The organism is Neptuniibacter sp. UBA6509 (assembly GCA_002435145.1).
Classification (GTDB): Bacteria; Pseudomonadota; Gammaproteobacteria; order Pseudomonadales; family Balneatricaceae; genus Neptuniibacter.
The window spans coordinates 34,829-87,650 of record DJLT01000122.1 but is presented as its reverse complement, the minus strand read 5'-3'; the positions used below and the strand labels follow the sequence as shown (position 1 = coordinate 87,650).

Genomic DNA, 52,822 nt, shown 5'->3' with positions numbered 1-52,822 from the left:
TCTTATTTCTTATTTCTTATTTCTAGTTTCAGGGTGTATAGAATCTATTTGCTTTGTGCTGGCATGGCTGGTCCAGATTATAGCGAGATCTTCATATCTGGTTGAGTGTAAAGCTTTATTTAGAGGTATTCAGGGTTATTTAGGTCAAGTGTGGGTTAATGAGGGTTATGTCGAGAGCTATTAAAGGGGGGGGAGGCGAGAATCAATAAGGGCGGTGAGAAGAGGAAGGGTGAAGATAATAAAAAAGGCCGCTACTCTGGAGAAGGGGGGACAGAGTAGTGGCCTAGGTTCTAGCTTTTAAGCGGTAGTAATTACCAGCTTAGAGCAGCACCGATAGCGATCTGGTCAGTTTCGTTGCCAGAACCAGTTTCAGACTGGTCGTATTCAGCAATCAGTTTAAGGCTGCTGTTTACGTCATAGAAGTAAGCGATAGACTGCATTTCTTGTGCGTCTGCGCCGTTAACTTCAGTTTCGCCATGAGAAAGAACAACGCGGTGGCCGTTAGCACCGTAAGATGCTTGAACTAGGTAACCGTCAGAGTCTACGTTGCTGCCAGTAGTACGGTCAGCAAGAACTGAGCTGATGCCTTCCTGATCGAAGCCAGAAGCTGTGAACTGGAAGCCAGCCATTGCGATACGTGCGCCGTATGCAAGACCTTCAACGCTACCGCCATCAGTGTTAGATTCGCCAGAAGCGCCGCCTAACCAAGCTTTGAACATGCCGCCATCAAAATCAGTAGTGTAAGTTGCTTCAGCTTCAAAACGTGCATCTTCACCAGCACCAGCAGTTTCGCCAGAATCTGGGTCTAGGATACCTACAGCAACCTGGAAACCGTTGTTTACAGGAGAGCGGTAAGTGATCTGTGCATTTGGAGTAGCGTATGGGTAGCCTACAGAGATGTTACCGAAAGTAACGCCGCCAGAGTTGATCTGTGGAAGACCAGTACCTAGTAGTAGCTCATCAGAGAAGATGTTTGTACGAGCGTAAAGGCCGAAATCCTTACCGAAAAGAACCTGACCGAAATCGCCATCTACAGTTCCGTAGAACTGACGAACGTCGATAGCAGTGTCTGTAACGCTGTTAGTACCATCGTTGATAGTAACCCAGAAAGACGAACGACCGCCTACTTTAAGATCATCGATCTGTTTAGATACGTTAAAGCCGATCCAGTTTGGTAGGAAGCCCATGCGTACACGAGACTGATCGCCAGCAGTATCATCGTCTGTGTTTACGTAGAAAGCGTTGAAATGACCGTCTGCAGAGAAAGTCGTGCCATCCTGATTATACAGCTCAATTGCAGCGCTTGCTTGTGCGCTGATACCCATTGCTACTGCTACTGCTAACAGTTTAGCTTTATTGTTCTTCATGTCGCCCCCGGGAATACCGAAATTATTTTTTGTTAAATGTTGCAGCGATTATCAATAAGTCGCCCAGCGAGTAGTATCCGGCATAAGCGCTGATCTAATAGAACCTTGGTTTAGGGTGCTAGCAGGGTCTTGAGTATTACTTCTAAGGTGCTGCTTTGGCTTTGGGGGCGATGTATAGGTGCTTTGTGTGCATTATTAGGGGGCATGTGGGGCATTTTTTAAAGATAAAAGCCCTATTAATGAACACGTTTTTGATAAAGCATTATCCGGGATTATAGAAGGGTGTAGATGGCTTCTCTAGTCAGAACTTATGTCTGTTGGATACGAATGTATGTCTTTTGGATGTGATTAAACAGTAACTTTACGTAATTAAAGTCAATCTCAAGTATCTGGTGACTAGACCGCGACCAATCTCCTTTATAAAAGTTTGTTTCCAATTTTAATACTTGCACTGAATCATATATGCGAACATATTTCACATGTGTAGTATTCAGTGCTTAGATAAGTCATATTTAGTTTTGCCTTACATTTTAGTCCTAGAAAAATTATCTAGAGGAACAGTATTTTGATAACCACTCCTGCCTTTATCACTGCTGCATCTTACAGCACTGATCCCAAAGTTGCGGCTGAAGATCTTCGTAATCAATTTAATGAGCTTGACTTGAAAACTGTCATCTTTTTCTGCTCGGCTGAATACGACCTTCCTGAATTAGCTAAGGCTTTAAACACTCAGTTCGTCGATATTAATGTGGCAGGTTGTACAACTGCAGGAGAGATAACCCCATTAGGATACGGTCAGGGCTGCATTACTGCGATAGGCTTTAGTGATGTGGATTTTGCTATACATGCTGAGTCAATTGAGTGTTTAAACAATTTCAGGTTAACGGACGCGCAAACACTTGTAGATAAACTGATCTCTGGTTGTAGAAAGCACCAAATTGCACCTATTAAGGGTAATACGTTTGCGCTGACACTTCTTGATGGTCTTTCTATTCAAGAAGAGAACGTTCTGGTTACCCTCAATTCCGCGCTAGGTAGCATACCCAATTTTGGTGGGTCGGCTGCAGATGACATTCACTTGGCTAAAACCCATGTCTTCTTCAATGGGCAATTTCATACGGGTGCTGCGGTCGTCATGATGTTCAATACTGTTTACGATTTTGAAGTGTTCAGTACCCATCATATGCAGCACAAGGACATGAAGCTGGTTGTTACCTCGGCAGATGCCGAGGAACGATGTGTTTATGAACTTAACGCGGAACCAGCTGCTTTGGTTTATGCGGAAGCTATTGGCATGCCTGTTGAAGATTTAAGCCCCGATGTCTTCGCCCTTAATCCTATAGCGGTGAAGCTGGGCGAAGAATTTTATGTTCGCTCTATTCAACAGGTGACTGATGATCTGAGTTTGAAGTTTTACTGTGCAGTGGAAAATGGAATTGTGCTAACTGTTATGGAGTCCGGTGATCTGATCGGTAATTTAAATTCCACTCTTGATTCTATCAAAGCTCAAATAGGTGAACCGCAGCTAATCATCGGTTGTGATTGTTTTTTAAGGCGCCTAGAAAGTGAGCAGGACGGTTATTCAGAAAATGTTTCACAGCTCTTAAAAGATAATAATGTCATTGGATTTAATACTTATGGTGAGCAGTTAGAGGGTTTGCATATTAATCAGACCTTCACTGCGGTCGCTATAGGGAGAAAGCGACATGGCTGATTTAGAACTTGAGCTGCAAGTTAAAAAGCTTCAAGAAGAAAACGCTAAATTACGCAAAATCAACACCGTCTTAATAGAGCGTGTAGAGGCCGGTGGCAGTCAAGGTGCTAATCCATATTCTGCATTTGAACATTCGGTTGTGCTGGCCGAACAGGTCCGAGAACGTACAGAAGCATTGCATCATGTGTTATCAGAGCTTAAATCTAGTCACCGGGATCTGAAAGAAGCCAATGATCAAGCAGCGATAGCAAATCAGCGTGTAGTTGATGCTATAGAAAGTATATCTGACGCTTTTGTGCTTTTTGATCGAGAGAGAAAGATTGTTCTTTTTAATAGCAAATTTAGCCGGGTGTGGGCTACAACAGGAATTGATATTAAAACGGGCACCACAATACAAGATATCTCACGACTTGCGCGTATTAGTGGCCTGATTGATGAAGAGTACCCAGCTACAAATGTTGGAAGTAAAGTTTATCGGCTTAATAATGGTCGATGGGTACAAATGTCTGAGCGGCCGACACAAGATGGTGGCTTGGTAATACTATATACAGATATAACTGCACTTAAAGAGCGTGAAACAGCAGATAAAGAATTTGCCTTAGAACAGAAGACATTGCTACTCCAGCGAACCGTAGATAATTTATCTCAGGGGGTCGTATTGGTTACCCCCGAAGGGCGTGTTGAATTATGGAATGGGCGTTTTCTGGACCTCATGGATGTTGATGTCGAGCAAGTTAAATCCTACCCCCCATTCGCTGCTTTAATGCTAGATAATCATGCTATTTTGCAGCATGCTTTAACCGCTGCTCAGCAAGGAGAAGTGCTAGCCTCGGAACAGAAAGGTCGTTTAGGTCAGGTTATTGAGGTTAGAACTCATCCCATGCCTAAGGGTGGCTTTGTTAATACATATACCGATATTACTGAGCGGCACCGCTATGCAGAATCACTTCGCCAAAGTGAACAATGGATTCGCCTAATTACCGATAACGTACCTGCATTAATCGCTTACCTTGATAGAGATCTACATTATCGGTTCACTAACAAGGTTTACAATGAATGGTTTGGTAAAGCGCACGATTCACTTAACGGTGAAAGTATTCATGAGGTATATACTGATGAGGAGTTCGCTGAGTTAGAGCCTTACATTGCTCGAGCGCTATCAGGTGAGAATGTAACCTTTGAAGTATGGCAGACGAATGCCATAGGTGAGCAGCGTTATCTGTTGAAATCTTATGTTGCTAACTTAGATCAAGACCAGAAATCTGATGGTTTCTTTGTCATGATTCGAGATATCACTGAGCGTCGACGCTCAGCTGAAGCACTTGAGCTTTCACATCAGCTGCTTGAGGAAAGAGTTGAAGAGCGTACTTCTGCATTAACCTCGTTAAATAAACAGCTAAGGTCAGAAATTACCGAGCGTGCAGGCGTCGAAGCTCGTTTGCGAGAAGCTAAATTAGAGGCTGATCAGGCCAACTTATCTAAGACAAAGTTCTTAGCCGCAGTGAGTCATGATCTGCTACAACCCTTAAATGCAGCTCGTCTGTTTTCCGGCGCTTTGTCTGAGGAGATTAAAGAACCTAAACATTGCAGCCTTGCTAACTCAGTATCAAATTCACTTGATGATGTTGAATCTTTACTCCGTACCTTGGTTGATATTTCTAAATTGGATGCGGGTGTCGTTAAGGCAGATGTGGTCACTTTTAATCTGCAAGGGTTGTTTGAGACGTTATCCGCTGAGTTCTCACAGTTGGCTGGGGCAGAGGGGCTTGAATTTAGATGCGTCAATAATCGATCGGTTGTGCGTTCTGATTCACAACTATTAGCGCGTATTTTGCGTAATTTCCTGACTAATGCCATTCGTTATACTGAGAAAGGCAAGCTGCTTCTAGGCTGCCGTCGTAAAGCAGATAGCCTTTGGATTGAGGTTTGGGATACCGGACGTGGAATACCTAAAGAGAAGTTGTCAGAAGTTTTTCATGAGTTTAAGCGCTTACAGGAAGACCGCCCAGGAGAGGAGAAAGGCTTAGGGCTTGGGCTTGCGATCGTAGATAAAATATCTAGAGTGTTGGGCCATCAAATACGTGTGGATTCAATTGAAGGTCGTGGATCTGTATTTGCTGTTGAAGTCCCTCTCGGGGATGAGTCACCGATGATGGTAACAGGCCCTCATATGCCAATTGTGGCTGAATACCTCACCAATGCCAATGTATGGTTGATTGATAACGATTCTGCGATATGTGAAGCAATGGACCTTTTGTTAACCGGATGGGGGTGTAATGTGGTCACAGCACTTTCCGTTGATGATTTAAGAGAAAAGGTCGATTTTAAACAGGATCCAGTTGATGTCTTGATTGCTGACTATCATTTAGATAATGGTCAAAATGGAATTGATGCTGCTCGAGTAGTGACAAAGGAGGTTACGCACAATCTGCCTGTTCTCATGATTACAGCAAACTATAGTAAGGAACTGAATCAAGAGATACGGGATCTTGACTATATGTTGGTAAATAAGCCTGTTAAGCCTCTTAAACTTAAAACGACGTTGATACATATGCTCGGGTGAGTCTGGTAATAAATCAAGTATCTAGCAATTAAATTTTTTGAGTTGGATTCTGATAAAGTGGGTTTTATAAAATAAGTTATATGACCCGCTTTTCAACGTTCCCGTACAATTTAGAATGATCTATGACAAAAGCCCTCGTGCTTGTCGGAAAAGGCATTGTTGTAATTCTCAATTAGGCGAGTTACAAACTCATTCCCCTTGGCTGATTAGAGTCAATTAATAATAAAGTGCTATCTGTATTTATTTGATAATGAACCGCGGCTATCTTGATTATGCGGCGTGGAAATCGTCCTAACTAAGTTCATCGAGTGAAAAGTTCTTTTTTCTTAATTTGACCAGTAACTCGTTAAAAGGGACAGGGCGACTAAAAAGGTAGCCCTGTAAATACTGTACCCCAAGCTCTTTGAGAATAATCTCTTGATCGATGCTTTCGATACCTTCAGCTACGACAGAGTAGTTAAGGTCTCCGCCCATTACCATCACCGCTTTTATGATGGCACCGCCATTTGAATCTAGTCTATTGATGAAAGAGCGATCTATTTTAACGACATGTACGCCAAAGTCTTGGATCAAAGACAAGGAAGAGTAGCCGGTTCCAAAATCATCGATCGAGATAAATATCCCCAATGCTTGCAGCTGCTTCAGAGCTGCAATGATCTTAGGTTTATCAGTAGAGAAGACGGATTCAGTGATCTCAATGCAAATATTTGAAGCCTTAACATCATATTTAGCCAACAATTTTGCGATACAGTTAACAAATTTAGGATCGTCGAACTGGATCACTGAGACATTGATACAAACTTTTACGTCAAACCCTTCTCGTTCTAGAGTTTTTTGCTGTTTTATCGATTCATCTAATACCCACTGCCCAATGCTCCGTATAGAACCATTTCGTTCTGCTATAGGTATAAATATGTCTGGAGGAATTTGCTCACCATCTAAGTTCCAGCGGAGTAAGGCTTCAACTGCATGGTATCTATCGTTTTCTGCATCGATGATAGGCTGGAAAACTAGACTTAATTGTTGATTAGATATGGCACTTGTAATGGCTGTTGAAAGATAGAATTCACTTTGAACTTTCTTAGCCAATGTATTATTGAATACGACATAGTCGCCTTTATCATCATGTTTATTGCTATACATTGACACATCCGCATAACTGATAAGCTCTGATAAGGTCAGACTATGGGTAGGGTACGTAGACACCCCTATAGATACGTCCATATCAATAGAGTAATCATGAATATGGAAAGGGGTGGCAAATAGATGGCAAATAGACTTTGCTATAGTATCAATCTCATCTGCTTTATCGGTTTTTGCGAGTAGGATAAATTCATCACCCCCCCAGCGAGAAATGATAGCTGTCTGGGCAAAAGTTGTTTGCAGTCGTCTAGACAGCTGTCTTAATATCTCATCACCAATGTTATGACCAAAATTGTCATTAACTGGTTTGAATCCATTCATATCAATAAAGAAAATGGAGAAAGGCTGCTTACTTTTTTCGTTAATACAAGCTTCAGCCTGCTTAATGAAGGCCGAACGATTGAGTAGATTGGTTAAAGAATCAAGTTGGTTTAGCTTAACAATCTCCTGAGTTCTGGTTTCGACCTCATGCTTCATATTATTAAGCAGATTCTTGTGTTTGTAGCGCAGACGTATTGAGTCTTCTGTATAAGTGGCGGCTTTCAGCGCTGTAAAAAACATAACAATTGAGAAAGCGATGCCTAAAAAACCAATCATCTGATGTTCTGAGTTACCTGCTATTGCGACCAGTAACGAATAGGGAAGCAGTAATATCTGAGTGTATGACAAGACAACAAATCTATCTGCAGAAAGCACAGTGGCTGAACCACCAGCCATTGCAGATACAATAATCCAAGAAACTGATAATTCATAAAGGTTGGAATTGGAATAGAAGTAAAGGCAATAAAAGGACCATAGAAAAGCTGTTAGCAAGGCTCCAGATCTGAAGCGATAGAGATGCCTAATATTATCTAATGTGCCTTTATCCTTGTGTCGAGACCATGTAAGGCTATCTAACAAGCGGATTAGCATCAACAGAGATATACTGACCCACCAAATTACTTTAGTTGGATCTTCATTAGTATTATCAAAGCCGAAAGCCAATCCAGTCGCGGCGATAAATGTAATTACTATACCAAAATATGCATTTCGGTATAAAAGATTTAGCCGAGCATTGAGCTCTAGATTCTCATTTGGATACAAAAAAAATCCTTACATATCATGTGAATTGCTAATCGTTAACTTGTCGATCTATACATTTATTATTATCATTATTTATGCGCACACTTTACGTGGAGTGTAGCTTTCATGGCGCTGCTGCATTTTGCTCTCTGTATAATAGAGCAAAATGAGTACTTAATGGCTCTAGTGATTTTTTGAGGCCTTATTTGGTAATTTTTTTAAAGAGTGAGTATTGCCATTGTCTTATAGCTAGAACCATGGTTGTTCCACTTTTTTTATCCGCAGGCACATTTTGATCCTCCTGCATAAGATCGTTGAATTCAGAGGCTAGACGCTCCATTTTCTTTTGTAATCGTGCATTGGAACTATCGGTCAATATCGCATTGGACACGATCAGTTTTTCATTAGCTTTATCAAATCTAGAACTAAAGAAATCTTGTTCTACTTTCTCTTGGAAAAATTGCTGTATAGGACCGTTAGGCAACCAGTGAAAGTTTGGAGCGACTAAGAGCTTCACTCGATTGTTTGGTAATAAATCAATTATCTTTAAACGGTCGAGTTTGGCGAGTTTCTGAATGCCGTCGGCTTCAGGAATATTGTAGTTATGTAGTATCTCTTCATAGGACATGCCACTGATGACACTCACAGTGATCAGTAGAAGGATCAGATCGCTAGCAATCTCTTTTTCCTGCTCACGGCTTAACTGAATAAGCTGGCATTGATTCTTACTCATGCGCTGTACGAGCTCAGAAAATTCTAAGTTCAGCATGTCACATATCAATTCTATACGTTGCAGGGTGAAGTTTTTATCAGCAAATAAGCGCTTAACCGATGCTTCACTTAGATCTAGAACGTTAGCAACATCAACGTAAGTTTTCCCTTGAGCTTTAAGTTCACGCTTTAATGTCTCAATCAATGGACCTGCTTGCGCCATGATAACTTCCTTAAAAACGATAACAGTAATGTGCTACTTATACAGAATTTGTTACTCAAACCCTCATATTATAGAAAATCCACTGACTCGGTTAGCTACGGATGAACTATTTAAGCAAGCCTATAGTTGAATAAAAAGCGTAAAGTGCTGGTGTTGAGTTTTAATCATTAACTTCCATTAATAATGGAATTTGCGATAAAAGCACTAATTATATGGCCGCCTATTTCATCTGATGCCTATTCACTGTATAAGGACACCATGAAAATCCCTAAAAGAATTAAACCACTTGTTGAAGATGGGCTCGTCGATGAAGTCCTTCGTCAATTAATGAGTGGCAAAGAGGCAGTTGTATACGTGGTCCGTTGTGGATCAGAGATCCGCTGTGCCAAAGTTTACAAAGAAGCAGCCAAGCGAAGCTTTAAACAAGCGGTTCAATATCAAGAAGGTCGTAAAGTTCGCAATAGCCGTCGCGCGCGCGCGATGGAGAAAGGCTCTAAATTTGGTAGAGACCAGCAAGAAGCCTTATGGCATAACGCTGAGGTGGATGCGCTCTACAAATTAGCCGATGCAGGCGTTCGGGTTCCGACTCCATACGGTTGTTTTGATGGCGTACTTCTTATGGAGCTAGTCACAGACGACAGTGGAGAGGTTGCGCCGCGTTTAAATGATGTGGCAATGTCGGCCGAGCAAGCCCGTGAAGATCACGCTGTTATCATTCGTGATATCGTTCGTATGCTTTGTGCTGGACTTGTACATGGTGACTTATCAGAATTCAATGTGCTGGTGGACTCCTATGGCCCTGTCATTATCGACCTTCCACAAGCCGTCGATGCAGCGGCTAATAATCATGCTGAGTGGATGCTAGAGCGAGATATCAATAACATGCGTAGTTATTACGGTATGTATGCACCTGAACTGTTACAGACGCAATATGCCAAAGAGATCTGGGCTTTGTATGAAGAGGGCAAGCTAGAGCCTGATACAGAACTCACAGGGTTATTTGAAGAGACGACAGAAGCGGCTGATGTTGATTCGGTTTTACTGGAAATTAAAGAAGCCTTTGCTGAAGAGCAAGCACGCCTTGCACGTATTAGCGATGCGGAAGAGCCAGCGTAGGGCTTTATTGCTTTAAACGCTACTGTTATGAGCTCCTGTTTTGAATACATGAAAAGCGCTTTTGATACGCTCTTGGATAAGATCTATCAATAATCGCGGCTTTTAAGTAATCCTAGCATTGAAACAGAGTTCTATTTATAGCCTAAGTAGAACTCTATCCTTCCTGATTAACACCCTTATCGTCTATATGTGAAACATGGTTTGGCATTTTGGCATGCTCAAACTTACTTAACACTAATGTCAGCAAACTTTCGGCTGCCGGACTTAAAGATCGACCTTGGCGGCTAATGATGCATATCTCTCTTTCTAAACGTGGTTCTTTAAGAGGTATAAATCTGAGATTAGAAAAGGCGCTGGTGCTCGCGGCTAGCGCGGGCAGAAGAGAAACCCCCAATCCGGTTTCAATCATCTCTGCTAAACCTGCTGGTGTTGAAACTTCTACTAATGAGCCGCTTAACCTTAAATCAAGACTGAACTTTCTCTCTAAGTTATAAAGCTGGGCCCGGGTACCTGTATCTTCGGTTAAGTGTACTTGTGGCAGTGCGGCTATATCTTGCCAAATAAGCTCTTTTTCATCTGATAATGGATGAGATAAAGGCAAAACTACGCCATAGCTGTCGACTAATACCACTTGATAGTTTAACTCTGGGAGGTTTGAGTGGTTGCTTCCAATACCAAAATCCACATCGTTGTCTAATACCCGTCTTTCAATACCGTTGGCATTGTCATCTCTTAGGTAAATACCAATTTGGGGATGATCATGATGATAGGATTTAATGATCTCAGGTAGGATGCGCCCAATCATAGATGGCGAAGCAGCGATGCCGACTTGACCTTTTTGTTGCGAAGTTGTCGCTTTAAGATCATTAAAGGCGGTATCAAAATCAGAGATAAGCTTTTCAGCAACGGGGAGAAAGCTTTCACCTTCACCGGTTAGCAGCACTCGGCGGGTTGTCCGGTCAAATAATCTCAGTCCGGCTTGCTCTTCAAGTTGCTTAATCGTGGCGGTTAATGTGGATTGCGTCACATGAAGTGCTTCTGAGGCACGCGTAAAACTGCCATTCTTTGCTATTTCAGTAAACGCACGCAGATGTCGGATCGATATATTATTCGTCATATTCGATTAATTAATTGAATTTTATCGTTTGATTGATAAATAACAATTCTGCATCATAGCGCCACAGATGACAAATTTGAGCAATGCTAGCGGATCAGTCTGATTGTTGAGCTAATCAGCCCCGCGATATAGCAGCACCACGATATAGTAATCATAGCACTGAGGTAACCCTGATGATCCCTCGTCTTTCACAAGTCGAAACAACTGAAGCCCTATATCTAGATTTCATCGACGCATTAAAGCTGAAAGGCTTTATGGGGGATCTAAACCCCGACTATGCCAATCGGATTGTATTATCTACAGATAATAGTATTTATCAGATGTTGCCTCAGGGCGTGTTATATCCTCGCAGCGCAGAAGATCTTGTACTTATCTCAACCTTGGCTGACGAAAGCCGTTTTGCTGAAGTGAAGCTCAGCGCGCGCGGAGGCGGTACAGGAACAAATGGTCAATCTTTAACTGATGGTTTGATCGTTGACGTATCTAAGCATATGAATACCGTGCTGGAGATAAACGAAGAGGAACGCTGGGTGCGTGTACAATCCGGCGTTGTTAAAGATCAGCTTAATCGTGCGTTAAAGCCGTATGGACTGTTCTTTGCACCAGAGCTTTCTACCAGTAACCGAGCGACTGTTGGCGGAATGATCAATACCGATGCCAGCGGTCAGGGCTCTGTTATGTATGGAAAAACCCGTGACCACGTTTTAGAGCTGAACTCTGTTCTTCTTGGCGGTGAGCAATGGTGTTCAAAGCCTCTCAGTGATGATGAGCTGGCTGAGATCAAACAGCGTGAAGACCGTATCGGTGAAGTACACCGTTTAGTCGATAACGTTTTTACTGAAAATAAAGATCTGATTGATCAAAAGTTCCCTAAACTCAACCGCTGTTTAACCGGTTACGATCTTGCCCATATCCGGGATGAGAACGGTCAATTCAATCTAAATTCAGTTTTATGCGGGGGAGAGGGCTCGTTAGCGTTTATAACGGAAGCGAAATTAAATGTACTCCCTATCCCAAAATTTGCTGCATTAGTTAACATTAAATACGATAGCTTCGAGTCTTCCCTGCGTGATGCAACAGACTTAATGGAGTGGAACCCAACATCGATAGAAACCATTGATTCTAAAGTACTTAATTTAGCAATGGGAGACATTATTTGGGATACGGTCAGCGCTTATTTCCCCAGCGAAGCGGGTGAAGCTGAGATCCAAGGTATTAACCTTGTCGAATACACATCTGATGATGAGCAAGCCCTTAAAGCCGATGTGGAGAAGCTAGAAGCACATTTAAAAGCCGTAGCAGGGCAAGCAGGTAAAAGCTTTGGTTTCTCCGTTGTCTATGGCAGTGCCGAGATCGGTAAAGTCTGGGCGATGCGTAAAAAAGCAGTTGGGCTATTAGGTAACGCGAAGGGGCAAGAGCGTCCAATCCCATTTGTTGAGGACACCGCAGTACCGCCTGAAAACCTAGCGGACTTTATTATGGAGTTCCGTAAGGTACTGGATGATCGTGGGCTGGCTTACGGCATGTTTGGTCATGTGGATGCTGGTGTACTTCATGTTAGACCTGCAGTCGATATGAAAGATACTGTCCAGGAGTCATTGATACGTGAAGTCACTGATCAGGTTGTAGCGCTCACGGTTAAATATAATGGTTTATTATGGGGCGAACACGGTAAAGGGGTTCGTTCAGAATACTCCCCTGAATTCTTTGGTGAGCTCTATCCGCAACTACAAAAGATTAAAGCTGGTTTTGACCCGCGTAATCAGATGAATCCGGGCAAGATCGCCACTCCAGCCATTGATGGAGCCGAACTGCTTAAAATCGACCAAGTGCCTACACGCGGCCAGTTTGATCGCCAGATCAGTGGTGAGGTTCGTGAAGAGTATGATTCCGCAATGTTCTGTAACGGTAACGGAGCATGCTTTAACTATGATCCTAACGATGCGATGTGCCCATCTTGGAAAGGTACACGCCAGCGTATTCACTCTCCTAAAGGCCGCTCTTCATTGATTCGTGAATGGCTACGTTTGGTTGAAAAAACGGGCACAAACCTTAAAGAAGAATCACGTAAGGTTAAAAACAGCTCCTTCCTTATGACATTGCCGAGTCGTATTAAAAATACACTGGCGAAACGCAAGGGTGAGGATTACGACTTCTCTGATGAAGTGCATGAATCCATGATGGCGTGCTTAGCTTGTAAATCTTGTGTCGGTCAGTGCCCAATCAAAGTGAATGTACCAGATTTTAGAGCGCGCTTTTTAGAGGTCTATTACGGGCGCTATCTGCGTCCAGCTAAAGATTACATGGTAGGTAGCCTTGAATATATGATCCCTTGGTTATCTAAGTTCCCTGCGCCTTATAACTGGGCGATGAAAAACCGTGCACTTAAAGGGATCTTCCGAAAACATGTAGGTATGGTCGATAGCCCTACGATCTGCACTAATAGCTTGATCTCAGGGATGAAGGCACGTGGTGTTGCTTTCGCGACTCCGAAACTTATTGAAAGCTTACGCCCGGAAGACAGAGAAAACGCGGTCATTATCGTTCAAGATGCGTTTACGAGTTATTTTGAAACCCAGCTTGTTTTAGATCTTGTGGATCTCCTAACAGGTATTGGCTGTTATGTTCTAATGGCTCCGTTTAAACCTAATGGTAAGCCTTTGCACGTTCATGGTTTTATGAAAATTTTTCAAAAAGCCGCAGAATCCAATGGCGCTATGCTCAAAGCATTAGATAATACTGGTGTGCCTCTCATTGGTATTGATCCATCAATGACACTCACTTATCGCCAAGAATACGGCTATGTGATCCCAGATAAAGACCTACCGAAAGTGCAGCTTTTGCAAGAGTGGTTGGTCACTCAGAAGCCTAAATTAGAAGCGTATAAAATGGCTAATACATTGAGCGGTGAGTTTAAGCTTCTTGCGCACTGTACCGAGAAAACCTCTGCCGCGCCTTCTATCCGCCTTTGGCAGGATATCTATAAGATGATGGGGCAAACGCTTGATATTCAGGCTGTTGGCTGTTGCGGAATGTCTGGTACCTATGGCCATGAAACACAGAACTTTGAAACCTCAATAAATATCTATCAGTTGAGTTGGTCTGAGGTGATTAATAATCCTGAGAATAAGGATAAGTTGGTCGCGACAGGTTACTCATGCCGTAGTCAGGTTAAAAGAATGGATGAACAGGAAATACCTCATCCAGTACAAACGTTACTTCGAATCTTGAGAACAAAGTCGGCTAAAAACTAAAGCTTAGGTATGAATCCCTTGGATTATAATATTTAAATAAAAATGCAGCCTTTGGCTGCATTTTTTGCTTATAGAACTCTGAATCTTTTAATAACTAATTGAGTGGCTGCGCATTTCTCGGTAAATGCCGAAAAACAAAATCAGTGATACCTTGCTCTAACAACCATGATCTCTTTGCTTTAGCTTCACTCAATGTTTCATACTGGCCATAAGATAGGCCAAGTAGATCATTACGCATTGTAAACAACAGTAGTTCTGAATCATCTGGGAATTGCTTGATCGCATGCTTCCTACTGCTTATCTTCTTATAAGCACCTAACTGAATCGTGTAAACCGCATTAGAAGTGAGGCTAGATACTGTAACGGATGATTGCACTTTATTCGTTGTTTGCGCTACAGGCGGCTTATAAATCACCTTAGTACGAACAACCGTTGTAGGTTTTCTAATATGCTCTATCACTTGAACTTTAGTTAGCTGTTTAGCCGAATTAGATGGTTGCTGAGGAGATGGTTGTGAGGGAACAACTGTATCAGCATGCTTAACTGTAACCGCTTTGCTCGACTGCACTTGTGTTGATGTCATCGAAGGAGTGGAATCTGCCTTTGTGCTAGAAGAGGCCATACCTATAGCTGTTTCTTTTTGAGTTGTTACTCTTGTGTGCTCTCTGGGCGGGGAAGGTACTTCACAATCAGGATTGCTTAGTCCGCAAATAAGTTGGTCTTTTTGTGAGCAGGCAGACAAAAGAACTGTGCTCCCAATGAGTAGAATGAAAGGTAAACTAGCTCCTTTTAAAAACATTTTATTCATTCCTTTAAAATTTACTGCCTAAGATGTAGTGCAATTGCGTAATGAATCAGCGAATATACCTCCTTTTATGATAGACAGCACCCTAAAGTGTGCCATTAACCTAATTGAGGAGTTAACCGTGGAAGATCTTCTACCTGAACTATGCGACCAATTTCCTGACCTAGTGCAGGTTGTCGAACCAATGTTTGGTAATTTTGGTGGCAAAGAACGCTTTGGCGGTGAGATCGTCACGCTAAAAGCTTTCGAAGATAATTCACTCGTTCGTGAGCAAGTTGCACTGCCTGGTAAAGGCAAAGTGCTTGTTGTCGATGGTGGCGCTTCTATGCGTCGCGCTATGCTTGGCGACATGCTTGCAGAGAAGGCGACTGTAAATGGATGGGAAGGTATCATTATTTATGGCTGTATTCGTGATGTAAATGCAATCGCTGATCTTAATATCGGTGTACAAGCATTAGGTGCACACCCAATGAAAACCGAGAAGAAAGGCCTTGGTGAGCTTAATCTAGATGTTACTTTCGGTGGTGTTACTTTCCGCTCAGGTGAATACGTATATGCGGATAATAATGGCGTTCTAGTTTCAGCAGAAAAGCTTGAGCCGTCAGAAGGTTAGGTCTATTCCTTTGTGAGAAAAGCTTGCATCTGCAGGCTTTTTTGTTATATAGAAGCCTATAATCACGTTCGGCTGGGTAGATATCGATTTATTTTGCAGCTGCGTAATAAATCTATCATGATCACTCTATAAGCTAAGGTTTATCATATATAAGCTTATTAGGGTGTAAGTCGATGGATAAGTTGGATTGCTACTTTATTGGTCATATAGCTGAAGGGGAAACGCAGGTCTCTATCGTAAAACCTATCAGACATAATAATACTGCGTTTAGCTTTACTGAATCTTTGGGCGATTTTTTATACGAATTTGCAGAAAAGCATTTTTACTGCAAAAAAGGTGAAGAGATCGTTTTAATTGCTTGTTCAATTGATAGGCGTGAACTGGATAATGTTGATTTTTTGTCCCGTATTGATGAAAAATCTGATTATTACTTCAAAGAGCAGGGGACTATTCTTAAACGCCGCAAGGCAATTTCTTCTGATTCTATTGAATTATCTAAGCGTGTTTTCAGAGATCTTCATAAGACTCATCGTTTAATTTTGGATGGGAGGCGCTCCCGCTAATTTATGGTTAGTGGGTGTAAAAGCCATTTTAACTATAGATTCAAATTCCCATCTGATAACTGACATAGCTTTTAGCGATAACAGCAAAAGCAGTCATACCTGTTATACCCCAAACAAAAATCATCCGGCCTTCGCGTGATGCCTTGGATCTATTGGCTACATGCCAGACCGTCCATAGCTTTAGTATTACCATCAATAGCAATGCAACAAAAACCAATTTTTCGTTCGTACTCCAAATAACCATGATTATCGCGCCTATTAACATGTATTTACAAAGCATTATTAAGGATATAAGATGCTTTGTAAATACATTTTACGGTTTTAATTATGAACGAAACAACAAAAGAGCGTAAGGACAGACTTAATGAAATGCACAAAGCATGGATAGAAGTTACGTCTAGTGCATTGTCAGAGCTGCACAAAACTGACGGCTATAAAGGTGACAGTGATGATTATAGGGCGGTAGCATCAATACAAGAATACTCCTTGTCAGCAGCGGAGAGGTTGGATAAATAGTTACTTAGGCGTGTGAAGAATATAAAGATTGCTTACAGATTTTCAGAGGATTAACACTATGAAACGCTCAGAACACCTTATTCCCCTTAGCCATGACCATCATGTTGCGCTGGTTGTCGCTAATCGACTTAAATCGTCACTCAATCAGTTTGATCTAAAGGATGCTCTTGAATACTGGGAGGAGATTAGAGGGCAGTACAAACAGGATCTATTAGATCATTTTGAGGTTGAGGAGAATGAATTGTTACCTTTACTTGATGGAGTATCTGAAAAAGCGTCAATGCTCGCGATCAGCATAATTACGGATCATACTAAAATGCGCAATTTGTTATCTAGCAATGACTTGAACGCTGCGGGTGAGTTTGCTGAACTGCTGAAGAAGCATGTAAGGTTTGAAGAACGGGATCTGTTTCCGTGGTTGGAGACTCATTGTGACTTAGCGTCAGTCTCTGCTTTACATTGAAAAAGCGCGCATTAATTATGGATAGGATGAGCGCCGAGGTATTAAAGGGTGTTGAGTAGTTCAGCCCGCATTTTAGGATTTTTAAGTAGATCTTCTACGGTGTACTTCCTCAAAACATCGGTAAAAGCTTTTTGGGCTTCCGCCAAAGCACCTTGCAGGGAGCAAAAACCCGTTAAGCGGCACATCTGTTGGCCGCAGTTGATCAAAGGTTGTTCCCCTTCAGCTTGCACAACGATATCTGCCAAATTCATATCCGATGTGGGTCTGGCAAGTTTAATACCGCCATTCTTTCCACGGTATGTTGCCAAATAATCCGATTTAGAGAGTGCGTGCACAACTTTACGGAGATGCTCTATTGAGATTCCGTAGTAGTCAGCAATCTCTGCTAAGGTCACTAAGCGATCCTCATTTGTTGCAACAAAAAAAAGGACGCGTAGAGTGTAATCTGTAAATCGGCTTAATTGCATTGGCCCGGGCTTCTGGAAGATGTTTTGAAAATATACTTTACGCTGGAGCGATAAAGCAAGAAAAGTGTAAATAAATAATAAGTTAAGCCTCTTTGCTTGAAGTTTTTGTGCATACCTATATATAGAGTATTCCTATTAACTGGTTTTTCCTAAAGGCGTTTTTATGTACAAGCTATTGATTTTTGATTGGGATGGAACCGTGATTGATTCAGCTGCCCGTATTATTTCTAGTATGCAAGCTGCTGCGCGTGATTGTGATCTTCCGGTGCCTTCAGACAGCGCTGTCATGAATATTATTGGGTTAGGTCTGCCTGAAGCTATTCGTATCCTGATTCCTGGTATTGATGATGATGGAATAGATCGTATGCGTGTTCAGTATGGGCAGCATTTCTTAGGTGTAAATGAGACACCTACGCCACTTTTCGCGGGTGCCCAACATTCACTAGAGAGCATGCATAAAAAAGGCATGAGAATGGCTGTTGCGACAGGTAAGAGCCGTAGAGGATTAGATCGTGCATTTATCCAAACGGGTTTAGGTTATGTTTTTGAAACCTCACGCTGTGCAGATGAAACTATTTCAAAGCCTGACCCTCTAATGCTGGAAGAAATATTAGCCGAAACAGGTGTAGATCGTTCAGAAGCGCTAATGATTGGCGATACTGAATATGATCTTGATATGGGCAGGCGAGCAGGAATGGATGTTGTTGCTGTTAGTTATGGTGCGCATCACTTAGATCGGCTAAAAGGTTTTGATCCAGTTCTGGAGGTTCATAACTTCCCTGAACTAGAACAGTGGTTGGAAAATAAAGGCGTATTTGCCTAAAACAGGAGTCTTGTGTGTCAGATAATCCATGGAATGAAGAGGAAGGCCCAGCGTCATCGGCCAGTGATAAAAGTAAAACAGATTCAACTAATACCTCTGCAATTGATGCAGAAAGTAAATTAGGTCATGCGTTAGATAATGCTAAACAAGATAGCGCGAGTAAGAAAGAGTGGAAGCTTATAGAGAAAATGCTCAGCGGAATGTTTGTTGAGCAGCGTCGCGCCCGCCGCTGGGGAATTTTCTTTAAACTATTAACCTTTGGATATCTTTTTGCTTTGATGGGTATTCTGGTTATGAATAATGACTTTAAAGCTGAAGTCACTCCTGAACTGCACACCGCGGTTGTTGAAGTTAAAGGGCCAATTAGTGCGGATGAAGAAGCAAGTGCTGATGCTATCGTTTGGGCGTTACGCGAAGCATTCACAGAACCTAATGCGAAAGCGGTTATCTTGCGAATCAACAGCCCTGGTGGTAGCCCTGTACAATCTGGCTATATCTATGATGAGATAAAACGCTTAAGAGCGCTTTATCCTGAAAAGCCACTTTATGCGGTGATAAGTGATATCGGAGCTTCGGGTGCCTATTACATCGCTGCGGCGGCAGATTCTATCTACGCAGATAAAGCCAGCTTAGTTGGCTCTATCGGTGTTGTTGCTGGTGGGTTTGGGTTTGTAGATCTGATGGACAAAGTTGGGGTTGAGCGCCGCCTTTATACTGCGGGTGACCATAAAGCATTCCTAGATCCATACTCCCCAAGCGACAGCTCTGAGAAAGAGTTTTGGCAGGAAGTGCTGAATACAACGCATAAACAGTTCATTGAACAGGTGAAACTAGGTCGTGGTGATCGACTCAAAGATGATCCTAGAGTGTTTAGTGGATTGGTTTGGACAGGTGAGCAGGCTGTTGAACTAGGCTTGATTGATGGTTTAGGTAGTACCAGTTATGTTGCCAGAGAGATAGTGAAGGTTGAACATGTTGAAAATTACACACCTAAGCAGCAGCCTTGGAAGCAGATTGTAGATCAGTTAGGCGTAAGCTTTACCAAAGCAATCAGCAGTGAAATGGGTGTTTCTTCAGGCGTTCAGCTTCGTTAATCACTTATATTTCATCGTATAAGAGAAAGGAGGGCAGATGCCCTCCTTTTTTATTGCCTAATTTAATAGGTGCGGTGAGCATTTAAGGCTCACAACAGTATTAATCGGGTGTCTATAAAACATTAAACCCTTCGTTCTCGAGCAATCTAACCAGTCTTATAAGCGGTAAGCCCATTAATGTATTTGGGTCTTCCCCCTCTAACTTATCAAACAGTACGATTCCAAGTGCTTCTGATTTAAAGCTGCCCGCACAATTATAAGGCGTTTCTGCCCGTAAATAGTTTTCTATAACTTCGTCACTAAGATCGCGGAACTCTACATAGAAGGGCACTATTTCGCTTTGTATGTTTCCGGTCTTAGCATTAATTAATGCTAACCCGGTAAGAAACGTAACGCGATGACCGGAAAGCTTTTTTAGCTGTGCTACGGCATTTTCATGGGTATGGGGTTTGCCGAGTATCTCATTGTTTAGTACAGCAACTTGATCTGAACCGATGATTAAACAGTCATTCTCTGTTTCAGCAATTTTTTGCGCTTTTTCTACGGCTAATCTGGCAACTAAGTCTTCTGGTTTTTCGTCCTCAATGGCGGATTCATCTATATCTGGAGAAATACAGCTGTATTCCAGTTGAAGTTTGTCTAAAATCTGGCGACGAAAGGGCGAGCTAGATGCTAAAATCAGTTTTCTCATGTCATTTTTTAACCGTGAATATGTGAAGGCTCGAATATTAGCGGTTTTATTACATAATTAAACCCCAAAGTCTTTGACAGATGGGGTTTCGGGCCCTAGAATTGCGCGCTTATGTCAAACGGTCCATTACCTAACAAAGTAGATCCGCGAAAACTTGCTGAGCGGAACGTACGAATTACAGGCAAAGCCGATTTAATCGGTATGCCCAATCTTTGCCAATCTTTGATTGGAACAGATGGGAGTGTCGATGTTGATCTTCAATTTGCAGTAGCAGAAGAGGGTAGACGTATTCGTATGATTACTGGCAGCGCTACAGGTCATGTTTACATGACGTGTCAACGTTGTTTAGATCCAGTAGAGGTTACCGTAGAGGTAGATTTTAATCTTGGCTTAGCGGCCAGTGAGGAAGCTGCAAAACAGCTACCTCGAACTTTTGACCCCTTAATCATAGGGGATGAAGAGATTGAGTTGCTTTCTGTGGTTGAAGAAGAATTGATTTTGAGTCTTCCGACTGATGCTTATCATGACGATTGCTCGATCAAGACTTCATACGGCGATGCCGGGGCAGTGACAGAAGACAACGATAAACCGAATCCATTTAGTGTGTTGGCTCAATTAAAAGCCAGCAACAAATAGAAAGAACCAGGAGCTATTTAGTCATGGCAGTTCAGAAAAGTAAGAAGTCTCGTTCCCGTCGCGATATGCGTCGTTCACACGATGCGCTGGGTAACCCGACTCTATCTGTAGAAGCAACTACCGGTGAAACTCACCGTCGTCATCACGTTTCTGCTGACGGTTTTTACCGCGGTAAGCAAGTAGTTAAGCAAGACGACGAATAAGTTTGTCGAGTTACTACACTGTCGCAGTTGATGTGATGGGCGGGGACTTCGGTCCCCGCGTTACTATCCCCGCTACACTCCTTGCCTTAAAGCGTTATCCTCATCTATCCGTAAAACTTGTTGGCCATAGCAAAGCTATAACGCCTTATCTAACAGGCTTAAGCTCTGATGTTGCTTGTCGTGTGGATGTAGAGCATGCGCCTGATACTATCTCCATGTCAGAAAAGCCCTCTCGTACACTGAGAAGTGGTAAAGACTCTTCAATGTACAAAGCATTAAGTTTAGTTTCAGAGAATGAAGCTCAAGCTTGTGTCAGTGCAGGTAATACTGGCGCGCTCATGGTACTAGGACGCTATATTTTACGTACGCTTCCTGGGATTGATAGGCCTGCAATTATCTCTTCGGTACCTACTACGTCTGGTCACTGCTATTTGCTAGATTTAGGCGCCAACGTGGACTGTACTGCTGAGCATTTATTGCAGTTTGCTATTATGGGCTCGGTTATGGCTGAGGCAGTAGACGGCAATCAAGCACCTAAAGTCGCTTTGCTCAATATCGGCGAGGAAGAGGTCAAAGGCAATGAGCAAGTTAAACTCGCTTCTCGCTTAATTGAAGAGAAGGGTGGGCTAAATTATATTGGTTATGTCGAAGGTGATGACCTCTACAAGGGGGGCGCAGATGTTATTGTTTGTGATGGCTTTGTTGGCAATATCGCTTTAAAAAGTAGTGAAGGCTTGGCTCGCTTGATTGGCCAAGAGTTTCAATCCTGCTTTAAGAAGAATCTATATAGGCGTCTCTTGGCAATCTTGGCTAAGCCAGTTCTTAATGAGTTAAAAAAGCAGATTGATCCTTCTAGGCGTAACGGTGCAAGTCTTCTTGGGCTTCAGGGTATCGTCATAAAAAGTCACGGCTCAGCCAATGAGCAATGCTTTGGTTTTGCCTTAGATCAGGCTGTTGCAGAGATGGCGCAGAATGTTCCTAGTAAGATTAGTCACGAAATAGAGCATAAGCTCGCTTGAAACCGTCTATTTAAGTTTTAATTACCTCTAAATGTTGTAAACTAGCGTCCATTCGCCTGAATTCATCAGGTATCTATCTAATTGACGATTTGAGGAAGTCATGTCGCAAAATCTTGCTTTTGTTTTTCCGGGACAAGGCTCCCAACAAGTAGGCATGCTGGCAGAACTAGCTGAGCAACATTCCATTATCACTGACACATTTGCCGAAGCATCAGAAGTGCTTGGGTATGATCTATGGGATTTGGTACAGAGCGGTCCCGCTGAAGATCTAAATCAGACAGATAAAACACAACCCGCACTACTGACATCAGGTGTAGCGCTTTGGCGTTTATGGCAGCAGCAGGGCGGAGCAGCGCCAGCAGTTGTCGCTGGTCATAGCTTGGGTGAATACACTGCACTCGTTTGTGCCGGTGCAATTGACTTCAAAGATGGCGTTAAGCTGGTTAAGTTACGCGGTGAATTTATGCAGCAAGCGGTGCCTGCGGGTACGGGCGCTATGTCTGCGATTTTAGGTTTAGCTGATGATTTAATTGCTCAAGCATGCAAAGATGCAGAGCAAGGAGAAATAGTTTCTCCTGTAAATTATAACTGCCCCGGGCAGGTTGTAATTGCAGGTCATAAAGCCGCGGTTGAGCGCGCTATGGAGCTTTGTAAGGAAGCTGGCGCGAAACGCGCAATTCCTCTGCCAGTCAGTGTTCCTTCTCACTGCGAGCTAATGAAGCCCGCTGCTGAGAAAATGGCAGCAGAGCTAGCTAACATCGAAGTTAAAATGCCCGCTATTCAAGTTGTTCAAAATACAACGGCGGCGGCAGCGACAACTATTGATGAGTTGAAAGAAAATCTACTCTCTCAGTTGTACAGTCCTGTTCTTTGGACAGATAGTGTTCAAGGTATGATAGAGCAAGGCGTGGAAAATACAGTTGAATGTGGACCGGGTAAGGTTTTATCGGGTTTAAATAAAAAAATACATAGACCTTTGATTGTGGCTGCGATAAATGATGTGGCAGGTCTTGAAAAAGCCCTTAGCGCATAATCGGACGAGCAAGGAAATAGTAGAATGAGTATAGAAGGCAAAGTAGCGCTCGTTACGGGCGCAACACGTGGTATTGGTAAAGCGATTGCGCAAGAGTTAGGTAAGCAGGGCGCTATTGTTATCGGTACAGCCACAAGTGCTAACGGTGCAGAAGCAATCAGCGCATATTTATCTGAGTCTGGTATCAATGGTACTGGCTTGGTTTTAGATGTTGCTGATAGTGATTCTGTAACAAGTGTATTAAAAACTATTCAGGCCGACTTCGGTACGATCGAAGTGCTAGTAAATAATGCCGGCATTACGCGTGATAATATACTCATGCGCATGAAAGATGATGAGTGGGATTCAGTAATGAATACCAACCTTAATTCAGTCTTTCGACTTGTTAAAGGTTGCCTAAGAGGCATGACTAAAGCTCGCTGGGGTCGTATTATCAGTGTAAGTTCTGTTGTTGCTTCTATGGGTAATGCGGGTCAAGCAAACTATGCCGCGGCCAAATCGGGTATGGAAGGTTTTACTCGAGCGCTTGCACGTGAGGTTGGATCGCGTAATATTACGGTCAACTGTGTCGCACCCGGATTTATTGATACGGATATGACCAGTGGATTGGCTGATGAGCATAAAGAAGCTCTTAAGTCTCAGATCCCAATGAATCGTCTTGGACAACCAGAAGAAATTGCAGCCGTTGTTGGTTTTCTAGCCAGTCAAGGCGGTGGATATGTCACTGGTGAGTCGATTCAGGTCAATGGTGGCATGTATATGGGCTAAAACTAGCCCGAAGGAATTGTTTTTTCCTTCGAATTGTTGATAATGTGCCGTCAGGTAGAGAATGTTAACACTTTAGCTCAATTTTGCTTTTTTAAGCTTGATTTAGCTGGAGTGCTTTTAATAAAATTTCTTTCTGCATATCAAACCAGGTATGTGGTGTTAATAAGAAGATAGGAATAGATATGAGCAGCATTGAAGAGCGCGTAAAGAAAATCATCGCAGAGCAGCTAGGCGTTAAAGAAGAAGAAGTTACTCAAGAAGCTTCTTTCGTTGAAGATCTAGGCGCAGACTCTCTGGACACTGTTGAGCTAGTTATGGCTCTAGAAGAAGAATTTGAAACAGAGATTCCAGATGAAGAAGCTGAAAAAATTACTACAGTTCAGCTAGCTATCGATTACATCAACGCACACCAGTAATCGAATAAAGCAAGAATTTCTGACAAGCCGCCTATCTTAGATAGCGCGGCTTTTCTTTTGCCTGCAACTCTTATACCTTTGAGTAGGTTTTAATTATTGATGGAGATATTTAATGGCACGTAGACGTGTAGTCGTTACTGGTATGGGTATGTTGACGCCTATAGGTAACACAGTTGCTGAAACTTGGTCTCAGCTATTGTTAGGTAAAAGTGGTGCAGCGCCAATTACGCATTTTGACGCAACCCCCTTTGCTACTCGTTTTTCTTCATCAGTTAAAAACTTTGATGTGACTCAGTATATGAGTCAGAAAGATGCAAGAAAGATGGATCTGTTTATTCAGTATGGATTTGCTGCGGGTGTTCAGGCGATTGAAGATGCAGGGATTACTGTAACTGAGGAAAGTGCGCCTCGTATGGGCTGTGCTATTGGCTCAGGTATTGGCGGTTTGCCAATGATTGAAAAGAATGTCGACATTCTTAACACTTCAGGACCAAGACGGGTATCACCGTTCTTTGTGCCGGGAAGTATTACTAATATGATCGCAGGGAATTTGGCCATTAAATATGGTTTTAAAGGGCCTAATATAGCGATCACTACAGCTTGTACTACAGGCACGCACAATATTGGACAAGCGATGCGTATGATCCAGTATGGTGATGCCGACGTTATGCTTGCAGGCGGCTCTGAAATGGCGACAACGCCTTTGGGGATTGCCGGATTTTCCGCTGCAAGAGCACTATCTACACGAAATGACGATCCAGAACTGGCAAGCAGGCCTTGGGATGAAGATCGTGACGGCTTTGTCTTAGGTGATGGGGCTGGGATTTTAGTACTTGAAGAATATGAACATGCCAAAGCTAGGGGCGCAGAGATCTATTGTGAGTTAGCTGGTTTTGGTATGAGTGATGATGCTTATCATATGACTGCGCCGCCTGAAAGTGGCGAAGGTGCAGCTTTGTCTATGCAGAACTCTATCAATGATGCTGAAGTTGAGCTGGGTAAGATCCATTATATCAATGCACATGGTACATCTACGCCTGCGGGCGATATTGCTGAGTCCAATGCAGCGAAGCGCGTGTTAGGGCAAGCCGCAGATAACGTAAGGATGAGCTCAACCAAATCTATGATAGGCCACCTCCTTGGTGCAGCTGGTGCGGTAGAGGCTATTTTCTGCGTCAAAGCACTTCAGCAGCAGGTTGCGCCGCCAACAATTAATTTAGATAACCCTTCCGAAGGCTGTGATCTGAATTATGTGCCGCACACTCCGCAGGAATGTAATATTGAAGTAGCACTTTCCAACTCATTTGGGTTCGGTGGTACTAACGCTTCATTGGTCTTTAGAAAATTATAAGTTGTAACGATTGAGTATTAGCAAGGTTGGGCATGCAAGACGTCTGGATTAATGGAGTTAAATCAAACCAAGTGGGGGTCAGTGATAGGGGCTTGAGCTATGGTGATGGTTTATTTGAAACTATCGCGATATCGGATAGTCATCCAGAGTTGCTTGATGCGCACTTTAAGAGGCTCGCGCTAGGTCTAGATCGCTTAGGCTTTCCTGATGATGTTATTGGCTTGATTAAGCGCGATCTATCTACGATCTGTCTTCCTCGTGATGCCGTATTAAAAATAACAGTGACTCGCGGTGTTGGGCTTAGAGGTTATGCGTTACCCCCCAAAACCAAAGCTACTCGTATTATTTCTATTTCTAAGCGCCCCCCATTGTCCGATAACTCAGAGAAAGGCGTTGCTGTAAGGCTCTGTAGCTATCGCTTACCTATTAATCCGGTCTTAGCACAAATCAAGCATTTAAATCGCTTAGATCAGGTTATGGCTCGAAGTGAGTGGGGTGATCAATCAATACCAGAGGGTATTGTCTTAGATGCGGAAGGTTACGTTGTTGAAGGTACAATGAGCAATCTATTCTGGGTTGCCTCTGGAATAGTTTATACGCCTTTAATTGATCGATGCGGTGTAAAAGGGGTTATGCGTGACCATCTTCTGTCTATTATGCAAAATGAAAAAATAGCCGTTGAGCAAGTGCGATCAGCTCCAGATGCATTACTGCAGGCGGATGAGGTCTTTATCTGTAACAGTTTGATTGGGATATGGCCTGTCATTCGAATTGATGATCGAAGACATGTTATTGGGTCAATGACCCGAAAATTACAACAGTTGTTAAGCAGGAAGTAAGTAGTTGAAGAAAATATTTTCAGTTTTCGTTGTCTTGATAGCTCTGGTAGGTGCCATGGCTTATGGGGTGTATCTTGATTACAACAAGTATCTAGAATCTCCAGTTGAAGCCCCCGGCAATACTATTATTCATGTAAAGAAAGGCATGCCTTTCAATAGTTTAGTTGCTGAACTTAAACGTAAAGATCTAATTGTTAATGAGTTGTATCTGAAATTGTATGCTCGGCATACTGGCTTAGGGCGGAAGATTAAAGCGGGTGAATATCGTATAGATTCACAAATGACCGCAGTGCAGGTGATGGAGATATTAACTTCTGGGCGCTCAATCACTTATAACTTTACTATCGTTGAAGGTAGTACTTACAAGCAGCTTTTAGCAGCGATTTCGGCTAATGAATATCTTAAAAATGATACTGAAGGACTTTCACTAGAAGAGCTGCTTAAGCAAGTAGGTGCAGAGAAAACTCACCCTGAAGGGCTTTTTCTTGCTGAAACTTATAGCTTTGAGAAAAACAGTTCAGCTATAAAATTACTTAAGCGTGCGCATCAGATGCTTAATAAGAAGCTTGATGAGGAGTGGCAAGCACGCAATACAAAATTACCTTACAAATCGGCCTATGAAGCGTTAATTATGGCTTCTATCGTTGAAAAAGAGACAGCAAGGGCCGATGAGCGCCCAATCATTGCTGGAGTTTTTGTGAGGCGATTGAATAAAAGGATGAGGCTTCAGACTGACCCTACTGTGATATACGGTATGGGTGACGCTTATAAAGGAAATATTAGACGTTCTGATTTGCGTAAGCCGACACCTTATAATACTTATACAATACCAGCGTTACCTCCTACACCGATTGCTATGGTGGGACCTGAGGCTATTATCGCAGCGCTTAACCCATCGGATGGCAAAGCCCTTTATTTCGTGGCTAAAGGGGATGGGAGTCATTATTTCTCCGCCAGTTTGAGGGAGCATAATAATGCGGTTAGGAAGTATCAGCTATCAAGACGTAAAGATTACCGTTCTTCACCTTAATATTTTAAAAGTGTGTATCCATGAATAAGACGCGTATAGGCCGCTTCATCACTGTTGAAGGAACTGAAGGGGTTGGAAAATCAACAAATATAGATTTTTTATGTCGTTTGCTAAAAGAGCAGGGCATAGAGATTGTTCTTACGCGAGAACCTGGAGGAACACCCCTAGCAGAAGAGCTGCGTGAACTGCTGCTCACTCCAAGAGAGGAGCGAGTAAGCCAAGATACTGAGTTATTGCTAATGTTTGCAGCAAGAGCACAGCATATTGAAAATGTTATACGCCCTGCGCTTGAAAGAGGTGCATGGGTTGTGAGTGATCGTTTTACCGATGCTACATTTGCTTATCAGGGCGGAGGCAGAGGTGTAGATATACAAAGTATTAAACTTTTAGAAAAGTTGGTACAGCATGATCTACACCCTGATTTGACCCTTCTTCTTGATCTTGATGTTGAGGTGGGTTTAAAACGGGCATCAGCCCGCAGCGCACCCGATCGATTTGAACAGGAAAAGTTGGAGTTTTTTGGTAAGGTGCGGTCTGCTTATCTTCAGCGAGCGGAAAATGAGCCTCAGCGTTTCGCAGTTATTGATGCTGCAGTGCCTCTAGAGAATGTTCAGCAGCAAATTTCAGTGGCCCTTTCTCGGTATTTGAGTAATTAAATAATGTCGAATCTCGTCACACTTCATCCTTGGTTTGAAGCCCGCGTTCAGCACTTAGCAAAGCTTCATAATGATGGACGTTTGCCTCATGCATTATTGCTTCACGGCATGCCTGGCATAGGTAAAGCTGATTTTGCAAAAGCTTTTGCGCAAATGTTGCTTTGCCAGCAACCTATAGATGGAAAGGCTTGCGGTCATTGTAAGCCTTGTGAACTTAATGCGGCGGGCAGTCATCCGGATCTTTTTCTGCTAGCACCCGATGAGCCAGGCAAACAATTAAAAGTTGATCAGGTTCGCGCATTAAACGAGTTTATTTACAGCACGGCTCAACAAGGCGGCTATAGAGTTGTTATTCTGAATCCTGCTGATTCAATGAATACTGCTTCGGCGAACGCTTTATTGAAGATGTTAGAAGAGCCCGGAGCTGATACCCTGATTCTTTTACTGACCTCTAAAATAGGTCAGCTGTTACCTACAATAAAAAGTCGTTGTCAGCATATTGAGTGTCATCCGCCGGCGGAGCATGAAGCGATACAGTGGTTGATGAATGCTTCTGATCTTGATGAAGACCGAGCCAAAAGCATACTGCACATAAATCTAGGTGCACCTATGGAGGCTCTCGCTTATATAGAAAATGGCCTGAATGACCAGCGTGCACAACTCGTTCGTGGTTTGGCTGATATACTTAAACAGCGACGTACTGCTCTTGAGGTTGCGCAAAGCTGGAATAAGCTAGATTTAGAGCTGATCTTAGGGTGGTTCTACAGCTTGCTTATTGATGCTGCACGCGGAGCTGTTTGTGAAACCGGGGATGTAATCCGGCAAGATGACGCACGTAACATGCTTAATGCGGTTGCTAAAAAAACTAACCCCGTTAAAATCTTTAAATTAGCAGACAAAGTTCATGAAGAGCGAAAAGCTATACTGTTAAGGCAGAACCCAAATAAACAGTTATTGCTTGAGTGCATCCTACTCGAATGGGCAGCATTGCTCAATTAAGGAGAAAAGAACCATATGGTTGCTGTACCCCGTTTAAGCCATGGCATTTTATCGTTAACGATAAATAACAAAGAAGAGCTATATCAGGCTTATCTTCCGTACATCATGAATGGTGGCCTTTTTATTCCAACCCTTCGTTCATACCATCTGGGTGAAGAAGTGTTTATGTTGCTCGAGCTTATGGAAGAGGGTGATAAAATTCCTGTTACCGGTAAAGTGGTTTGGGTGACACCTAAGGGCGCACAAGGCGGACGTACCCCCGGCATTGGCATACAGCTTTCTCCTGATGATTCCACTCTCGTGAATAAAATCGAAAATTATCTTGCTGGCGCACTTAATTCTGACCGCAAGACCAACGCACTGTAACGATCACTTACCTTATGTTTATTGATTCACACTGTCACTTGGACAGGATTGACCTGTCCCCGTATAACGATGATTTCGCTTTAATGTTGCAAGCAGCAACAGACCGTAAGATTGATAAAATGCTTTGCGTTTCTATCGACCTTAAGGGATTTAAACCTATGTATTCGCTCATTGAGGGGCATGAAAATGTATTCGCCTCTGTAGGGGTGCATCCATTAAGTGCAGCAGAAGAGCAAGTATCAGTCATCGACCTTATCGATAAAGCATCACTTGAGAAGGTTGTAGCGATCGGTGAAACGGGTTTGGATTATTTTTATCAGACAGATACAAAAGAACTTCAACAAACCAGCTTTAAAAACCATCTGATTGCTGCGGGTGAGTTAGGTTTGCCGACGATTATCCATACACGTGAAGCGCAGCAAGATACCTTATCAATGATAAAAGAGTTCGGTAATTTAGACTCTGCAGGCGTTTTGCACTGTTTTACTGAAAGCTTGGAGATGGCTAAAGCTGCGCTTGATCTAAATTATATGATCTCTTTTTCTGGCATTATCACGTTCAGAAATGCGAGTGATCTGCGTGATGTCGTTAAAGAAGTGCCGCTAGATAAGATCCTGATTGAGACAGATGCCCCATATTTAGCACCTGTCCCTCATCGCGGGAAGAAGAACGAACCTAAGTATGTCGTTGAGGTTGCACAATGTATTGCCGACCTTAAAGGAATCTCGGTCGAAGAGGTCGCAGAAGTGACTAGCAATAACTTTTATTCACTTTTCAATAAAGCGCATAAATAAAGAATGCTTCATTATCCTCCGGTTAATTATATTGAGCCTGTTTTTCGCCCACCAAGTGAGGCGAACTCGCTTATATTGCAGGTAACCAATGGTTGCAGTTGGAATAATTGTACCTTCTGTGAGATGTATACAGATCCGCAGAAAAAGTTTCGGCCAAAGCCGCAGGATGAGATTCTTAAAGAGATCCAGGCCTGTGCAGCTTCGCTGGGTGCTGTAAGGCGAGTCTTTTTAGCGGACGGTGATGCAATGGCTCTGTCATTCGCACGTTTGAAGACTATTCTGCTCGCGATAAAGGAGTATCTGCCGTCGGTAAGTCGGGTATCCTCCTATTGTTTACCCCGAAACCTTAAAAAGAAGAGCGTTGAAGAGCTAGCAGAACTACAAGCGTTAGGACTCGAGCTTTTATATGTTGGTGCCGAGAGTGGTAATGATCATATCTTATCTAAAATAGATAAGGGTGAAACTTATAACACGACTGTTGATGCACTACATAAGATCAAAGCAGCAGGAATTAAATCCTCGGTCATGATTATTAATGGCATGGGTGGCGCTAACTTTAGTGAACAGCATGCAATTGATTCAGCGCGCTTAGTTAACGAGACTCAACCTGAATATTTAGCCACATTGGTGCTTTTCTTTAGGCAGGGTGAAGAGCATTTCCGTAAAGAATTTGGCGATGATTTTGTTATGTCTTCGCAGATGCAGCTTATACAAGAGATGGAGCTTTTTCTTTCACATCTAGAATTAGAGAAAACAATTTTTAGAAGTGACCACGCTTCCAATTATCTCGTTCTTAAAGGAGTGCTTGGTCGGGATAAACCCAAGCTACTCTCCATGATTCAACGTGCGCTAAGTCAGGATAGTAGTGTTTTTCTTCGCGCAGACTCCTTACGGGGTCTATGATTTCATAAGTATTGCTCAAGATGTGAGCATGCATCTATAGCGCAGGTAAGAATAGTGCTAAAGAAATAATTACTTACCTTTGCATGGTTGTTATACTTTCGTATCAATTATTCTTAATTCGTCTAAGAATATTTCAAGAGGTTTATAAGGTATGAGACGTCCTGTTCGTATAGCCGTTACTGGCGCCGCTGGTGCAATTAGCTACAGCTTATTATTTAAAATTGCAGCTGGAGAGATGATGGGTAAAGATCAGCCCGTTATTCTTCAATTAATTGAATTGCCCCATGCAATGAATTCTCTTCGCGGTGTTGCGATGGAGTTGATGGATTGTGCCTACCCGTTATTACACACCATTACTTTACATGACAATGTAGAAGACGGATTCAGTAATGCTCACTATGCTTTACTTGTAGGGGCTAAGCCTCGCGGTCCTGGTATGGAGCGCCGCGACCTTCTTGAAGAGAATGCGGAAATATTTGCGCGTCAGGGTAAAGCACTAAATGATTTTGCCAACAGTGATGTAAAAGTACTTGTTACGGGTAATCCGGCAAATACAAACGCACTGATTGCTAGCCGAAATGCACCTAAATTAAGCCCGTCTCAGTTTACCTGCTTAACACGTTTAGACCATAACCGTGCTAAGGGTATTTTGGCCAATCACTGTGGTGCGACTACTCGTGATATTGGCGGTATTATGATTTGGGGTAACCATTCTCCAACTCAGTACCCAGATCTACATCAAGCGACAATTCTTGGTAAACCAGCAATGGCTCAAATTGATACTGCATGGTATCGAGACGAGTTTATACCTAAAGTTCAGAAGCGTGGCGGTGAAATCATCGATGCACGTGGGCTTTCAAGTGCAGCTTCAGCAGCGCAAGCGATCGTCGATCAGATGCGCGATTGGGTACTGGGTACAGACCCAGGCGAAATTATCAGCATGGGTATTCTTAGTGATGGTAGCTACGGTATTACAAAAGGGATCTTCTATTCGTTCCCTGTGCGTTGTAACTATGGTCGCTACCAGATTGTTCATGATATCGAAGTAGGGGATTTCAGCCGACAGCGTTTAACTGCCACTGAGCAGGAGCTATTGGATGAGAAGGCGGTTGTTGACCATCTTCTTCCTAAAGAGACAGAAGAGTCTCATCAGAACCTATCTATCTGCCTGCGTTCGGGCATTACGCTATATGCTGATAATACTGGGCCTGATGCTGATAGTAAGTTTATGACAACAAACAGGGTTATGTAGAACAGATATTCTTGTTCATGCTCTGCTAAAATGCCCCTTCAAACAAGGGGCATTTTTTATGGTTGAAATTCTTACTGTTACTACTCATAAACAAGGGCTTGTAGAATTCACTGCGCTGTTAGAAGATTTAGTATCACAAGCTAAAATTGATAGTGGCATCTGTAATCTCCACATACAGCATACGAGTGCAAGCTTAGTAATACAGGAGAATGCAGATCCAAGCGCTAAAGCTGATTTAGAAAACTGGATTAACAGATTAGTGCCTGAAGGGGATCGTTTGTATACCCATGTCTATGAAGGCTTGGATGTACGGGTTATATAAGTTATTAATATCGAGTATGTGCATATAAGATTTATATGGACATTGACTCAGCTAAGATCTGTCGAATCGAATTAAGCATTTGAACTGTTTCGTTATCTCCAGCTGCCTCAATCTCTTCTGTTTGTGAAAATAATTCCTCTATAGTTTGAGCTTCACAATGTATATGAGGATGAAGTGTGATTGATGAGGAAGCAGATAAATCGATAGCAATACTTTCACCATCTTTCGCACCTAAGTGGTTGAGAAAGTCTTTTGGAAGTGAAATAGCCTGATCATCAGATGCAAGAGCTTTAATGGTTTTCATCTGGTTATCCTATAAGTGAGGCTGGTTTATCAAATGCCTAAGCTTCAGGAAGCTAGACGTTATATGAAAATCGCTGGTTGATTTGAACAAGCCTAGTAATAATCCCCAATACATTAATTGCTTTCGAAAGCAGATCAGTTACCTGATTTCGAACTAGCGGGAAGGCGAAGCGACTATAACTAATTAGCTGATTGAGAGAGCTAAGCTAGCAGAGTACAAAGTGGTAATTCGGATACTACTATCTTGTTAATAAGATAGTAGTTATTCTGTATCAAACTCATTATTCTAACGGCTGAAGAGTTGTTTCGGGCTTCAATTCTACCTCATAGAGTAGCTCGATAATTGGTTCTATATTGAGGTGCTCTGGAGCATTTTTACTATATACGGCGTACACAGAACGTTTCACGGTTTTAACCCTTTCTATCAAATGCAATTGTCCTTCTTGAAGATAGGTTTCTAATTGGCTCATCGGCAAGAAAGCAGCTCCCCCGTTTGTTAATAAAAATTCTAATGCTATTTGGCTTTGTTCGGTATGCAGTACAGGTGCTACTGGTTTTTTAAATAGCTTTGCATGCTTCATATTGAATGCTGTGCCCCAATCTACAAATACATAACCAATATCATAAATATCGCTGAATTTAGCCCCCATTTTATTGGTCACTAAAGCGAGCTCAATTTGACCAATTTTATTGGTCTTAAGCTCGGCCAAACTAGGAGGGTCCAGCACTACAGCCATATCTAGCCTTCCAGCGATTAACGCTCTAGTTAGCTCTAAATGAGAGTTGATTTCCGTTCTTATAGATATCTGAGGAAAAGCTTCGGCCAATTTGGGGAGAGTGGATTGAAGAAAGGTTCCCCATAAATTAGAAATACCGCCTAGAGATAGATGCATCTCTTGCTGTTCCGGAAGACCTACATCCTGAAGTGCAATCTGCCACGAAGCAAGAATGTTCTCTGCATGAGGAATTAGCCGTTCCCCGGCGCTTGTCAGCATAATGTTATTTCGTTGCCTAGAAAATAAAGGCAGCCCAACTAACTCTTCTAACTGACGTATCCGAAAGCTGACCGCTGACTGCGTTAGGTATAAGTTTTCCGCTGTTTTCCCAAAGTGCCTTGTTTTAGAAACCTCTAGGAACGTTCTAAGCAAACCTATATCCATAATTCTTCCATAAAAAAAATCGATTGAAATGATAAAAAAACATCGTTTTACAGTTAATAACACTGCGTTAATAATTGCAACTGAAGGTTAACAAGCCAATTTGGCTCCTTTAAAGGGTGTTTGGGTCTAACAATGTTTCAAGTAGCGTTTTTGACTGAAAGTAGTTTCAGTGATCATCAAAATTATCCAGATGGGTTCTGTAAAAGTGATGCCTTTTCCGCAGAAGAGGCGGCATTACTCGAAAAACATGGTCATGCGTATTCTGCTTTCGCTAAAGGGCATAGAGAACCGATTGTGCTTATTGAAAGGCAGTTTGTGGATTTTTGTAAGGGGGGGAAACTACCTTCAAATATTCATGAGCGAACGTGGTTCCATTATGTCTCTAAGGCTGCTGGTTTGTAGTTAGATTTTAAATAACTTAAGACTAAAGCCGCCTATGAACGAGAGTTTTCTTTTACATAGGCTGCTTTTTTTTTGATCTTTTTTAACTGATTAAAATTTTAAATCGATATTTGGTGTAGAAATGAAAATTTGCTTTTTGATGTATCCATGGGAACGAATTTCACCTGAAAGTGACACCACTTTAAGGATGATCCATGAGGCTGCTTCTAGAGGCCATACAGTCGCTCTGACTACACCAAATAGTCTGACTGTCAGGGATAGCGAGGCGCATGCTTTTTGTAATGTTTTGAAGCGCGATACAAAGCTGAGCAGCAATATACCGTCTTTTTATCGTAAGGCTGAATTTAAACGGTGCAAACTGCCGTTAGCTGGTTTTGACGTGATCATTATGCGTGCTAATCCACCTCTGGATACAGTGGCGCTGAACTTTTTAGATTCGGTTCGAAACGATGTGTTCATTATGAATGATATTGATGGTCTGCGCGTTGCAAACAATAAACTTTATCCAGCTTCATTTAGTGGTGATGCATGCCGATTTGTACCTGCGACTCATGTATCAAAAAATCGTGAATACCTAGAACAAGTGTTAAAGGATTCGCCGACTGAAAAAATGATTATGAAGCCTCTAAATGGGTTTGGTGGTCAGGGCGTTATCGTCATTGAGAAAAATGCGAGACAGAACTTCAGATCGTTATTGGATTTCTATATAGGGTCAGGTGATGCGAGCAACTATGTCATTTTACAAGAGTATGTGACAGGTGCTGATCAAGGTGATGTGCGCATTCTTATGTTGAATGGTGAGCCTATAGGCGCTATGCGTCGCGTCCCTGCTGGAGATGATGTCCGTTCTAATATCCACGCAGGGGGTAAAGAGGTTAAGCACCATCTTACTAAGGAAGAGAAAGAGCTTTGTCGCGCTATAGGACCGCAATTGGTTCGTGATGGGCTCTATTTTGTTGGGCTCGATGTGATTAATGGAAAGTTGATCGAGGTGAACGTACTTAGCCCAGGTGGTATCACCCGTATTAATCGTCTTAATAGAGTGAAACTGCAATGCAAAGTTATCAACTTTATTGAGAATGTTGTCTCAGCTAAAGAGATGGTTTTGGAGCGTAAGAGCGCTTTCAGAAAGGTAATAGATGATGCAGAAACTGTCTGAAAAAGAGATTTTAAAATTAATCTCTGAAGGTGCTTTCTTCGAATGTGAGCATCAAGATGGAGCCTTTTCTTTGAAAGTTGAGGCATATACCCCAGCGGTTTGTGCTGCTGTTCATGACGGCCACAATTTTAGTCAAGAGTTGGTGTCATTTTGTTCATTATCTGACGAAAACAGGCTTTATGAAGAAGACCCTTACACGGGCGAGTTGATTGAATCTATGCCCATTACATTAATTGGTAAAGATTCTAGATATGAGTACGACCTCAATAGGCCGTTGGCAAGGTGCATCTATACCAAGGCTTGGGGAAAAGATGTTTGGGTGAAGAGTCTGCCAAAGAGCTTGAGACGAAAAAGTATAGAGAAACACAAAGCTTTTTACCGCGTATTGGATGCGTTAGTCGCAAAAGTGGAAGAACTTTTTGGTGCTTGTATCGTATTTGACGTGCATTCCTACAATTACAAACGAATTGAAAGGGATACGCCTACTTTTAACGTTGGGACTGAGCAAATTGATATTGATCGTTGGGGACGCGTACTTGATAAGTTCCGCTCTTCAATGAGTAAGCTTGAGTTATCAAATGATACTGTTACGGCAAACTTGGATGATGTTTTCTATGGGCGTGGCTATCTTATTTCTCACATTAACAGTCGATACGAAAATACCTTAGTCATTCCTTGTGAAGTCAAAAAAGTTTTCATGGATGAACTCTCTGGAGAAAAATATCCAATTGTTTTGGATGAATTAAAGTCCGGCTTTAAACATGTTCTAACTGATATAGGGGCATATTTCGCAAGAGCGCATTCTAAAAAACCGAGGTTGCGCCGCTTAGATATGCTGTCGTCCAAATTGGATCCAGCAATTATCAAAGTGGATAAAGAACTGGCTAAATTAGCTAAGGGTATGGAGACCCTCAATTATATTAATCCGGTCAATATTGCGCAGGAAAAACGTAAGTTCTTAGCGAAGAAAGGTAATTATCAACCTGAATTTAGATACAAACCTTTGGCTATTAATCCTTATGAGTTTCGAGAAAAACTCTATCGTTTACCTGTAGATAAAATTCGAGACGTTGGTATTCAGAAGATGTATTGCCAAGTGATCGATGGTTTATCTAGCAAGATCGATTTATTGGTAAATGCGGGTAGTTCCCAGTTTGTTTATAGCTCATTGCGGTATTACGGCGAACCAAGTTTAGAAGATGAGGCCAATGCTCAATTCCTTTTACACGCGGCTAAATATGATCCGGAAACTGATAAGCGTATAGATGCCGCTGAAGCCGTGGAGTATTTCCGTTTGAAGGCTTCCGATTGGGGTATGAAGTGCAAAGTTGAGCTTTCCTCAAAAATAGTTGCTTCCGCAATGGTTTCCGGTGCAAAGCGTACCTTGTTCGTGAATAAAGACGCTTTATTAACAGAAACAGAAGTAAACGCATTAGCGCACCATGAATTAGGCGTGCATATGGCGACTACTTTAAATGCTGCATCTCAGCCTTTAAAAGTTTTTTCATTGGGTCTACCTGGTAACACGATGACTCAAGAAGGGTTAGCAATCCTTAACGAATTCCATAGCGGAAATATGTGCTTAACACGATTGCAGGGGCTAGCGCTCAGAGTTATCGCTGTGAAGGAGATGCTTAAGTATGGTGATTTTCGTCATACCTATAGCTACTTACACGAAGAGATGAAAATGCCAACAGATGATGCATTTAAGTTATCTGTCCGCGTTCATCGTAGCGGTGGTTTCACTAAGGACTATTTGTACCTTCGAGGTGTTAGTGAGGCCCTAAGGCTTTATAAGGATTGTGATATCAGCAGCTTATATGTTGGTAAAACGGGTTTTGCTTACCTCGGTATCATTAACGAACTGATAGAAAGAGAGCTTATTGCTAAGCCACAGTTTGTGCCTGAATACCTAGCTAAGCCCGAATTTGTCTCAGATATTTTGAATTACCTTGTTTCCTCTATTAAGCCTACAGCTCCTGTTTGCTTAATGGATAACTTGTGCGGTGACTTACGAGGCATTGCATAGGATCCTTTGGCAGCACCTTTCGGTAAGGGGTGCTGCCCTTTTTCGAGAAAGATGACATGAATAAGAAAGACTTTTTTGATGAAGATTATGACTATGAACCTGATGAACGCGGCTCCCCATTCAGGAAAACATTTAGGCATAGAAAGCATGATGAAGATTGGGATCAGGCCCAAGAAGAGAATAAGCGTAATAAAAGGAAGACTCGTTGGAGAGATATCGAAGAGCGATTAGCTAAGAAAAGTTTACGTGAAAATAGTGACTGGAGTTATGGGAACTACGACTTCTAAGGCGTTGATTTAGCAATAAGTATTTTCGATTAACAACGATAAAAAAACATCGTTTTACCTTAAATGATTCTGCATTAATACTTGCAGAAAATAGACATAGTTAAGGGGTTGGTGATGGAACTCGAAACTAAGTTTCATGATTGCTTTCGTACAGATAAGCGTTTTGAAGACAAAGTGCACTTTCCATATGGTTTCTTAAAAAGTGGAGAGTTTACGATTGAGCAGGCTGGTTTGCTTGATTTGAAAGGTAATGCTTACCAAGAACTTGCTACTGGTTTAAGAAAACCAAGAGGTGAGGCTGAAAGGGAGTTTGTCGCTTTTTGTTCTGGTAAGAAGCAAGCTGAGACTGTACATGAACGTCTGTGGCAGAGGTATCAGAGCAAAGTTACAGCTGCATCTAATACCGTAAGCTTTAACAAAAAGAGACTTAGTCAGTCCGTTTTGTCGGAGGAGGAAATGTAAAGTTCGTTCATGGAGTAATAAGTGCTTCATCAGAGAAACCAACAAGTGTTTTTCTGATATTGGCTGTACCTAATTGACTGTTTTAGGTGCAGCCTTTTTTTGAGCTAGTTTCAAAAGAAGGCTTTTTGATAGTATGTGAATCGATCAAGAGATCACGCTCATCTTTTGCTGAACTCATTACGGCAATTGACACTGTTAGTGAGGTATTGAGTAAAAAAGCTCCATCTAAGACTGCTCAGTTACAAAAAGAGAGAAGCAAAACAGCTCATTACCGAGAGCTGTACCATGAGTCGCTCAATCGTGAACTTATGTTGATTGAACGAATTGCTCAACTTGAGAAAGAGTTGAGACGATTTGATAACGTAATCCAGATAGCTAGGTAGCATATTTATGTGGTTGCAAAATGAGGTTAGTCTGCGTGCACGCGAGAGGGGCTTTCATTTAGTTACTGAGGAACTAGTATCTCTTGTCCCTGAAATATCGTCCGTCAAAATTGGCATTCTGAATATTTTACTGAAGCATACATCTGCATCTATCACTCTTAATGAGAATGCGGACCCATCAGTACGGGACGACTTTGATAGCTTTTTTAATAGGCTTGTTCCAGAAAATCAGCCTTACTACACGCATATTTATGAAGGTAGCGACGATTTACCCGCCCACATCAAGTCTAGTTTGCTTGGAAACAGCTTAAGTATTCCAATCACCGACGGAAGATTGAATCTCGGAACATGGCAGGGGGTTTACCTTTGCGAACATAGAAACCACGGAGGAAAGAGGACTCTAGTAGTTACGATTAACGGAGAATGATATGGACACTTTACAAGGTTAAAGGTCCACAAAAAGGAGAGGGTTATGGACATACGTAAAAAAGTAAAAAGCTTAATTGGTAAGGTTTTCAGGCGTCCACATGAAGAACAACTCATCCGTATAACGGATATGCCAGCACATATTAAATCAGCATTAACGGCGACGTCACTTTCAATCCCAATTTTTCAGGGACGTCTTTGTCTAGGAACTTGGCAAGGCGTGTTTTGTTGGGAGCATAGACACTCAGGCGGTAAGAGAAAATAGCGGTACATATAGGGCGGTAAGTTGAAAGCGAAAATAAAAAAAAGGCTGCAAATGCAGCCTTAAATTGTGAATCTAACCTATTGAATGCAATAACTAAAATGCATCATCGCCAGTGTCGATTGGCGTAATACTTTGTAACATTTTCAACAGATCTAGTAGAATAATCAGAATTGTATTGTAGTAAGAAACACCCATTACAAAACGCTTAGTTGTTTCTTCGCCTGTGGCATTAGGTGCGCGATCAATATCATTTTGAGGTAAGTTAATTACTTCATCAACGCTATCAACAACTAGACCTACAACCTCTTGCTCATTGTACTCAACAACAATAATACGCGTATCGTCGTCAGGTGCATGAGGAGTAAGCCCAAACATCTGACGGGTATCGATAACCGTAACTACATTGCCTCGGAGATTGATAATACCAAGGATAAAGTGATCAGAGCCCGGGACAGGTGTAATAGCACTGTAACGAAGAACTTCTTTTACTTGAACTACATCAACGCCATAAAGTTCATTATCAACTTTGAATGTAGCCCATTGATGATAAACCTCTTCTTCCTGGTTGCTTCTTCTGCCTTCAGAAGAATCTTGCTGATGTAAGGCTTGTTCAGCTTGTAAGCTTTTGAGGTGTTCCGCTGCTGCTTCTAGACCCATGGTGTTCTACCCATCCGAAATTACTACTGACTAAAGCGGATTTTTGAAACCTTAAAAAACCACTTTCTGTTTAATTCGAGTATCCCATAGCTTAGAGGCTATTGAAAAGCTTCGAAATACATTTTGTTAAAGCATAGACCAGCAAAGGAGCGGTTGAAACAGAATTATTTAAAAAAGAGTAATAAATTCAGCTGTATGAGTTAGCTTTTCTCTATTTATCAAAGGCAATTGTCTGGTTTAGGTAGACCAGCAATCTTTGCAACTAACTTGGCTGGGCTGCCAGGGAACAGCTTTAAGAGATAAATACTCTTTCCTTTATCTTTTCCTAGCTTATTTGCTACAGCCTTAACTAAAGGCCTCATCGCAGGAGATAGTTGAAAGGTTTGATAAAACTCGCGAATCACCATGATCACTTCCCAGTGAGAGTCATTTAGGCAGATGCCTTCTGATTGTGCTATTTCCTCTGCTACAGTTTCAGACCAATCAGACAGGTTTCGTAAGAACCCTTCTTCATCAAACTCTATCGACATGATTTAGTACCAACTAATAACTTTGTCATTTTCACAGCTACGTTGTACAAACGCATTGTCATTAATGACTTGTGCATAGCTAGCAAGCTTACCTGTAAGGCCACGAGCACTTACATCGGCTTCGAGTGCTAAGATTTCAATATCACTCGAAAGGTGCTGAAAAAGCCCTGAATGAGCTTCTAGAGCACTATACACGCCATCTTCAATGAGTAAGATCGTATCCTTGCCCGAAACAGCGCTTAACATATTCTCGTAAAGTGCAGTATGTTGTGAAGTTTTGTTGATCGTGTGTAAATTCATAATTAGAACGTCATAACAGAGTCGTGGTTTTGAATAAGTGAAGAGATCATGTCTCGGGAAACGACATTAACTGAAAGTGCTAGATCTTGTTCAGTCAGGCCGTTTGTTTTTAGATCATCTTCGGTTACAAAAATCTGCTCAATATCGTACATGGGCAGTGCGGTTAGCATAGCCTCATGCTTTTTCATATCCAGTAGCTCTGGAGATTGTCCCTTAATCAATTGAAAGAGACCATCACCGATAAAAAGCAGTGATACGGGCATATCAAAGATTGAGCAGGTAAGCGCAACATCGAGTGACTCACGCGCTTTACTGCTTCCGTAAGGTGCTGATTGATTGATAATTAGTATGCTTTTTTTATCGCTCATCTTTAATGCTGATACTTCAGCCTCCAAAAGTAACAACGCGATCAGAGATCGCTATCGCTTCAGCTAATTGACCCAGCCCTGACAGTTCAAAACCATCCGCTAGATTGGCAGCATCTTTTTCATAACGTTTAGCTTCGTTTTGATCTAGTACGCCCCGCTTAACAGCGGCAGCGATGCACACGACCAAATCAAGGGAATGCTCATTGGCGAGTTCAGTCCAGAGCTTGGGAAGATTAGCCTCATCTTGTGGTGGTGCGATTTGGCTATTTGCAACCATAACTCCATCACCATAATAAAAAACACGGTAGATCTCATGTCCTTGGCTTAAAAGACATTTAGCGTATCGGTATGCGGTGGAGGATGCTTGCTCACTAAAAGGGGAGGCATGTACAACCAAAGAAAATTTCATAGTAATAATCTAATGCAGGCCCTGCAGATTAAGAGGGCAGATTGATAACAATAAAGCACTATAAGCTAAAAAGCCCCGCTATCTTAGCAAAGATAGCGGGGCTTTTTTAGAAGCAAAACTATTTAGTCATCGTTTAAGAAGCCAACAAGGCTCAATAGATGAATAAATAGGTTGTAGATATTCAAGTACAAACTAACAGTCGCCATGATGTAGTTTGTGTATGTGCCGTTTACGATATTGCTTGTATCGTAAAGAATAAAACCACACATAAGTAAAACAATAAATGCAGAGAAGGCCAAATGAAGGGCGCCAAGCTGAATGCCGAACATAGGCAAAACTAACAGAGCAACCATAGCGATAAGGCCTACGATCATGCCAGCTGCTAGAAAACCGCCCATAAAGCTAAAGTCTTTCTTACTTGTTAATACATAAGCAGATAGACCGAAGAAAGTGAAAGCAGTCATGCCAAGCGCGGTCATGACAATTTCACCGCCATTCGTCATGCCTAGGTACTGATTAATAATAGGACCTAATCCAAGCCCCATAAGGCCCGTAAACAAAAATACTAAGGGCAGGGCAGCAGCACTGTTTTGCTTCTTGTTAAGAATGAAGATCATTATAAAACCAACAATCATACTGCCGAAAGCGACAATCATTGGTAGGTTTAGCATGACTGAAATACCAGCAGTGATAGCACTAACCACCATTGTCATTGCTAACAGCATATAAGTGTTTCGAATCACTTTGTTCGTTTCTAATACTGATTGTTCCGAACGAACATCATAAGTATTTACGTTACGCATGTTATCCTCGAGGAGATTCCCTGTTTTATATATCTCTATATATAAGCATTTTAGTTGGTTTTTCAAGGTATCTTTACATAGTTTTACTCTCAAGTAGAATCTGCGCCCTCTTAAATAGATGAAAATATCATGTGTGACTTAAATATACTTTTTGAAGATGACGACATTATTGCGCTTAATAAGCCATCTGGGATTCTTGTTCATCCTAGTTGGATTGCTCCGCGAGGCACTCCAAATCTAGCCTCTATGCTTAAAGAGTACTTTAATGGCGGTAGCCCATATACGATTCATCGTTTGGATCGTCCAACATCCGGCGTTATCTTATTTGGTAAAAATAAAGAAGTGGCGCAAAAGATGAATCTTATTTTTGCAGAGCGCCAGGTAGAGAAGACCTACCAATGCTTGGTTAGAGGTTACACGCCTGAAGCGGATGTGATTGATTATGCTCTGAAGGAGGAGTTAGATAAAATTGCAGACAAGCATGCGAGCAAAGACAAAGAGCCTCAAGAAGCGGTTTCTAGCTATCGTCGACTTGGAACTGTAGAGCTTGATATCCCCGTCGGCAGATATGAAAAGTCTCGATATTCACTGGTTGAAGTTAAGCCTAAAACCGGTAGAAAGCATCAGATACGGCGCCATATGAAACATATTTTCCATCCAATTGTTGGAGATACGAACCATGGCGATAACAAGCATAACAAATCATTCAGACAGAATTTTGAGCTTGAGCGGCTTATGCTAATGGCAACTAATATCCAGTTCGAACATCCAATGACCCAGGAGAAGATGGATATCACTGCACCTGTAGACCCTTATACGGAAAAGTTATTCCAAGAATTTGGCTGGCATGGGCTCTACCCCTCAGAAACCCTTTGATGACTCAATGATTCACTAATGCTTATTTTGTTGAGTCGTTAGCTAAAGTTATAGCTTTCAAAATTAGTTGGGTTTTATCATCTAAAATAGATGCATAAAGGAGATATATGTATGAAGCAGGTTCTGTTTTTTTTATTAATTGCTATCTCAGCCTCTATCTATGCAGATAATAATAGTACTCAACTGATTGAGTATTCAGGAGCCACTATAGAAGAACCTTATTGGTTCAAAGATCGCTTTCTGGATATTGCTGAAGATATCAATGAAGCAAAAGAGGAGGGCAAACACCTCTTAATCTATTTCCATCAAGCGGGCTGTCCCTACTGTTATAATCTCGTACAGCAAAGTTTTCTTGATCCTCAATTCAGTGAATTTATACAAAAGCACTTTGATGTAGTGGCACTCAATTTATGGGGTGATAGAGAAGTTACTCTGCTAAACGGTGAACTAATCTCGGAGAAGCAGTTAGCTATACAATGGAATGTTCAGTTTACGCCGACGCTATTTTTTTATAGAAGTGGAGATGAAAAGCCACTGCGCATTAATGGATATCGCAGTAAAGAGGATTTAGCAAAGATCTTCGATTATGTAATCACAGGCTCTCAGAAACATTCGCTAGCACAGTCTCTCATAAATAATAGCGCCAAAGATAAACTTTATCCGTCTAACGATTTTAAGCAGATAGATATTTTAGCCAGTGATGATCAGCAAAAGCCTGTAGCTGTATTATTTGAATACCCTGGATGCTTAGACTGCGAACAGTTACATAAACAGGTTCTGTCACGTAAGGATACACATCAATTACTTTCAGCGTATCAAACCCTGAGGGCTGATCTTTCCAGTGAACATCTAATAACTGTAGATAATGATACTCAATTAACCGCGCAGCAGTGGGCAGACAAACTTGGTTTAACGTATTTTCCTAGTGTGATTCTATATGACGAAAACCTCAAAGAGAGGTTTAGAATCGACGGCTATGTTCAACGTTTCCATTTTCACGCATCACTTGAATATGTCAGCGATAAAATTTATCAACGATTACCCGAGTTTCAGCGCTATATCAATGAACGAGCGGATAGACTCAGGCAAGCGGGAAAAAATGTTAAAATCACCGAATAACGGTGCCTTGAAAGCTATTTTTTTAAGTGGAGCTGTGCTCTAATCCTTATAAGTAATACACCTATTATAACTGGATAAAACGGTAGCCCCCTTAGATGAGCACAGAGCAAAACATGGCGGAACTGCTTAAGCAGAAAAGTGGTAACGTACGCATCGGTATTATTGGTGCAATGGACGAAGAAGTAGAGCTACTAAAAGCATCCCTTGATAATAGAGAAGATCATCAGGTCTCTGGATATCATCTATATACCGGAAAACTCCACGGTAAAGATATTGTTCTTCTGAAATCAGGTATTGGTAAAGTGAATGCAGCAATTGGGACAACCATTTTGCTGCAAATGTTTAAGCCCGATTTTATTATAAACACTGGCTCTGCTGGCGGCTTTGATCCAGACCTTGAGGTCGGTGATATTGTGATCTCTTCTGAAGTTCGCCACCATGATGTTGACCTGACAGTTTTTGGTTACGAATATGGTCAGGTCCCTCAGCAGCCAGCAGCTTTCAAGCCAGATGAAACGCTAGCAGCAATTGCTGAGCGCTGTATCGCTCGCATGGAAGGAATGAAAACAGTACGCGGCTTAATCGCTACGGGCGATCAATTTATGAATGATCCCGTACGTGTTGAGCGTAAGCGTGAACTTTTCCCACAGATGAAAGCTGTTGAGATGGAAGCGGCAGCCATTGCGCAAACCTGCTATCAGTTCTCTACGCCGTTTATCATCATTCGCGCACTTTCAGACATCGCAGGCAAAGAGTCTGGCGTTAGTTTTGATCAATTTTTAGTCACTGCAGCTAAGCATTCTGCCGAGATGATTATCGCAATGATCGATGAGTTATCTGTTAACTGATCCAAAAGATTATTGATGAGTTAGCTAACAGCTGATACAAATAGGGCCTTTATAACTTTACGCTTTAATAAGCATGAATAAGGGCCTTACAATGACTACCTCTTTTCACCCTCCTGTACGTACATTAATGGGACCTGGCCCATCTGATGTTAGCCCTCGAGTTTTAGCCGCTATGGCTCGCCCAACCATCGGGCACCTTGATCCTGAATTTATCCGAATGATGGATGAAGTGAAGGAGATGCTAAAAAACCTTTTCAAAACAAAGAATGAGCTAACCATGCCGATCTCTGCACCTGGATCTGCAGGTATGGAAGCTTGTTTTGTAAACCTTATTGAGCCCGGTGACAAAGTCATTGTATGCCAGAACGGTGTTTTTGGCGGCCGCATGAAGGAAAACGTGGTACGTTTTGGTGGCGAATGCATTCTTGTTGAAGATGAGTGGGGCACAGCGGTTAGTATCGAAAAAGTAAAAGCTGCGTTTGCTGCAAACGCTGATGTTAAAGCATTGGCTTTTGTTCATGCTGAAACATCGACTGGCGTTTGTTCCGATGCTAAAGTTTTATGTGAACTTGCTCAGGCTAATGGCGCACTCACCATTGTTGATGCTGTTACATCTTTAGGTGGTGTTAATGTTGATGTTGACGGCTGGGGCATTGATGCTATCTATTCTGGCACACAGAAATGCTTGTCTTGTCCTCCAGGTATCTCCCCTGTTAGCTTCAGTGCTAAGGCGGTTGAAGCGGTTCAGAACCGTACAACACCGGTACCAAGCTGGTTTTTAGACACTAACCTAGTTATGGGTTACTGGGGTGGCGGCGGTAAGCGCGCATATCATCACACAGCTCCGGTTAACTCACTGTATGCGCTGCATGAAGCATTAGTGATGCTAGAGGAAGAGGGACTTGATAACGCATATACGCGCCATCAGAAGCATCACCTAGCACTACGTGCTGGACTTGAAGCGATGGGTATTGGTTTCTTAGTAGATGAAGATAGCCGCCTGCCACAGCTAAACTCAGTGCTAATCCCAGAGGGCGTAGATGATGCAGCTGTACGTACTGCATTACTGCAAAACTACAATCTTGAGATTGGTGCTGGCCTTGGGGCTTTGGCGGGCAAAGTATGGCGCATCGGTCTAATGGGTACTGCATCAACACAGCGCAATGTAATGCTTTGCTTAGACGCACTTGAAAACACGCTTGCAGGAATGGATGCGCCGATTAAGGTCGGTGTGGCAGCACAAGCAGCAGCGGCTGTCTTTGCTAAATAAGTGTACAGCGTATGAGATCTGTTAGCGCAGAGATGCGCTAACATTGAGGAAAGGCTCTCTAAATACTGTATGGGTTATATTTTTGATCCTGTATTTAGAGGGCTTTTTTTGGTTTAAGATAGGTCTTTAACGTTATGATATAAAAAAATTAATTATATTCTATTACCGTTTGGATGGCTTTGATCGATTCTGCACTATCCCACTCACGCCCGCCTAAAACCTTTTCTACCATCTCTCCATTTCTATCAAAAATAAGCGTCATCGGTAAACCGCGTATACCAAATTGCTGATAAGACTGGCCTTGTTCATCTAAAAGAATAGGGAAGGTAAGTTCAGTCTCAAGCTCAAAAAGAAAACTTGAAACTGAAGTCGGGTCATCACCCGTATTGATAGCAATAATTTCAAAAGGCTGACCCTCAAAATGATCCCTTAATCTTTGCATTGACGGCATCTCCTTAATGCATGGTGGACACCAAGTAGCCCAAAAATTAAGAAGAATCACCTTGTCTTTATATTGAGCCAAGCTAACTTGCTCGTTATCAGGGTTGGGGAGCTTTATCTTATACAGATCATTATCCAGCCCTGCGTGAGCGGAAAAAGCGATAAAGAATAAGAAAGACAGGCTAAGTTTTTTAAAGAAATTCATTACAAGGCTCATTTGATTGGGCGTTAATCATAGCAAACTCATAGCCAAGATCTTACCGCGTAGTGTAGATTGTTTTCATAATTGTATATGAGCATAGATGTCATCATCAGTTCAATTGGAATGGGGCAGAATTCAATTGAAGGCTCAAATAACGTGTTGTTGAATCAATTTCACAAGAGATGGAGTGAATATGAACGTTGCATTTATTGGTTTAGGTGTCATGGGTTATGCAATGGCAGGACATCTATCTAAGGGGGGTCATCAGGTCAATGTTTACAATCGAACAACAGCCAAGGCGGAAAGCTGGGTAGATGAATATGAAGGCCAATTCAGCTTAACCCCTGCAGAAGCAGCTAAAGGCGCTGATATTGTTTTCGTTTGTGTCGGTAACGACCAAGACTTGAATCAAGTGGTCTGTGAGGCTAATGGGGTTCTTGAGGGGATGGTTGCGGGTTCAGTGCTTGTCGATCACACAACCGCTTCAGCAGATATAGCGCGTCATATCGCAGCTAAAGCAGCCGAACTAGAGATTGGATTTCTTGATGCGCCGGTATCTGGTGGACAAGCGGGTGCGGAAAATGGTGTTCTTAGTGTCATGGTCGGCGGAGACGATGCCTCATTTAGCAAAGTATCCCCGGTGATGGACTGTTATTCAAAGTCAATTTCTCTGCTTGGGCCAGTGGGCTCGGGTCAGCTAGCTAAAATGGTTAATCAGATATGTATTGGTGGTTTACTGCAGTCCCTTTCTGAAGCTGTTCATTTTGCAAAATGCTCAGGCCTAGATGCTGAGCAGGTCTTTGATGTGATTCAGCATGGCGCTGCAGGTTCATGGCAGATGGTTAATCGTCACCAAACCATGATCGAAGGCCAGTATGATTTTGGTTTTGCAGTTGATTGGATGCGCAAAGATTTTAGTATTGTGCTTGATGAGGCAAGAAAAAATGGAGCTCGTTTACCAGTAACGGCCATGGTTGATCAGTTTTATGCCGACGTACAAGCCATGGGGGGAGGCCGTATGGACACTTCAAGTTTATTGAAACGTCTAGAGAATGACAAATAGCCACTTATTTTAAGGGGTTTTTATGTGCCATATGCTGATAGACATCAATGAAACAGGCTATATAATGTCGCGAAATATTCAAAATACTATTACTACAGAATATCGAGGACAGTTCTATGGATAAATATAGCTTAATCTCAGTTGCACCAAGCCTAGCTATCGTTGCTGCAATGATTGTTGGCACAGTAGTGGGCATTGTTGTTCTTAAAAAAGTAATTGCTAAGGACGCTGCTGCAGCGAACCAATAAGCAATTATTTAATCGGGCATTCTGTATTTAAGTGCAAGATGCCCGGTGAATTCCCTTCATGCTCCTTCGAACCAATCTAGCAATCTACCAGCCGATCGGCATCACAAACCCCCTATCTATTTCGTGCAATGTTTCTCCGTTCAGTCGAGCGATTAAAGCAGGGTGCGACATTGAAGTAATATGCAGCTGTAATTCACTTAAGCTAAATATTTTGCCTTTTTTAATGGCCAGCCAGCTTGGTTTTGAGAGTACTTGATAAGCATATTGCCCACCTAATGCCATCATTTCATTTTCATAAAGCCACCAGCCCTGATTATGATTAGGGTTAATGTCTGCATGCATACCTATTACGGGGCGTTCTTTTTTAAAATGATAAAATAGATAACCTTGCAGTAGCATCATGAAACGAGTGGGGCAAAGCCCTAACTCAGCACATAGGCTTTGTCCTGCGGGTTCTTGTGAAAGAGTGAGTTGCTTCGTGAGCATTTTTTGATATTTTATATCAAGCCTGTCACGCTTATTGGGGCCAACAAAATCTGAAAGTTTCGTCCCTTCACCTGTACAAATATAGAATTTAACTGCACATTCTAAATGGAAATCATATTCGCCATTATGGCCGTTGGCGGTTCCAAGAAAATCAAACTCGCCTAGGGTAACGCCGTTAGTATTTACCTGTATATTTCTTTTTAAATTATGTAGATAGGGTGAACTATTAATAATCGTATTAACCATATCTTCATAATAAATACCTAGTCTTGGATTTAAGCGAAGGGGTTTATAAGTGTTCTGTAGAATGTCAGGGTCAATCTCTTCATACAGCTTATTAAGCCATTCAGTAGCTGAGTCTGTGCAAGGGGATTTATCATTCATTAGGGGCTGGGCGTTTAAAATCCAAAAAAGGTCGTCATTCATATTAAATATCTAGTTACAGGCAGCCATTAAATGCTTAAAGTAGAGTTAAAATCGGATAATGATTTAAGAGAGTAGTGATGACGCGTACAGATAACAACAATAGACCACTAAGTGAGCAGAACCGTGAGGTAATGCTATCCGAATCTGATATTAATACAATTTTAGTAAATGGCGCCCAGATATCATTAACTAAGCTTAGGCGCGCAAAAAGCACCGATGCACAGCTATGTTACTACGCTGAAATTGGTGTTTATTTGGAGGTTTCACTCTCCCGAGGCGCAGGCATCACTGAAGGCACGCTTGAGGCTTTGGAAGAGATACATCGTGTAGCAACCCATGAATATATGGAAACACGTAAACTAGAAACCGTGGCTGACAAGTAGACGTGACGACAGAAATATCAGAAGTCTTTGATTCAAAGGCTTTTTTAAAGCAGCTGACAACGCGCCCTGGCGTATATCAGATGTATGATCAAGATGAAAAGCTGCTCTACATTGGTAAGGCTAAAAGCCTTAAAAATCGGGTCAGTAGCTATTTTCGTACAACGGGGCTGCATATAAAGACAGCGGCTCTTGTGGCCAAAATTGCAGACATCCAAGTCACTGTTACTAATAGCGAAACAGAAGCGCTGCTTTTAGAGCAGAATTTGATCAAGCAATATCGTCCTCCTTATAATATTTTATTACGTGACGATAAATCTTACCCATTCATTTTTATATCAGATAAGGATGACTATCCTGCTGTACGCTTTAGTCGTGGAGCTAAACGTAAGAAAGGACGTTATTTTGGGCCATTCCCAAGCGGTGGTGCTGTACGTGACAGCTTAAACCTCCTTCAGAAGATCTTTCGTATTCGCCAGTGTGATGAAAGTTTCTTTAAGAATAGATCTAGGCCTTGCCTTCAATATCAGATTAAACGATGTACCGCTCCGTGTGTTGAGAATATCTCCGTAGAGAATTATCAGGATGATATTCGTCATGCCGCTATGTTTCTGGAAGGTAAAAACAGCGCTGTTATGGATGAAGTAGCAGGCCGTATGGAGCAGGCGTCTACTGAATTAAATTTTGAACAAGCAGCCGAGTACCGTGATCAATTAATTAGCCTGCAAAAGGTACAGGAGCAGCAGTGCGTTACTGGCTTGCAGGGTGATGCCGATGTTGTTGCTTGCGCCATCAAGCCTGGTGGGGTTTGTATCTATATGCTCTTTGTACGTGGTGGCCGTGTAATAGGCAGTAAATCCTACCATCCGAAGGTATCTGTTGAGCAAAGCGAATCTGAGATCCTCTCTTCGTTTATCCCGCAATGGTATTTAACAGGCGTAAGGGACATTCCTGCCTATGTTATATCAAGCCAAGAAATTTCAGACAGAGAGTGCATAGAAGCCGCACTGGAAACTGAAAGAAATAAAAAAGTCACTCTCACTCATCAAGTACGCGGTGAGCGAGCAGGGTGGCAGAAGCTCGCTTACACCAATGCAGAACAGCAATTAAACAGCTTCCTCGCTAATAAGAAGAACACGTATAACCGCTACCTTGAGTTGCAAGAGTTATTGGGACTGGAAGAGCTTCCGAAACGACTTGAGTGCTTTGATATCAGTCATAGCTCAGGGGAGGCGACCGTTGCTTCATGTGTGGTGTTTGATATTAACGGCCCCCTTAAAAGTGATTATCGGCACTTTAATATTGAAAATATCACGCCCGGTGACGATTATGCAGCTATGCATCAGGCTTTGCATAGGCGCTATACGCGACTTAAAAAGGGAGAGGGTAAACTTCCTGATGTATTAGTGATTGATGGCGGTAAAGGTCAGGTTACACAAGCGATGGAAGTTCTTGATGAACTCTCTATTAATGAAGTATTAGTGATAGGTATAGCAAAAGGGCCCACACGCAAGGCTGGATTCGAAGTGTTAGTGTCAGGAGATACTAACGAAGAAACTGTTTTAGAGAGCGACTCCTCAGCACTGCACTTAATGCAGCATATACGGGATGAAGCTCACCGATTTGCAATCACAGGGCATAGAGCAAGAAGAGGAAAAGCACGGAAGAAATCGGTTTTAGAGGATATCCCTGGAGTAGGACCGAAAAGAAGGCGGGAAATACTACGTCATTTTGGCGGAATACAGGAAGTTGAGCGTGCGAGTATTGAAGAAATCGCAAAAGTCTCTACCATAAGCCAGACAATAGCTGAGGAGATTTACTCAGCACTTCATCCAGATGTATAAGATTAGATGAAAATACCCAATATACTGACAAGTTTACGCATACTCTTTATCCCCATCTTCGTATTGGTATATTACCTCCCGTATGAATGGGCGCCGCTTGCGACAGGCATTATTTTTGCTGTGGCAGGCTTCACTGACTGGCTGGATGGATATCTAGCGCGCAAGCTTGATCAAACGTCACCCTTTGGTGCATTTTTGGATCCAGTAGCCGATAAGTTAATGGTCGTTATCTCGCTGGCTTTGTTGGTGGAGGGCTACGCAAGCTTATGGGTTACCATTCCTGCGGTTGTTATTATCGGAAGAGAGATTGTAATTTCTGCCTTGAGAGAGTGGATGGCAGAGATTGGCAAGCGTGCAAACGTCGCAGTATCTAATATCGGCAAGCTAAAAACCGCACTTCAGATGCTTGCGATTATGCTTATGATCGTTGTAGAACCTTATACAGATATATCCTATGTGGGAATTGCTGTTTTATATGCCGCGGCAATTCTTACATTATGGTCTATGTATCAGTACCTTAGAGCTGCATGGCCATCCTTATCTGAAGAGATGTAAGTGGTTAATAATTAAGCAGAATTTTTTTATCATTACAGTGTTGACTTATAAGAGAGGGTCTCTATAATACGCACCACTTGTTACAGCAGAGCGGGAATAGCTCAGTGGTAGAGCACAACCTTGCCAAGGTTGGGGTCGCGAGTTCGAACCTCGTTTCCCGCTCCAAACTGCAAACAGGTATATGAGGCGCGGTGGCAGAGTGGTCATGCAGCGGACTGCAACTCCGTGT

61 protein-coding genes and 1 tRNA gene are annotated in these 52,822 nt (G+C 42.2%); 44 read left to right on the top strand and 18 right to left on the bottom strand.

Annotation, left to right across the window (positions count from 1 at the left end; all coding sequences use genetic code 11):
- Positions 1-311: 311 nt before the first annotated feature.
- Positions 312-1,367 carry a porin gene (locus B4K11_RS16775; protein WP_292948868.1) on the bottom strand — a complete coding sequence of 352 codons (1,056 nt, stop codon included), beginning with the start codon at positions 1,365-1,367 and terminating at the stop codon, positions 312-314.
- A 565-nt stretch (positions 1,368-1,932) separates the two neighbouring features.
- Here B4K11_RS16775 and nosP point away from each other — a divergent pair.
- The gene (nosP, locus tag B4K11_RS16770) at positions 1,933-3,081 is read left to right on the top strand and encodes a nitric oxide-sensing protein NosP (protein WP_292948871.1); all 1,149 of its coding nucleotides are present in this window, start codon (positions 1,933-1,935) and stop codon (positions 3,079-3,081) included.
- Positions 3,074-5,644, top strand: a complete 2,571-nt coding sequence (locus B4K11_RS16765) for a hybrid sensor histidine kinase/response regulator (protein ID WP_292948874.1) — start codon at positions 3,074-3,076, stop codon at positions 5,642-5,644. Before nosP ends, B4K11_RS16765 begins: the two co-directional genes overlap by 8 nt.
- A gap of 291 nt (positions 5,645-5,935) precedes the next feature.
- Here B4K11_RS16765 and B4K11_RS16760 read toward each other — a convergent pair whose 3' ends face one another.
- Both B4K11_RS16760 and B4K11_RS16755 read right to left on the bottom strand, forming a co-directional pair.
- Positions 5,936-7,870: a putative bifunctional diguanylate cyclase/phosphodiesterase gene (locus B4K11_RS16760; protein ID WP_292948876.1), complete on the bottom strand. Its 1,935-nt coding sequence runs from the start codon at positions 7,868-7,870 to the stop codon at positions 5,936-5,938.
- A gap of 181 nt (positions 7,871-8,051) precedes the next feature.
- Positions 8,052-8,783, bottom strand: a complete 732-nt coding sequence (locus tag B4K11_RS16755) for a helix-turn-helix domain-containing protein (RefSeq protein ID WP_292948879.1) — start codon at positions 8,781-8,783, stop codon at positions 8,052-8,054.
- 258 nt (positions 8,784-9,041) lie between these two features.
- On the opposite strand from B4K11_RS16755, the gene B4K11_RS16750 reads away from it, so the two are divergent.
- On the top strand, positions 9,042-9,899 hold the full coding sequence (locus tag B4K11_RS16750) for a PA4780 family RIO1-like protein kinase (RefSeq protein ID WP_292948882.1): 858 nt from the start codon (positions 9,042-9,044) through the stop codon (positions 9,897-9,899).
- Between the two features lie 154 nt (positions 9,900-10,053).
- Here B4K11_RS16750 and B4K11_RS16745 read toward each other — a convergent pair whose 3' ends face one another.
- Positions 10,054-11,016, bottom strand: a complete 963-nt coding sequence (locus B4K11_RS16745; protein WP_292948885.1) for a LysR family transcriptional regulator — start codon at positions 11,014-11,016, stop codon at positions 10,054-10,056.
- A 173-nt stretch (positions 11,017-11,189) separates the two neighbouring features.
- Between B4K11_RS16745 and ydiJ the strand changes: the two genes are divergently transcribed.
- Positions 11,190-14,270 carry a D-2-hydroxyglutarate dehydrogenase YdiJ gene (gene ydiJ / locus B4K11_RS16740; protein WP_292948888.1) on the top strand — a complete coding sequence of 1,027 codons (3,081 nt, stop codon included), beginning with the start codon at positions 11,190-11,192 and terminating at the stop codon, positions 14,268-14,270.
- 94 nt (positions 14,271-14,364) lie between these two features.
- Here the strand turns inward: ydiJ and B4K11_RS16735 are convergent, their stop codons facing one another.
- The gene (locus tag B4K11_RS16735; protein ID WP_292948891.1) at positions 14,365-15,069 is read right to left on the bottom strand and encodes a hypothetical protein; all 705 of its coding nucleotides are present in this window, start codon (positions 15,067-15,069) and stop codon (positions 14,365-14,367) included.
- Between the two features lie 127 nt (positions 15,070-15,196).
- Here B4K11_RS16735 and rraA point away from each other — a divergent pair, with 127 nt between their 5' ends.
- A complete protein-coding gene (gene rraA / locus B4K11_RS16730; RefSeq protein ID WP_292948894.1) occupies positions 15,197-15,688 on the top strand; it encodes a ribonuclease E activity regulator RraA in 492 nt (163 codons plus the stop codon).
- A 173-nt stretch (positions 15,689-15,861) separates the two neighbouring features.
- The gene (locus B4K11_RS16725) at positions 15,862-16,251 is read left to right on the top strand and encodes a hypothetical protein (RefSeq protein ID WP_292948896.1); all 390 of its coding nucleotides are present in this window, start codon (positions 15,862-15,864) and stop codon (positions 16,249-16,251) included.
- A gap of 40 nt (positions 16,252-16,291) precedes the next feature.
- Here the strand turns inward: B4K11_RS16725 and B4K11_RS16720 are convergent, their stop codons facing one another.
- Positions 16,292-16,495 carry a hypothetical protein gene (locus B4K11_RS16720; protein WP_292948898.1) on the bottom strand — a complete coding sequence of 68 codons (204 nt, stop codon included), beginning with the start codon at positions 16,493-16,495 and terminating at the stop codon, positions 16,292-16,294.
- Between the two features lie 83 nt (positions 16,496-16,578).
- On the opposite strand from B4K11_RS16720, the gene B4K11_RS16715 reads away from it, so the two are divergent.
- Positions 16,579-16,767, top strand: a complete 189-nt coding sequence (locus B4K11_RS16715; RefSeq protein ID WP_292948900.1) for a hypothetical protein — start codon at positions 16,579-16,581, stop codon at positions 16,765-16,767.
- A 58-nt stretch (positions 16,768-16,825) separates the two neighbouring features.
- On the top strand, positions 16,826-17,230 hold the full coding sequence (locus B4K11_RS16710) for a hypothetical protein (protein WP_292948901.1): 405 nt from the start codon (positions 16,826-16,828) through the stop codon (positions 17,228-17,230).
- A 41-nt stretch (positions 17,231-17,271) separates the two neighbouring features.
- Here B4K11_RS16710 and B4K11_RS16705 read toward each other — a convergent pair whose 3' ends face one another.
- Positions 17,272-17,697 carry an RrF2 family transcriptional regulator gene (locus B4K11_RS16705; RefSeq protein WP_292948903.1) on the bottom strand — a complete coding sequence of 142 codons (426 nt, stop codon included), beginning with the start codon at positions 17,695-17,697 and terminating at the stop codon, positions 17,272-17,274.
- A gap of 163 nt (positions 17,698-17,860) precedes the next feature.
- On the opposite strand from B4K11_RS16705, the gene B4K11_RS16700 reads away from it, so the two are divergent.
- Both B4K11_RS16700 and B4K11_RS16695 read left to right on the top strand, forming a co-directional pair.
- Complete coding sequence (locus B4K11_RS16700) at positions 17,861-18,520, top strand: HAD-IA family hydrolase (RefSeq protein WP_292948905.1); 660 nt, start codon at positions 17,861-17,863, stop codon at positions 18,518-18,520.
- Between the two features lie 14 nt (positions 18,521-18,534).
- Positions 18,535-19,614 carry a S49 family peptidase gene (locus B4K11_RS16695; RefSeq protein ID WP_414689203.1) on the top strand — a complete coding sequence of 360 codons (1,080 nt, stop codon included), beginning with the start codon at positions 18,535-18,537 and terminating at the stop codon, positions 19,612-19,614.
- A 112-nt stretch (positions 19,615-19,726) separates the two neighbouring features.
- On the opposite strand, the gene B4K11_RS16690 is transcribed toward B4K11_RS16695, so the two are convergent.
- Positions 19,727-20,305, bottom strand: coding sequence for a Maf family protein (locus B4K11_RS16690; protein ID WP_292948907.1), 579 nt, complete (start codon positions 20,303-20,305; stop codon positions 19,727-19,729).
- A gap of 111 nt (positions 20,306-20,416) precedes the next feature.
- On the opposite strand from B4K11_RS16690, the gene B4K11_RS16685 reads away from it, so the two are divergent.
- The 16 genes from B4K11_RS16685 to B4K11_RS16610 all read left to right on the top strand — a co-directional run bounded on the left by B4K11_RS16685 (position 20,417) and on the right by B4K11_RS16610 (position 32,892).
- On the top strand, positions 20,417-20,941 hold the full coding sequence (locus B4K11_RS16685; RefSeq protein ID WP_292948908.1) for a YceD family protein: 525 nt from the start codon (positions 20,417-20,419) through the stop codon (positions 20,939-20,941).
- A 23-nt stretch (positions 20,942-20,964) separates the two neighbouring features.
- Positions 20,965-21,144, top strand: coding sequence for a 50S ribosomal protein L32 (gene rpmF, locus B4K11_RS16680; protein WP_292948910.1), 180 nt, complete (start codon positions 20,965-20,967; stop codon positions 21,142-21,144).
- A gap of 2 nt (positions 21,145-21,146) precedes the next feature.
- Positions 21,147-22,163, top strand: a complete 1,017-nt coding sequence (gene plsX, locus B4K11_RS16675) for a phosphate acyltransferase PlsX (protein WP_292959465.1) — start codon at positions 21,147-21,149, stop codon at positions 22,161-22,163.
- A gap of 100 nt (positions 22,164-22,263) precedes the next feature.
- Positions 22,264-23,196, top strand: coding sequence for an ACP S-malonyltransferase (gene fabD / locus B4K11_RS16670; protein WP_292950321.1), 933 nt, complete (start codon positions 22,264-22,266; stop codon positions 23,194-23,196).
- Positions 23,197-23,220: 24 nt separating this feature from the next.
- Complete coding sequence (gene fabG, locus B4K11_RS16665) at positions 23,221-23,964, top strand: 3-oxoacyl-ACP reductase FabG (RefSeq protein ID WP_292950320.1); 744 nt, start codon at positions 23,221-23,223, stop codon at positions 23,962-23,964.
- Positions 23,965-24,146: 182 nt separating this feature from the next.
- Positions 24,147-24,380: an acyl carrier protein gene (gene acpP / locus B4K11_RS16660; RefSeq protein ID WP_067864849.1), complete on the top strand. Its 234-nt coding sequence runs from the start codon at positions 24,147-24,149 to the stop codon at positions 24,378-24,380.
- Between the two features lie 112 nt (positions 24,381-24,492).
- A complete protein-coding gene (fabF, locus tag B4K11_RS16655; RefSeq protein WP_292950319.1) occupies positions 24,493-25,731 on the top strand; it encodes a beta-ketoacyl-ACP synthase II in 1,239 nt (412 codons plus the stop codon).
- Between the two features lie 32 nt (positions 25,732-25,763).
- On the top strand, positions 25,764-26,570 hold the full coding sequence (gene pabC / locus B4K11_RS16650) for an aminodeoxychorismate lyase (RefSeq protein WP_292950318.1): 807 nt from the start codon (positions 25,764-25,766) through the stop codon (positions 26,568-26,570).
- Between the two features lie 4 nt (positions 26,571-26,574).
- Positions 26,575-27,600 carry an endolytic transglycosylase MltG gene (gene mltG, locus B4K11_RS16645; protein ID WP_292950317.1) on the top strand — a complete coding sequence of 342 codons (1,026 nt, stop codon included), beginning with the start codon at positions 26,575-26,577 and terminating at the stop codon, positions 27,598-27,600.
- A gap of 20 nt (positions 27,601-27,620) precedes the next feature.
- On the top strand, positions 27,621-28,256 hold the full coding sequence (tmk, locus tag B4K11_RS16640) for a dTMP kinase (RefSeq protein ID WP_292950316.1): 636 nt from the start codon (positions 27,621-27,623) through the stop codon (positions 28,254-28,256).
- 3 nt (positions 28,257-28,259) lie between these two features.
- The gene (locus B4K11_RS16635) at positions 28,260-29,255 is read left to right on the top strand and encodes a DNA polymerase III subunit delta' (RefSeq protein WP_292950315.1); all 996 of its coding nucleotides are present in this window, start codon (positions 28,260-28,262) and stop codon (positions 29,253-29,255) included.
- 15 nt (positions 29,256-29,270) lie between these two features.
- Positions 29,271-29,621: a PilZ domain-containing protein gene (locus tag B4K11_RS16630; RefSeq protein ID WP_292950314.1), complete on the top strand. Its 351-nt coding sequence runs from the start codon at positions 29,271-29,273 to the stop codon at positions 29,619-29,621.
- 14 nt (positions 29,622-29,635) lie between these two features.
- On the top strand, positions 29,636-30,415 hold the full coding sequence (locus B4K11_RS16625; RefSeq protein ID WP_292950313.1) for a TatD family hydrolase: 780 nt from the start codon (positions 29,636-29,638) through the stop codon (positions 30,413-30,415).
- 3 nt (positions 30,416-30,418) lie between these two features.
- Positions 30,419-31,318, top strand: coding sequence for a radical SAM protein (locus B4K11_RS16620; protein WP_292950312.1), 900 nt, complete (start codon positions 30,419-30,421; stop codon positions 31,316-31,318).
- A gap of 151 nt (positions 31,319-31,469) precedes the next feature.
- Positions 31,470-32,570: a malate dehydrogenase gene (locus B4K11_RS16615; protein ID WP_292950311.1), complete on the top strand. Its 1,101-nt coding sequence runs from the start codon at positions 31,470-31,472 to the stop codon at positions 32,568-32,570.
- Positions 32,571-32,628: 58 nt separating this feature from the next.
- On the top strand, positions 32,629-32,892 hold the full coding sequence (locus tag B4K11_RS16610) for a secondary thiamine-phosphate synthase enzyme YjbQ (protein ID WP_292950310.1): 264 nt from the start codon (positions 32,629-32,631) through the stop codon (positions 32,890-32,892).
- 31 nt (positions 32,893-32,923) lie between these two features.
- Here the strand turns inward: B4K11_RS16610 and B4K11_RS16605 are convergent, their stop codons facing one another.
- Both B4K11_RS16605 and B4K11_RS16600 read right to left on the bottom strand, forming a co-directional pair.
- A complete protein-coding gene (locus B4K11_RS16605) occupies positions 32,924-33,196 on the bottom strand; it encodes a hypothetical protein (protein ID WP_292950309.1) in 273 nt (90 codons plus the stop codon).
- Positions 33,197-33,476: 280 nt separating this feature from the next.
- Positions 33,477-34,355, bottom strand: coding sequence for a LysR family transcriptional regulator (locus B4K11_RS16600; protein WP_348703087.1), 879 nt, complete (start codon positions 34,353-34,355; stop codon positions 33,477-33,479).
- Positions 34,356-34,487: 132 nt separating this feature from the next.
- Here B4K11_RS16600 and maoP (B4K11_RS16590) point away from each other — a divergent pair, with 132 nt between their 5' ends.
- From maoP (B4K11_RS16590) to B4K11_RS16555, 8 genes are all read left to right on the top strand, one after another.
- Positions 34,488-34,757 (top strand): DUF413 domain-containing protein, encoded by a 270-nt coding sequence (maoP, locus tag B4K11_RS16590; protein ID WP_292950308.1) that lies wholly within the window; start codon positions 34,488-34,490, stop codon positions 34,755-34,757.
- Between the two features lie 121 nt (positions 34,758-34,878).
- A complete protein-coding gene (gene gshB / locus B4K11_RS16585; RefSeq protein ID WP_292950307.1) occupies positions 34,879-35,916 on the top strand; it encodes a glutathione synthase in 1,038 nt (345 codons plus the stop codon).
- Positions 35,897-37,945 carry a flavohemoglobin expression-modulating QEGLA motif protein gene (locus tag B4K11_RS16580; RefSeq protein WP_292950306.1) on the top strand — a complete coding sequence of 683 codons (2,049 nt, stop codon included), beginning with the start codon at positions 35,897-35,899 and terminating at the stop codon, positions 37,943-37,945. Before gshB ends, B4K11_RS16580 begins: the two co-directional genes overlap by 20 nt.
- A gap of 56 nt (positions 37,946-38,001) precedes the next feature.
- A complete protein-coding gene (locus tag B4K11_RS16575) occupies positions 38,002-38,232 on the top strand; it encodes a hypothetical protein (RefSeq protein ID WP_292950305.1) in 231 nt (76 codons plus the stop codon).
- A gap of 114 nt (positions 38,233-38,346) precedes the next feature.
- The gene (gene maoP / locus B4K11_RS16570) at positions 38,347-38,694 is read left to right on the top strand and encodes a DUF413 domain-containing protein (RefSeq protein WP_292950304.1); all 348 of its coding nucleotides are present in this window, start codon (positions 38,347-38,349) and stop codon (positions 38,692-38,694) included.
- 125 nt (positions 38,695-38,819) lie between these two features.
- A complete protein-coding gene (locus tag B4K11_RS16565) occupies positions 38,820-39,077 on the top strand; it encodes a hypothetical protein (protein WP_292950303.1) in 258 nt (85 codons plus the stop codon).
- 7 nt (positions 39,078-39,084) lie between these two features.
- Positions 39,085-39,504 (top strand): secondary thiamine-phosphate synthase enzyme YjbQ, encoded by a 420-nt coding sequence (locus B4K11_RS16560; protein WP_292950302.1) that lies wholly within the window; start codon positions 39,085-39,087, stop codon positions 39,502-39,504.
- A 45-nt stretch (positions 39,505-39,549) separates the two neighbouring features.
- Entirely contained in the window at positions 39,550-39,768 is a 219-nt protein-coding gene (locus tag B4K11_RS16555) for a YjbQ family protein (RefSeq protein ID WP_292950301.1), read from the top strand.
- A gap of 93 nt (positions 39,769-39,861) precedes the next feature.
- On the opposite strand, the gene B4K11_RS16550 is transcribed toward B4K11_RS16555, so the two are convergent.
- From B4K11_RS16550 to B4K11_RS16525, 6 genes are all read right to left on the bottom strand, one after another.
- Positions 39,862-40,425 (bottom strand): chemotaxis protein CheW, encoded by a 564-nt coding sequence (locus B4K11_RS16550; protein ID WP_292950300.1) that lies wholly within the window; start codon positions 40,423-40,425, stop codon positions 39,862-39,864.
- A 218-nt stretch (positions 40,426-40,643) separates the two neighbouring features.
- Positions 40,644-40,955 (bottom strand): TusE/DsrC/DsvC family sulfur relay protein, encoded by a 312-nt coding sequence (locus tag B4K11_RS16545; protein ID WP_292950299.1) that lies wholly within the window; start codon positions 40,953-40,955, stop codon positions 40,644-40,646.
- A gap of 3 nt (positions 40,956-40,958) precedes the next feature.
- The gene (tusB, locus tag B4K11_RS16540) at positions 40,959-41,255 is read right to left on the bottom strand and encodes a sulfurtransferase complex subunit TusB (RefSeq protein WP_292950298.1); all 297 of its coding nucleotides are present in this window, start codon (positions 41,253-41,255) and stop codon (positions 40,959-40,961) included.
- A 2-nt stretch (positions 41,256-41,257) separates the two neighbouring features.
- Positions 41,258-41,623: a sulfurtransferase complex subunit TusC gene (gene tusC / locus B4K11_RS16535; RefSeq protein ID WP_292950297.1), complete on the bottom strand. Its 366-nt coding sequence runs from the start codon at positions 41,621-41,623 to the stop codon at positions 41,258-41,260.
- 16 nt (positions 41,624-41,639) lie between these two features.
- On the bottom strand, positions 41,640-42,032 hold the full coding sequence (gene tusD / locus B4K11_RS16530) for a sulfurtransferase complex subunit TusD (RefSeq protein WP_292950296.1): 393 nt from the start codon (positions 42,030-42,032) through the stop codon (positions 41,640-41,642).
- A 122-nt stretch (positions 42,033-42,154) separates the two neighbouring features.
- Positions 42,155-42,835, bottom strand: coding sequence for a Bax inhibitor-1/YccA family protein (locus tag B4K11_RS16525; RefSeq protein ID WP_292950295.1), 681 nt, complete (start codon positions 42,833-42,835; stop codon positions 42,155-42,157).
- Between the two features lie 129 nt (positions 42,836-42,964).
- On the opposite strand from B4K11_RS16525, the gene B4K11_RS16520 reads away from it, so the two are divergent.
- The 4 genes from B4K11_RS16520 (at position 42,965) to B4K11_RS16505 (ending at position 46,948) form a co-directional block, all read left to right on the top strand.
- The gene (locus tag B4K11_RS16520; protein ID WP_292950294.1) at positions 42,965-43,711 is read left to right on the top strand and encodes a pseudouridine synthase; all 747 of its coding nucleotides are present in this window, start codon (positions 42,965-42,967) and stop codon (positions 43,709-43,711) included.
- A gap of 111 nt (positions 43,712-43,822) precedes the next feature.
- Positions 43,823-44,830, top strand: coding sequence for a thioredoxin family protein (locus B4K11_RS16515; RefSeq protein ID WP_292950293.1), 1,008 nt, complete (start codon positions 43,823-43,825; stop codon positions 44,828-44,830).
- A 95-nt stretch (positions 44,831-44,925) separates the two neighbouring features.
- Entirely contained in the window at positions 44,926-45,678 is a 753-nt protein-coding gene (mtnN, locus tag B4K11_RS16510; RefSeq protein WP_292950292.1) for a 5'-methylthioadenosine/S-adenosylhomocysteine nucleosidase, read from the top strand.
- Between the two features lie 91 nt (positions 45,679-45,769).
- Positions 45,770-46,948, top strand: coding sequence for a pyridoxal-phosphate-dependent aminotransferase family protein (locus B4K11_RS16505; protein ID WP_292950291.1), 1,179 nt, complete (start codon positions 45,770-45,772; stop codon positions 46,946-46,948).
- A 148-nt stretch (positions 46,949-47,096) separates the two neighbouring features.
- Here B4K11_RS16505 and B4K11_RS16500 read toward each other — a convergent pair whose 3' ends face one another.
- Positions 47,097-47,594, bottom strand: a complete 498-nt coding sequence (locus B4K11_RS16500; protein WP_292950290.1) for a TlpA family protein disulfide reductase — start codon at positions 47,592-47,594, stop codon at positions 47,097-47,099.
- 190 nt (positions 47,595-47,784) lie between these two features.
- Between B4K11_RS16500 and B4K11_RS16495 the strand changes: the two genes are divergently transcribed.
- Positions 47,785-48,654: an NAD(P)-dependent oxidoreductase gene (locus B4K11_RS16495; RefSeq protein ID WP_292950289.1), complete on the top strand. Its 870-nt coding sequence runs from the start codon at positions 47,785-47,787 to the stop codon at positions 48,652-48,654.
- Between the two features lie 116 nt (positions 48,655-48,770).
- The gene (locus B4K11_RS16490; RefSeq protein ID WP_292950288.1) at positions 48,771-48,902 is read left to right on the top strand and encodes a hypothetical protein; all 132 of its coding nucleotides are present in this window, start codon (positions 48,771-48,773) and stop codon (positions 48,900-48,902) included.
- Positions 48,903-48,986: 84 nt separating this feature from the next.
- Here the strand turns inward: B4K11_RS16490 and B4K11_RS16485 are convergent, their stop codons facing one another.
- Positions 48,987-49,814 carry a DUF1853 family protein gene (locus B4K11_RS16485; protein WP_292950287.1) on the bottom strand — a complete coding sequence of 276 codons (828 nt, stop codon included), beginning with the start codon at positions 49,812-49,814 and terminating at the stop codon, positions 48,987-48,989.
- A 77-nt stretch (positions 49,815-49,891) separates the two neighbouring features.
- Here B4K11_RS16485 and B4K11_RS16480 point away from each other — a divergent pair, with 77 nt between their 5' ends.
- The 4 genes from B4K11_RS16480 to B4K11_RS16465 all read left to right on the top strand — a co-directional run bounded on the left by B4K11_RS16480 (position 49,892) and on the right by B4K11_RS16465 (position 52,758).
- Complete coding sequence (locus tag B4K11_RS16480; protein ID WP_292950286.1) at positions 49,892-50,197, top strand: excinuclease ABC subunit C; 306 nt, start codon at positions 49,892-49,894, stop codon at positions 50,195-50,197.
- A 2-nt stretch (positions 50,198-50,199) separates the two neighbouring features.
- Positions 50,200-52,038, top strand: coding sequence for an excinuclease ABC subunit UvrC (uvrC, locus tag B4K11_RS16475; protein ID WP_292950285.1), 1,839 nt, complete (start codon positions 50,200-50,202; stop codon positions 52,036-52,038).
- A 6-nt stretch (positions 52,039-52,044) separates the two neighbouring features.
- The gene (gene pgsA, locus B4K11_RS16470) at positions 52,045-52,593 is read left to right on the top strand and encodes a CDP-diacylglycerol--glycerol-3-phosphate 3-phosphatidyltransferase (RefSeq protein WP_292950284.1); all 549 of its coding nucleotides are present in this window, start codon (positions 52,045-52,047) and stop codon (positions 52,591-52,593) included.
- 90 nt (positions 52,594-52,683) lie between these two features.
- Positions 52,684-52,758, top strand: a tRNA-Gly gene (locus B4K11_RS16465).
- The last annotated feature ends 64 nt before the right edge of the window (positions 52,759-52,822 follow it).

Bases quoted from the DNA above. Each gene is read 5' to 3' on its own strand.
- B4K11_RS16775 (WP_292948868.1), bottom strand. From the start codon at position 1,367: ATGAAGAACAATAAAGCTAAACTGTTAGCAGTAGCAGTAGCAATGGGT.
- B4K11_RS16765 (WP_292948874.1), top strand. From the start codon at position 3,074: ATGGCTGATTTAGAACTTGAGCTGCAAGTTAAAAAGCTTCAAGAAGAA.
- B4K11_RS16755 (WP_292948879.1), bottom strand. From the start codon at position 8,783: ATGGCGCAAGCAGGTCCATTGATTGAGACATTAAAGCGTGAACTTAAA.
- B4K11_RS16750 (WP_292948882.1), top strand. From the start codon at position 9,042: ATGAAAATCCCTAAAAGAATTAAACCACTTGTTGAAGATGGGCTCGTC.
- B4K11_RS16745 (WP_292948885.1), bottom strand. From the start codon at position 11,016: ATGACGAATAATATATCGATCCGACATCTGCGTGCGTTTACTGAAATA.
- ydiJ (WP_292948888.1), top strand. From the start codon at position 11,190: ATGATCCCTCGTCTTTCACAAGTCGAAACAACTGAAGCCCTATATCTA.
- B4K11_RS16735 (WP_292948891.1), bottom strand. From the start codon at position 15,069: ATGTTTTTAAAAGGAGCTAGTTTACCTTTCATTCTACTCATTGGGAGC.
- B4K11_RS16725 (WP_292948896.1), top strand. From the start codon at position 15,862: ATGGATAAGTTGGATTGCTACTTTATTGGTCATATAGCTGAAGGGGAA.
- B4K11_RS16720 (WP_292948898.1), bottom strand. From the start codon at position 16,495: ATGGTTATTTGGAGTACGAACGAAAAATTGGTTTTTGTTGCATTGCTA.
- B4K11_RS16715 (WP_292948900.1), top strand. From the start codon at position 16,579: ATGAACGAAACAACAAAAGAGCGTAAGGACAGACTTAATGAAATGCAC.
- B4K11_RS16710 (WP_292948901.1), top strand. From the start codon at position 16,826: ATGAAACGCTCAGAACACCTTATTCCCCTTAGCCATGACCATCATGTT.
- B4K11_RS16705 (WP_292948903.1), bottom strand. From the start codon at position 17,697: ATGCAATTAAGCCGATTTACAGATTACACTCTACGCGTCCTTTTTTTT.
- B4K11_RS16700 (WP_292948905.1), top strand. From the start codon at position 17,861: ATGTACAAGCTATTGATTTTTGATTGGGATGGAACCGTGATTGATTCA.
- B4K11_RS16690 (WP_292948907.1), bottom strand. From the start codon at position 20,305: ATGAGAAAACTGATTTTAGCATCTAGCTCGCCCTTTCGTCGCCAGATT.
- B4K11_RS16685 (WP_292948908.1), top strand. From the start codon at position 20,417: ATGTCAAACGGTCCATTACCTAACAAAGTAGATCCGCGAAAACTTGCT.
- rpmF (WP_292948910.1), top strand. From the start codon at position 20,965: ATGGCAGTTCAGAAAAGTAAGAAGTCTCGTTCCCGTCGCGATATGCGT.
- fabD (WP_292950321.1), top strand. From the start codon at position 22,264: ATGTCGCAAAATCTTGCTTTTGTTTTTCCGGGACAAGGCTCCCAACAA.
- fabG (WP_292950320.1), top strand. From the start codon at position 23,221: ATGAGTATAGAAGGCAAAGTAGCGCTCGTTACGGGCGCAACACGTGGT.
- acpP (WP_067864849.1), top strand. From the start codon at position 24,147: ATGAGCAGCATTGAAGAGCGCGTAAAGAAAATCATCGCAGAGCAGCTA.
- fabF (WP_292950319.1), top strand. From the start codon at position 24,493: ATGGCACGTAGACGTGTAGTCGTTACTGGTATGGGTATGTTGACGCCT.
- pabC (WP_292950318.1), top strand. From the start codon at position 25,764: ATGCAAGACGTCTGGATTAATGGAGTTAAATCAAACCAAGTGGGGGTC.
- tmk (WP_292950316.1), top strand. From the start codon at position 27,621: ATGAATAAGACGCGTATAGGCCGCTTCATCACTGTTGAAGGAACTGAA.
- B4K11_RS16635 (WP_292950315.1), top strand. From the start codon at position 28,260: ATGTCGAATCTCGTCACACTTCATCCTTGGTTTGAAGCCCGCGTTCAG.
- B4K11_RS16630 (WP_292950314.1), top strand. From the start codon at position 29,271: ATGGTTGCTGTACCCCGTTTAAGCCATGGCATTTTATCGTTAACGATA.
- B4K11_RS16625 (WP_292950313.1), top strand. From the start codon at position 29,636: ATGTTTATTGATTCACACTGTCACTTGGACAGGATTGACCTGTCCCCG.
- B4K11_RS16620 (WP_292950312.1), top strand. From the start codon at position 30,419: ATGCTTCATTATCCTCCGGTTAATTATATTGAGCCTGTTTTTCGCCCA.
- B4K11_RS16615 (WP_292950311.1), top strand. From the start codon at position 31,470: ATGAGACGTCCTGTTCGTATAGCCGTTACTGGCGCCGCTGGTGCAATT.
- B4K11_RS16610 (WP_292950310.1), top strand. From the start codon at position 32,629: ATGGTTGAAATTCTTACTGTTACTACTCATAAACAAGGGCTTGTAGAA.
- B4K11_RS16605 (WP_292950309.1), bottom strand. From the start codon at position 33,196: ATGAAAACCATTAAAGCTCTTGCATCTGATGATCAGGCTATTTCACTT.
- B4K11_RS16600 (WP_348703087.1), bottom strand. From the start codon at position 34,355: ATGGATATAGGTTTGCTTAGAACGTTCCTAGAGGTTTCTAAAACAAGG.
- maoP (WP_292950308.1), top strand. From the start codon at position 34,488: ATGTTTCAAGTAGCGTTTTTGACTGAAAGTAGTTTCAGTGATCATCAA.
- gshB (WP_292950307.1), top strand. From the start codon at position 34,879: ATGAAAATTTGCTTTTTGATGTATCCATGGGAACGAATTTCACCTGAA.
- B4K11_RS16580 (WP_292950306.1), top strand. From the start codon at position 35,897: ATGATGCAGAAACTGTCTGAAAAAGAGATTTTAAAATTAATCTCTGAA.
- B4K11_RS16575 (WP_292950305.1), top strand. From the start codon at position 38,002: ATGAATAAGAAAGACTTTTTTGATGAAGATTATGACTATGAACCTGAT.
- maoP (WP_292950304.1), top strand. From the start codon at position 38,347: ATGGAACTCGAAACTAAGTTTCATGATTGCTTTCGTACAGATAAGCGT.
- B4K11_RS16560 (WP_292950302.1), top strand. From the start codon at position 39,085: ATGTGGTTGCAAAATGAGGTTAGTCTGCGTGCACGCGAGAGGGGCTTT.
- B4K11_RS16555 (WP_292950301.1), top strand. From the start codon at position 39,550: ATGGACATACGTAAAAAAGTAAAAAGCTTAATTGGTAAGGTTTTCAGG.
- B4K11_RS16550 (WP_292950300.1), bottom strand. From the start codon at position 40,425: ATGGGTCTAGAAGCAGCAGCGGAACACCTCAAAAGCTTACAAGCTGAA.
- B4K11_RS16545 (WP_292950299.1), bottom strand. From the start codon at position 40,955: ATGTCGATAGAGTTTGATGAAGAAGGGTTCTTACGAAACCTGTCTGAT.
- tusB (WP_292950298.1), bottom strand. From the start codon at position 41,255: ATGAATTTACACACGATCAACAAAACTTCACAACATACTGCACTTTAC.
- tusC (WP_292950297.1), bottom strand. From the start codon at position 41,623: ATGAGCGATAAAAAAAGCATACTAATTATCAATCAATCAGCACCTTAC.
- tusD (WP_292950296.1), bottom strand. From the start codon at position 42,032: ATGAAATTTTCTTTGGTTGTACATGCCTCCCCTTTTAGTGAGCAAGCA.
- B4K11_RS16525 (WP_292950295.1), bottom strand. From the start codon at position 42,835: ATGCGTAACGTAAATACTTATGATGTTCGTTCGGAACAATCAGTATTA.
- B4K11_RS16520 (WP_292950294.1), top strand. From the start codon at position 42,965: ATGTGTGACTTAAATATACTTTTTGAAGATGACGACATTATTGCGCTT.
- B4K11_RS16515 (WP_292950293.1), top strand. From the start codon at position 43,823: ATGAAGCAGGTTCTGTTTTTTTTATTAATTGCTATCTCAGCCTCTATC.
- mtnN (WP_292950292.1), top strand. From the start codon at position 44,926: ATGAGCACAGAGCAAAACATGGCGGAACTGCTTAAGCAGAAAAGTGGT.
- B4K11_RS16505 (WP_292950291.1), top strand. From the start codon at position 45,770: ATGACTACCTCTTTTCACCCTCCTGTACGTACATTAATGGGACCTGGC.
- B4K11_RS16500 (WP_292950290.1), bottom strand. From the start codon at position 47,594: ATGAATTTCTTTAAAAAACTTAGCCTGTCTTTCTTATTCTTTATCGCT.
- B4K11_RS16495 (WP_292950289.1), top strand. From the start codon at position 47,785: ATGAACGTTGCATTTATTGGTTTAGGTGTCATGGGTTATGCAATGGCA.
- B4K11_RS16490 (WP_292950288.1), top strand. From the start codon at position 48,771: ATGGATAAATATAGCTTAATCTCAGTTGCACCAAGCCTAGCTATCGTT.
- B4K11_RS16485 (WP_292950287.1), bottom strand. From the start codon at position 49,814: ATGAATGACGACCTTTTTTGGATTTTAAACGCCCAGCCCCTAATGAAT.
- B4K11_RS16480 (WP_292950286.1), top strand. From the start codon at position 49,892: ATGACGCGTACAGATAACAACAATAGACCACTAAGTGAGCAGAACCGT.
- pgsA (WP_292950284.1), top strand. From the start codon at position 52,045: ATGAAAATACCCAATATACTGACAAGTTTACGCATACTCTTTATCCCC.